The organism is Wolbachia endosymbiont (group A) of Udea olivalis (assembly GCF_964028365.1).
Lineage (GTDB): Bacteria > Pseudomonadota > Alphaproteobacteria > Rickettsiales > Anaplasmataceae > Wolbachia > Wolbachia pipientis.
In genome coordinates this window covers 749,727-807,397 of the sequence record NZ_OZ034773.1, presented here as the reverse complement: position 1 = coordinate 807,397, position 57,671 = coordinate 749,727, and the positions used below count along the sequence as shown (strand labels likewise).

The window sequence follows — 57,671 nt, the reverse complement described above, 5'->3', positions numbered from 1 at the left end:
TATTGAGCACGTTTTTCAAAGCCCTTAGTTTTAGCGACCTGCATTTCGACTATGACTTGCAGCCCATTTTCATCTCTACAAAGAACATCAACAATGCTTTGTTTTTTAGAAGCAATATCAGGGTCTTGAATAGTACTTAAGAACTCTATATCCTGTATTGTGCTTTTGCCAGTGAAGCCAAGGATATCATTAAGGAAGTGAATAAGAATATCTTTATTTTTTTCAGTACTAAAGATGCGCTTGAACGATATATCCTTCTTAGGATCGAGAAACTTCGAAAGAGCCATAAGAAAATAATGAGAAAAACATTAATAATTATACACAATTCTGAAGAAATATTCAACTAAAATGCAAACATTTTGTATATCTTTACTTGGTAGTATTAACCTGCATAATATTTATGGCAAACATCCTAATAAGGTACCAAATAGCACAAAAAGTAAGGAGCTGGAGGTTAAAGCGAGGCTATACTCAAAAAGATTTAGCGGGAAAAATCGGCGTAACATATCAAGTAGTACTACAATATGAAAAAGGAACACGTAAAATTTCGATTGAAAAGTTGTATGCTATAGCAGAGATATTGTCGATTGGTATTGTAGACCTAATTCCTGTATCAAATGAGAAAATTTGCCTTAAAACTGAAGAAGAAGAGATATTAAATCTAATAAGAAAGTATAGGAAGATTAACGATCAGGAGTTACGTAAGATATTTTGTTTACTAACCAAATTTGTCCAAGTCAGTGAAAGAAGTAGTAGGAAAGCAGAGAAAGTAAAAATTGCAAAGGGTCTGGTTAAAGCAGGAGTTTCTGTTGATACTGTTTCAAAAACAATTGGTCTATCTGCTGATGAATGTGTTGAAGAAAAAGGAGGTTCTATTTACTGCCAAATAGGAAAAAAGATAAAAGAATGGAAGAGAGTATACTCAAAAGGATTTAGCAGAGAAAATGAATACAACACGTGATGAACTATGAACAAGGACGTGTGGCTATTCCACTGGAAAAATTGTATGCAATAGCAGAAACATTATCGATTAATATTACAGATCTACTAATAGAAGAAGATGAGATAGTAGAAAATGAACTACCTGATTTAATAAAAGAATACAAAAAGATTGAAAGTCAAGAACTACGTAATGCATTAATCAGATCTCTATTTGAAGGCATACGGATTTGCGAAGAAAAAGTGAAAAGAGCAGAAAAGATCAAAATTGCAAAAGACTTAGTAAAAAAAGGAATTTCTATCAATATTATTTTAAAAACAATAGGCATCTCTTTAGACGAAATTCAACAAATTTAAGTAAAAAAATCAGTATCTATTAATATCTTTACTTTTTGATGAAAAAATAAGTAAAGAAGATTGAAAAATTGATTTGACTTCACTCAAAAGTTATGGCTCTATGCCAATGCTGATAAAGCAGTAAATATTAAAAAAAAGTTTGTTGTTAGTGAAGGGTAAATTATATGAATAATAATAAGAATAAAGAAGAAATAGAATTCAGAATATTAGAAAGCAAAGGCAAAGCACTACTTGATCGTGAAATAATGGAAACGTTTCTAAGTGCAGTACATGAAAGGCCACAAGCTCAAGAAATTGCTAAAAATCTGGTGAATACTTATACAGGAGTAGGAAGGATTTTAGGACGAGAAATGGATGACCTGAAAGTTATAGAAGGAGTAACTGATTCTGCAGTAGCAATGATTATGTGTGTTAAGGAAACACTAGAAAGGGTACTGAGAGAAAAGCTCAAAAGTGAGCCAATAATGGACTTACAAGGGCTAGTAGAGTATTTGAACGTAAGTATAGGACACTCAGAAAGGGAATGTGTAAAAATACTGTATTTGAATAAGAGGCGCCAATTAATCGGAGAAGAATCCTATATTGGTGAAATGGAAAAAGCACCGGTGTACATAAAGGAAATTATAAGAAAAGCATTAATAAAGAATGCAACATTAGTAATAATGTCACACAACCATCCTGGGGGACGCTTAGAACCATCAGAAGAAGATCAAGAAGTAACGAAGAGCTTAGCAGCAGCATGTAGTACTGTAAGCGTAAAATTGTTTGACCATATTATCATCACAAGTGGAGGCTATTTCAGCTTTCGAGAAAATGGATTGTTATAGTAGAAAGTATTTGCAAATCTACTCACTATAATTTATAATGAGTAATAGAATGTATAATAACAAAGTTTTTGAAAAGTATTTTTAATAGTGAGGATAATATGGGTAATAAAACAATTGTACCTTTTAATGATAAAAAGGGAGGTACTTACGAATTAAACATTGATCTTGATAGATTATCGAAGGGTGAAATATCAAATGCTATTGTAGGAATTGGTCGTACTAAAGAGCAGTCCACTTTTGTAAGCAAAATTAATAAGGCTAAAAAGTCTCAAGAAATAGCACCTTTCCCTGGTAGAGAAGTTCGCGAAAACAAAATCAACTATGGGAAAGGATTTGACTATGTTTATGGCACAAAACCTGTAAGTGATCAAGAAGATAAAAATCCATTTGCTTCAGCTTTGAAAAAAATAAAGCCGAGTGCAGAAACTTTGAGCTGGTTAAAAAGTGAAGTGGTAGAGGCAAAGAATGTAAATGAATTGCACAAAGTTATAGACAAAGTACTAGCCTCAGGAGCAAGAATAAATTCATGTGATGACGGGGAATGGAGTTTTGCAGCTTGAACGTTATTTTCAAATACTTTATGATGTCCAAGTGGATGAATATGGATATCTAGTTTATTTTTGCTAATATCAATGCCAGTAATAATATTTGATAAATTCATAATCCCTCCATAAATAATGTGTATACTGCATTTTCCACCCTTATATACGAGCCTAAAAGCTCAACCAGTTGTTCGGAACTTTCAGTATAATAAACCAGAGAGGAGAACCTTGCTGCAAAACGGTCCTTATGACCAAGAGTATGTACGGTTCCTCCTCTCTGCGTGTCTTTATACCGCCATTTCGTGACATTTATAAAGACTTGTTTTTAACATATAAGAGTATGTAGTATTAGGTACACATTTTCATAAATTTGATAAGGTTGATCGTAAAAAGCTAATACGTAAATTAATGCTAAGCGGTGCAGAGTTTCATGATACTTTATTGGAGAATAAATTGATAGGTGAAATCTATAATGAGCTACAGCCAGAAGTTCAGCCACAGATAGATGAGAGACTAGAAGAACTAGAGAAAGCTGGCGAAAGTGCTCTTCAAGAAGGAGAATTAATAGATATTGAGATAGACAATACAACATCGTATATAGAGTTCTCTGAAAATAGTAAGATAGAAGTAGCCAAAATACTGAGAGAGTTAGGAAGTAATATTTTAAAAATTGGTAATGATGCAGTTGAGGTTAAAAGTGAGAAAGGAGGTGTAAGAAACTATATCGATATGTCAGATGAAAGCTCTATTATATTAGAATTTCCTACAAGCATTGGTCAGCTAAATATTATATTGTACCACGATGTAAAAAAATATGATCAAGTACAAGTGAGAGTAGAAAACAAAGAAATGTGGGCTGAGTTACAAAAAAGAGGCGAAGAAATAGGAAAAAACTGCCTTTTTGGAGGAGTGAAACTTCAAGAAGCAGTAGAGAAAGGTAATTTCACTAGATGTGGCATATGGAGTGAAAAGTATGCTATAAAAGAGGTTAGCAATAATGAAGTATTGTCTCCGTGGGTAAATAGAATACGTGAAGGTAGTAAAGAAACCTTTAGAGAACTTTAATGCGTCTACAGGCAACTTTAAGGTTCCAGAGGTTTTTTCTTGCCGTTATATCTGGAGCCTTTGAGCTATAGTAGAAGATATTATATGTATGGTTCTTTGTATGGAAAAAAATCTAGACTGTGAAGTAGGGCAAAAAGTGAAAAGTTGGAGGTTAGAGAGAGGGTATACTCAAAAGGATTTAGCGGAGAAGGTTGGTGTAAAGTACTGGGCAATACTGCAATATGAAAAAGGGAATCGTAGAATTTCAATTGAAAGGTTATATGCTATAGCTGAGGCACTATCAATCAGTATTACGGATCTTATTCCTGTATCAAATGAAAAAATCTGTCTTGAAGATGAGGAAGAAGAAATATTAAATCTAGTAAGAGAATATAAAAAGATTAATGATCAGGAGTTACGTAAGATGTTTTGTTTATTAACCCAATTTGTCCAAGTTAGTGAAAAAAGTAGTAGGAAAGCAGAGAAAGTAAAAATTGCAAAGGGTTTGGTTGAAGCAGGAGTTTCTGTTGATGTTATTGCAAAAACAATCAGTCTCTCTGCTGATGAATGTGTTGAAGAAAAAGTTGGTTCTATTTACTGCCAAATAGGAAAGAAGATAAAAGAATGGAGGCTAGTAAAAGAGTATACTCAAAAAGATTTAGGAAAGAAAATGAATACAACCCGTCACGAAATAAGCAACTATGAACAAGGACGTGTAGCTACTCCACTGGGGAAATTATATGAGATAGCAGAGGTATTATCGATTAATATTACGGATCTACTAATAGATGAAGGTAGTAGAGTAGAAAATGAGCTACCTGATTTGATTAAAGAATACAAAGAAATTGAGAGCCAAGAACTACGTAATGCATTAATAAAATCTTTGTTTGAAGGCATACGTATTTGTGAGGAGAAAGTGAGAGAGGTAGAAAGGATTAAAGTTGGAAGGGATTTAGTAAAAGGGGGAATTTCTATTGATATTATTTTGCAAGCGGTAGGTTTACCTGTTGATGTAGTTTTAGATGGATAGCTCGTAAAAAAATTATAGCAATAAAGTTTTTTCTTAAATGGAGGTATATGTGTTTGTTTCTGCAAGCAATGTTAGTTATGGAATGGGGCGAAAAATAGAAAATTGTAGGTTAATGCGAGGGCATACTCAAATAGGATTAGCAGGTCAAGTAGGTTTAACATACCAAGAAGTGAACAGCTATGAGAATGGTTATACTCCTATTCCAATTGGAGTACTATATGTAATAGCAAGAGTATTATCAGTTAATGCTATAGATCTATTACCTAAACCAATAACAGTAAGAGAGTATAAAGATGAAGACGAAGAAATACTCTATCTAACAAAAATATACGAGAATCAAAAGTTAGGCAAAATAGTACCTTCATTAGTCAGGTTTGTTCATATTAGCGAAAAAATCAATCAAGAAGAGGCAAGGTTGGAAATAGCAAAAAATCTAGTGAAAGAAGGAGTGTCAGTTGACATAATTTCCCAAGCAACCGGCTTATCTATTTACGAGTATGATAATACAGAGAAAGAAGTCTGCACTGATTCTATATATTACAGAGTAGGGCAAAGAATAAGAGAATGGAGATTGATAAGGAGATACACTCAAAAAGATTTGGCGGATAAAGTTGGTTTAACACTCAAGGAAATACACGACTATGAAAGAGGGTATACTGCTATAACATTTGATAAATTATATGAAATATCAGATGCATTATCAGTGAATATTAAAGTTCTGCTACCTAAAACAAGAGAAAGCAAAAAGCTATTGAGTTTAATGGATGAGTACGGAGAACAAGAATCATTAGTCAAATCTCTATCTGAAGATATGAAAAGTGGCAAGGAAAAGGTTAAAAAAGCAGAGAAAATCAAGATTGCAAAAGATCTAGTTAAGGAAGGTGTTGCTATTGATATTATTGTGCGAGCAAGTGGCCTAACTGCTGATGAGTTGGGTGAGTGTGAAAATTGAATGTATTTAAGATATAAGTAAAGTTAGTTAATGATTTAACCAGCAGAATTTGCTAACCAACTTTTTTGGCTCAGTTGAATTTTGCTTGGTATAAATTAAGATATGAAATCGCAAAGTTTATCTATTAATTTCTGATTGTCCTCTATCATTGCCTTTGCCTCTTGTTGAAGAGATTTGATATTTTTTGATGTAATGTTATCCATGTCAGCCGACGCTAGCTTCAATTGCGATTGTATTCTTACGTATCTATTGCCTATTACTTGATTCATCTGATAATTTACGCAGTCCAGTCCAGAGGCAAACATCACATTTAACAAAGGTTTTATCCAGCCTATTTTTCCAAATCTCTTTGAATTAGCTATGCTTCTATCTCTTCTTCCAGTACCTATCGATAACAGTACAATATCATCATTTGGAAATAACCTTTTACTACTTGCATATGCACAAGCCGCTGGATTATTGGCAAAAACCCCTCCATCCACTAATACCATTTCCTTTTGGTTGACTTTTAAATATTTAGGTGCAAAGTAAGTAGGTGCTGCAGTTGTAGCTCGTAATGCATCATTCAATTTGATAAAATTTCTATCTTCTTTCCAGCTTTTGAAAAAAAGTGGACAATTATTGTTAATATCGTAACTTGGTATCAGTACCTTACTTAATGTGTTTTTTAGAATATCCTCTCCAAAATATTTATCCAGTACAAATTCAATATTTTTATGTGGATATTGTGCACAGTTAAACCAAGATAATATTGATCTCCTAAAAAATGAAGATTTAAAAATATATGACCCGTATTTTTGGTAAAGCTCGACTAAATCATTGGCTGAATATTGAGGATTTCCTTGTTTATCTTTTTTACATAATCCTGCTATAACAATTCCACCGGTTGAGGTTCCTGCCATTAAGTGAAAGATTTCAGCTATCGGTTTCCTTGCCCTCTTTTCTATTTCTGCTAGTATAATGGCTGGTATGATGCCTCTTATGCCTCCGCCGTCAACTGAAAGGATGTATTTTGCCATGGTTAGGTATTTATTGATTTTATTAACTTGTTCGCTTTTATCGGGATGTGTTTCCTGCCCAAAAGCCACAGTCTGCTTCACGCCTGGAGAAAATTGCACCAACCTAATAATTGATTCCGTAGACTATGCTAAAAAATCTGTGTTGGTTCAGGCATACCAATTTACCTCAAAGCCTATTGCTGAATCCTTGGTTCAAGCTAAAAAGCGTGGAGTTGATATTAAGGTTATTCTAGATGAATCACAAACTAGTTCAAAACATAGTGTAATTAACGAGTTATTTGAGCACAAAATCCCGATATGGATTGACTTTAAACCCGCTATTGCTCATAGCAAGGTAATTATTATTGATGAGCAAAAAATCATAACAGGATCTTTCAATTTCTCTGACGCTGCGCAGAAAAGAAACGCTGAGAATCTACTAATTATAACAGGAGACCCTCCATTAGTTGAGCAATACATCAAAAATTGGAAAGATCGTCAATCTCAATCTGATGCTTACACACCAAAAGTAGAAGAATAATTACTTTAAATCAGCCTTAAGCTCATCCAATTCCTCAGAAAGATTTTTCACCCTTTCCTCAAGTACTAACACTTTTTCCATTAAACCATATTCAATAAGTTTATCGTGAAATTGTACCCTTGAGTCTAGCTTGGATAACCACCATATGATTGCTACTGTTTGGATTAATAACGTGATAATTACTGTAACTGGAACTTTTTGCTTTTTCATGTGAAAGTATTAATCTATTATGGATAGTTTTGGAAGTTTATATACAGATCATAGAAAACTTATAGCTTTAGTGATTACTTTTTGTTGATTCGTATCGGTCCTCTGCTTCTGCAAGTAGCTTTATTATTTCTCTGTAAGGTTTATCTTTATTGTGCCTTGATCTTAGTACAGCTACATCTCTTGGGTTTTTCCCATCCTTATTTCTGATTGTAGGATTTGCGCCTTTCTTCAATAAAAACCTTATGATTTCTAAATCTCCTCGATATGCAGCATTGTGAAGTGCTGTACTTCCATACCCGTTGATAATATTTACATTAATTCCTTCATCTATCAAAAACTTGACAACTTCTAAGCATCCTTCTCCTGCAGCATAATGTAGTGTAGTAAGTTTAGAAATTTGTGTATCTATATCTAATAAATTTTTTACTGAAAACTTCACAACTTCTAAGTTACAATTCTCAGATGCAATCTGCAATATTGTTTTATAATTATCCGTAGCTTTTGCTTTCATATAGCAATAAGTAATAATAACACATACTACTGTTACTATAAACCACCAAAAATGTAGCTTATTTCTTGAGTCTCTATTCATATTCAATACCTTTTTCAATATTAAACATTTGTTTTACTGATTTTTCTTTAACGTTGATGCTGATAACACAGTGCGATAACCTGAACCATCTAACATGTGTTCTGCTCTGTCAATTATCCATTCACCATCTATGTCTTGATGAAATCCTAACAAGCTAAGTTTTGCCTCTGCAAATAGTTCTGGATTACCAGGCATAGTGACATCCAATACTGCATTATTTCGCTTTAATTGTTTTAACTTAGCATTTGCTGCACTTAATGCTGATTCTACATTAGAGTAAAGCGTTTGTATAGTATAACTTGGACTACCAGAACCAGCTATTTCTGATATAGTTTCACCTTTTTCATAGCTATGCCATTTTGCAATTACTGAGTTGTACCTACTCACGGTAAAGTGAACCTTCCAATTTATTGTGTCTTGAGGTCTAATAGCTGTTGTTCCTAAAGCTTTTCCAGTTGCCGACTTTGCTTTGCCTTTTGGAATAAAAAGTATGTATCCGCCAGCTAGCTTTGCCATTGCCTCATATTCTATTGCTATTTTTGTTAATAAACTTATATCACTTTCTTCTATTTGATTAATATGTGGAATCAACACATTTTCAAATTCTTCTGCAACTCTGCATCCATACCCGTGCTTTTCTGCTATTTCCTTAACCAAGTTACCTAGAGTAATTTGATGCCATTCTTTAGATACTTTCTCCTTTAATGATAGTCTTAAATTTGTTGCATGAGCCTTTATTAGTAAGGTTTTAGGTGGACTCTGTACTGTAATTTCATTAATTGTGTATACACCCATGGGCGTCACTCCGATTTCCCTGTACCCTAAAGAAATATTCAATTCATTCGGGATATTTAAGTTTTCATCTCTGTAATCAACATACACTTCAACTACATCGTCTATTGTCCCAGATTCATCTGTAAGGCGCAATGATATAACTCTATCTCTAATTGATTCACATTTATCTATTATAAAATCTGGATGCATTTATTCCCAGACCTTTAATTTTGACTTTTGCATTGGTTTCTGAATAACAGGAAGCTTTATCTTTAATCCAGCAGGCAAAAAGCTTCCGTATTCCGCAAGTCCAGGGTTTTCTTCTAATACTATTTCTACTGCTCCTGCTCCTGAAGTAAATCCATAGTGCTTCCAGCAAATGTAGTCTAGCATATCATTTTCTTTTGCTAAGTAGTATATAGTCATGAATAACGCTTCAAGCTTAAATTAAATTCAACTTTTTTCGGCAATCCACAAGGGAAAAATGATGTTTGCTTTTCTTCTAATTTTGTAATCACAAACTGTCCAAAAACATTTCCCATGTTGTCAACCAAAGTGTGAGGTTCTTCTGCTTCTTTTGCACTATTTAATTGACTTAAATTTCCAGGGTTATGAAAATAAGTTATTCCCTCTAAGTCTATATTTTCCACTCCTTGACCAATATTTTGTAGTGAAGGCATTTTATCGATACATTCAATTACACTCCAACGATTTTCTTTACTATACTTCAAACTTATCGGAGTAAATTTATATGGACCAAGAGATAACATTTAAAGCACATATTCGTTAACCATAAAATCTAAGCAGTGGTTGCTGTTTGATATAAATTTCTTTCTGTATAAACTAAGATCTTTGTTGCCAAAATACATTTTTCAATTGAATAAAAATACAAAATTATCAACAAATGAGACTAAATTCAAAAAATTTTAAAAAACATAATTGATCAATAAAACGTCTCTACTGTATCAAATAAAACATCACGTGATTTTTCTCTTATCCTTTTTATTACTTCATCTGCAAGACTACGAACATCTTGATTTGGCTCTGCTTTAATGCTGATAGTGTAATTATTAGTGATGTTCTGAGTTTTATTTTGTTCTTTATTTTCAAATTTACTCCTTGCAAATATCTTATCATTATCGCTCTCTGTAAACTTTTTCTCCTCAATAAGGCTTTTGATTCTGAAGCTATTCTGATTTCTCTTGGAAAGTTCTTTAATTATACTGTTACCTAGCAAAGGATTTCCACTGTTGAGAATATTACTCTTTAGGGGACTATGTACTGCTTTTATTTCAGTAACAATACTTTTTCTTTTTTCAAATTCTTTCAGTGGACTATTTTCAGAGATTTTTCCAAATGTGCTACTAACTGTATTTCCCATCCATGAAAAAGCTTCTTCTATGGGTTTTATTATCGATTTTATATATCCCCAAAAGCTAGAGAAAAAGTCTTTCACCTTTTGCCAGTTAGTTATAACAAGAGCTGCACCAGTGACAAGACTTGCTATTAAAAGTCCAACTGGGTTACTCATTACAGTGAGTGTTATTGCTCTTAGCCCTGTTATAACTGCAGGAAAAACTGTAGCTGATAAAAATGAAAATACTCCAAGTAGGTTTGCTTTCAGACCAAAAATCGTACTTCCTAGCAATGTAAATCCGTATCCTAGTCCTACTGCTGCAATTTTTAAACTTATCAAAGCTGCTACAGTACCCATGATCGCCGTCGTTAAAGTTGGATATTTTTCTGCAAACTCTGCTATATATCTAGTTTTTTCTTGTAAAAGTTCAGCTATAGATTTTAAAGTAGGCAGCATCACTGAGCCCAGATTCATACCAACTTCAGCTATTGCATTTCGAAGAAGTCGTAATTTACTAGCTGTAGTGTCTACACGATTTTTAAATTCTTTTTGCAGAGAGCTTTTGTACTCTTCTGTGTCAGCTAGTAACTTTATTGCATCTTCGTATTTGTTAAAACTTCCAGCTAATAATGCAATATCATCTTGAAATTCTTGGCCAAAAAGTTTCATCAGGATTTGAGAACGCTCCTGGTTATCCATTTTTTTTAGAGTTTGGAAAAAATATAGCAATGCTTCTTGACCATTTTCGCTTACTCTTTGGGCCATTTCTTCTGCAGTTATTCCCATTTCTTCTAATGCTGCTTTAAACACTTTTCCTTGTCCTTCAGCAGTTTGAAGCCTTGAAAGTAGTGCATTGATTGCAGTTGCAGCTTTTGCTGGTTGTTTGCCTAAACTAATGAAAGCATTTACTAAGCTGCTTGTTTGTTCAAACTTTAATCCAAATTGCTTTGCAGTACCACCAACTATTGCTAGAGCTTCAACCATATCTTTTGCTTTAGCAGCAGTGTTATCTGACAAGTGATTGATTACATTACCAACGTGTTCCATTTCACTAACATTAATTCCATAAACATTAGAGAGTTTAGCTATGGAATCGCCTGCTTGCTCTGCAGACATATCAAATGCTGTAGACATTTTTGCCACTGTTTCTGTAAAATTAAAAAGGTCTTCTTTCTTGATACCAAGCTGTCCACCACTTGCAGCTATTTGTGCTAATTCTGCGGCTGATAATGGTATAGTACGTGACATCTCTTTTAACTTCTTGGCAAATTTATCAGCTTCCTTTGTCTTTTCGTCAAAATCAACCACTTTTGTAACATCAGCCATAGCACTTTCAAAATCAATCGCAACTTTAATTGGCGCTGCAAGCGAAAGACCTAGTCCAACAGTCTCTATAATTTGTGACTTAAAATGTGCTTTGCTTGCTAAAAAACTTTGGTGACTACGTATTGCAGACCCAAGCTTACCATACTTACCTTTTAGCACTTCAATAGAAGAACCAAGTTTATATTGATCACTTACTAATGACTTAATATTTCTTCCACTTTTTCTTACTTCCTCATTGAATGAATGCAAAGCATCTCTCTTCCTTAAGTATGCCTCTTTTGCTTTTGTTGCAGAAAATTTAGCTTTATCAAACTCAGCTTTTAAAGTTTTGCTCGGTTTCTCTATTGCCTTCATTTGTTTAGCTAAAGATTTTACTTGATCTTCAAAGCCTTTCCATGACCTCTTGCTAGTCAAAACATCATGACCTAACTGCTTAAACTTTGATACTGATTTTAAAGATGAGTCAAGCTTTCTTATATTCTCACCAAGATGAGTAAGTTGACTGCTACTTCCTTTTATTACAGTACTGAAACTGCCATCTAGGACTGCTCCAATTTTTATAGATAACGTTGACATTGTACCTTCCTCGCTGCTTCATTCCATAGGATAAATTCATTAATTTCCATTTCAAGTATTTGCTCAACCCCGCCCCCTACAACAGAGCTGAACATTAATACTTCTGACCTCAAGTCCTTTGAATAACTGGTGAAAAAAAATCCTTTAATACCTCTTGTACTTTTACATAATCAGCAATATCTAACTCTTCAATTGCTTCTTTTGCAACTGATGTCAAATTGGCAGTCAAAGTTACTTCCTTATTTAGGTCACTACCATTAATGCGTTCTATTGCCAAATAGTCTCTAACTTTTGGACGTCTAATAGTAAGTTCTGAGACAGAAATTCCATCAACTGTTATTGGGTTATTAAGTGTTATAGTTTCCATAAAATTCTCCTAAAAAATAAAATATTTTTACACTTTTAAAGTTATTTTAATATACTTCTCCTTAAAAAATAAAATTTCAAATAAGTTTTCATATTCCTAGAATCGTTTGCAGCAAGGCCATCTGATCAACACCATTTATCTTTCTAATCATATTTTCAGCGTCGATCTCTATCAGTTCATTACCACCTATCGTAAGTTTATAATAATGGGCAGCTACAGTGCATTTGAGAGTGGCTTTTTCAGCAGGTTTCCAGCTACCAAAATCAAATTCTTTGAATATGCCCCTTAAATTGATTATTACTCCTTCAATATCATTGCTACCACTACCTTGCATTCCTCCACGGAGCGTTAAAGATACTGAGTTTCCATTTATCAAGCCAAAAAGTCTAAATAGTTCTGAATCATACTCAGCGAAAGTAAAGTCTGCTTCAAGCTTTTCCATGCCCATGTCAATATTTATTGGGATATCCATACCACCAGCACGATATTCTTCGGTTTTTATGGTGAGCTTTGGTAACGTTATCTCATCAATTTTTCCTGCATAACCCCGACCATCTACGAATACATTAAAATTCTTTAAAATCTTCGGTAACATCTCTTTCTCCCATTTTTATAATATTGTACCACTCACAAGATGTGACCTGAAAGTAATCTGCTCAGCTGGATATGGTGGCGTGAACTCAAAATCAAAAGACACTTTCCCGCTTGCAATATTTGCCGGTGTATTGAGTTCAGGTGTTGCATAACATTTTCCGCTAATAATAGCTCCTTGTGCTTTTAAATTGGCCAAATAAGAATTCACCCCCTCAATTACATCATCTATATAAGTTTTGGTAATATTGCGATCAACTGCCCATAAATGAGCTCGAAGTAAACTATCGTTAATTAAATCTGCAGTCCTTCTCACTGACAGAAAAGCCCATTTTGAGTCATTTGAACATGTCCTATTTCCCCAAAGCCTATAGCCATTTTGATGAATTATCGTTGTTACTTCATTTTCATTCAAGTGGTTTGCTCTACAATTTATATTACCGAGCGTAAAATCAATAGGCCTGCTTGTTCCAACAATACCATTTATCTCTTTATTTGAAGGTGAATGCCAAAATCCTTGTTCGCTATCTACTTTTGCTATTAAACCAGCTACAAATGGGCTTGCTGGCAAGATTTCTTCTTCAATAAGTACCTTCACCCATGGATCAACTACGTAAACTCTTGAGCTGCCTACACTTTTTCTCCACTTGATTGCTTCTTCATCATTGGTATTTGGTCCATCTGCTACTATTATGCTTCTCAGCTTTTCTGCTATAGGAATTAATGCTGCAACCACTGGATTTTTGCCATCTTCAGCTTCTGGGAGTTGGTGAGTAAATTGAGGTGCAATTAATATTCTTGGGGCAACATGAATTATACTTTCACTGCTGAGGAATGCCTCTATTCCCTGATATTCTCCAGTTTCTTCGTCAACTCCACCAATTATATTCTTTAGCGTCTCTTCTTCTTTTAATTTTAGATCGCTGTTTTCACTTTCTTCAACTCGAATAACTACTACTGTTGCACCGATTTGGGAAAATATTCCATTTACTGCAGAAGGTAAACTGCCACTCTTTCCGAGCTTTGCTGCTTCCTTTAAGCTTCCTGCAATTAACACTGGTTTATTTAGCGGAAACTTTTGCTCATCAGCTTCAGGTGCAGTACCAATTACACCTATCACTGATGATTTAGCTGTACGTACTGTTTTTGCTCCTGAGGTTACCTCAATAACATTTACTCCATGTAAAAATTCTTCAGCCATTTCTTTGTATCTTTTGTTTAAAATCGTTTAGTAAGTTCTCCAGCTCATTTTCACTTTTGGCTTCTGCAATTTTCTTCTTGGTAATGTCTTCCAACTCTTCACATTTAATTATTTCTTTTACTGCTTTTTTTACTTTTTCTTCAATTATTCTTGCCATTTCGATAATTGTAATACCACGGACTTTTGCTAAAGGCTCTATAATTTCTTTATCCTTTTCATCTATAGATTCTGGTGCTGCTAGAATGCTTTTTGCGGCTTCCGCTTGAATCTCATAAGATTTAGCTTTTTGGTGAGAATAACCTGCATATTGGTGAGTATGATTATCATAATAGAAACGCATACTATCAAATGCACAAAGCTTCGCATTATCCAGTAACTCCTTTTGTATATCTTCTTTAGTACGCTGAGCAATTTCTCCTCCTTCTGTTAACTGATAACTCTTTTGCCAGTCGAAATTCTTTGGCGCTTCATACCAATCATTTCCAGTTGGCTTGTTTTCAAGTGTTGTTGTTTCAATCTGCTTGTGGTTTTCAAAACGTATATAAATAGTCACAAATTCCTCCTCATTGCCATATTTGATCAGTTCGTTCTAATCCTGGACATTGCCAAGCTTTTAGCGTTCTCTCTACATCTATCTCAAGCCCTGTAGTTAAAAAATTGCTGCGAAAATTGTATACTCCCCATTGCATAAATTGAGTGTAATAATTATTGCTACTCGTATAATAGTACGGTGATGTGTAAAATAAGATTGCTACTGTTTTATTACTTGGAATAACTACGCCACCAGAACTAGAAAATCCACTGCTTGAACTTCCTAAATTATAAATATTTTGCCAACTAATTGATGATATTTGCCCTTTATTAGTGTTGGTATTATTAGGCGTTCCTACAAATGCTCCTGCTCCTTCATATTGTGAACTCCAAGACGCTGAACCAACAAAATTTAATGTTCTGGTTATGTTACTGCTTGCAGTGTTTTTTACAAATATTACTCCCAGTAGTGCATATGGATAAGAGTACTCATTCGAAGAAGCCGTATAACGCGAATACAACTCTCTATAGATAAATGTTCCGTTTTTACCTTGAATAAAATATATGCTTGGTGGCTTATAAAATGAAACATAATTTGTGCTATAGTTATGACAACCTACTATAAGGCTAAACATATTGTTAGTGTATGACGTATCGATATACCATTTACCAAGCTCAGTTGTAAAATGGCCACTTCCCCAGTTATAGTCATTATTCCTACTCAAAACGCCAAATAAAAATGGTAATGACCCAGATTCAACCATATTGCGCTTTTTTATCTCTTTTATAATTGATGACCCACTTGGCACATCATTAATAACTTCGAAGTTTTTGACCAAGCCTTTTAACGTGGAAAGTTGATCTGCTCCAGTACTGTTGATTGCTGCAATATTGGCATTCTTTCTCGTATCAAGTAGTGATAAATTTGTAGTTCCTTTTTCATCTATTTTCTTTAACGACTTTCCTTCTAATTCAGAGATTGCCGCTAATGCATTGTTTTTACTACTATCTAATTTATTTAAATGACTTGTGCTACTGTCAAGAAGCTCTTTTAATTTTGCATCAGTCATCTGTACAATATCAAGTACTGTACTTTGCCCAGCAATAGATTCTAGAGATTTTGCAAGATAGGCGAGTTGATCAGGGGTAGCATTTACGGATAAATCTTTTAGTCTCTGATGCAATGCATAAACTACTTCTTTGGCAATTGTCATTCATTACCCCATAAATTTAAAAAATCTTCAAATCTAAATCGTTTAAAATTATTTTTTAGTTGATTATGCTCATCTTCTCTTTCGGTAATATCTTCATCTATTTTTTCTATAGCTCTGCGAATACGTACTACATCTTGAACTGCAATATTCTCTGGATGTGGCAATGGATATCCTCGTTTGGTTTGATCAAAAGTCATTTAAATTTTATGTTACTATTACTCTGAGATTTTTGACTTTAGGACGATAAACAACCGTTCCACTTAAAACCAATTTTACCCTCGTCTCATTAGCACTAAAATTTGATAGTACATGAGTTCTCTCCACCCAGCTTTCTCCAATTGGTTTTCCTGATGTTAAATTTACTAATTGCCAATCCACGTTTTTTTGTACATATGCTTTAACATCTGCAGTGCCAGGTATCAGCGCATCATATGTTATGGTAATTTTAGTGTTAGCTCCTGCTGTAATACTTCTTGTAACATAATCTCCGGACTCTGAAAGATTACCCAGAACTAGCTGTAACCCTGGATATAGCACTGGACTTTTTTCTTTTGACCCTTTTAAATTTGCCTTTACTGTTAACTCTCCAGATAGTCTTTCACGCAGCGCGAGCGGCAAATTATCAGATAGAAAGTTTTCTTTTCCCTCTTCATCTGTTAAGATAAATTCTACATTGGTATCAAATGCTACTTTTTCAACATTTGTTAAAACTATTAAATCTGATACGTTGTTTACAGTAACTTTCCCAAGATCAATAACATAAGAATTTTCACTAAATTTTGCAGCTAGTAGTCGAAACGTTAAATCTAAATTTTGATGTGGAGTCCAGGTGCTTGCATTGCTTGATGACAGTAATACTCCTACTTGATATGGCTGGCTTGTTACCCAACGGCTATTTACTGCATCATATTTGCCAAGTTCTGCTATCTTTACTGCAGTACCAGGATCATCAGTAAGCAGTACTATTGCATACTCCTCTCCTGCATGGCAAAACACTGGTGACCAAGTTATACGTGTTGCTGTGCCATCTATCTTTATATCTTTTGGCTCAATATAACTTTTAGCAATGACAGTCTGCGAGGGCATTCCCACTGCTGTTTCTCTAATCTGCACAGCAACACGTTTTTTGCCGTTATTTACAAACCATAACTCTAGACCTCCTATGTGTCTGCTCTCATTTAAAGTAAATGTTTGCGCTAAAGGATCAACTCTTCTTGCTGCGATAACTCTTCTTCTTTCTTCTATAGTAATAGTTTTTTTACCAGTATAAGTTGCCTCTCCATAGCTTCCTTTATCCCCATAAAACTGTACTAATTTAGTACCTGCTGGAATGTTTGCTGGTACTTTCACCTTTCCCTTTAATTTTCCCTGGTTGTTAGCTCTTTTTTCCACTTTTTTTTCCTCTATGCCATAGGTATAATAGAAATGCCATCAAATTTTATTTCCTTAAGCTTTTCATCTGGCTCAAAACCTTCAATTTCAAAATTCTGTACTGCTTCTCTCATAAATTCAGTTTCGTATGAAGTACTTGACAGCAGCTCTGTCGTTTCTTTAACATTAAATACTCTTGTTACTGGACTTTTCCAATTTGTTTTTACCTCCGTCCAGTGATCTATATTTTTATTTAGAGTAATTTGTGCCGGTACTGGATCAAAAGCTTGGTATGGATTGATCTTTTCTCCTTTAGTCTGTAAAAGCTGCTCCAGTACCGGTTCAAGTTCATACGGCAAAAGATATCTTTCCCCACCTTTTTCAATATCTGCAACTTCTACATCTATTGGCAGAACTAGCTCTCTATTTACTATTGCTGCAGACTGCGAAATTCCTTGATCACGCATATCATCATCAAAGAATGAATCAACAAATACTCCTTTTTTGGTGGTAGGTTCTCTTGAATTTGCATCATTGCGTAGACGTTCCTCTGCAACCAGCGCATAAAGATCATTTATTCCTTTTTTCATTGCTTCAAGCTCATTCATCGGTACAGCATGAATAGCATTATTCACTATTTTTACCCCTTCGCCTTTTTTCCACGTCTGATGAATGTAGCAGAGCAAAAGTTGTCCAGAAGGCGCTTTAGGCATCGATGGTCGCCAAGGGTGAGAAATTCCTTTTATTCTTCTTACTACTCCTTTGCTATCGATAGTAATTAAATCATAGCGGGGCATTTTCCAGGTGTAATCAATTAGAACCAGACTATTATCAACTGCTCCCCTTACTTTACATCCCTCTTCATTTATATCTTCAGGACTTATATGAGTGCGACAGCGATAGGTTATCAGGTAACTACTTCCAGGTGCTGGTTCTTTGCCAGGTAATGACCAATCAACGTTTCCTGCGTTTAATTTGTAATCTATACTATTTTCATAAATAACATTGCCTTGTTTAATTTGAATAATCTCAAGTACTGCAGAGTCAGGTATCGGATCAATAGCTCCAGAATATGAACCGTGAGTAATGGTAATGGTTTTTTGAACAGTTATATCTACTTTTTTAATTTCACTTATTGGAAAATCATTCACCTTCAGTTCCATTACTCTTTGGCTATTTGGCTGAAAAGTATGTGGTTCTAATTCAACTGATTTTATATCTGGATCGTCATCAAAAGAAACACGAATACTGTGAGGAAGTTCAATCTCATAGCCATCAACATGAGCTTTGCCCTCATTAATCACAAATATTTTTTTTTCCCCTTTTCGTCCCCTTCTTCTCTCTGCAAACACATTACTTCAAGGCCATTTACTACGTAAGATCCATTTGCTTCTTTATCATAACGAGCAAGAGCTGTAGTTACTATGTTTGCTTGTGGTGGCGGTGAATGTTCTATTAATACTCCATTTTCAATGTTATAAATTGGATAAAATTCTCCTTCAGAAAAACGTGGAGAAAGACCTTCTGCTTGATAACCCCAAATGGTGGAAACTTTAAGCCTTGCAGCTCCTACTTCCTGATAGTTTCTTGTACCAACAGCAGGATCACGAAGATTTTCGTCCTCAAGTTCTGTAATTGTAGATTCTAGATAATAAACACCTATACGAACTGTGGTACTCAGTGGAATAACAAACTCTTCTTTTTCGACTTTTCTAACTGCTCCACGCAGATAGATTTTTCCTCCTTCAAGAGTAACTTTACCAGTTTCTCTATCTATAATACAATTACTTCCTGTTACAACATCACCATCACGAAATATTGCATCTCCTATGCCTTTAAGCTTAGAAAGAGCATACTCCTGAGTTTCATTTAATTCTGCAGACTGTAAACCTCTTCCTGCCAGGAACAAGCTTTTTTCGTATTCTTTGTCAGGATTAAAGCGGTTATAATAGCTATTTAAGGTCATCTTTTTTCTCTGCCACTTTGAACTATTCCATCATGTAGAATAGCCCATCCGGTTTGTTTCCCTAAATCTAGTGTTAGTATTGACATTCTGTAAGATATTTGTTTGGAGGTAGCCTAAGCAATAACATGGACACTTAAGTTACCTCTTGAAAATAGTGGGAGTGAAAATTACGAGTTTCAAACTTTCATACCCCTCTACTAATATATATCGCAAAAACTTCACAGAATGTTCAAAAAAATATTATTTTTTATGTTTTTTCAAATTACGCTGAACAAATTCATTTCATTTTGCGATTAATTACTTATGAGGAAACAGAAAAAATCCCTGATAAGTTTTAATGGAGAATTTATGAATATTTCATGCGATTTCAACAATACTATTTCACAAAGTTATCTACCATCATCAGAAGAAACAGCGAACATAAAATTAAGGCTTCTGGCCGATCTCAGATCTTGTCTTTCTTACTTGCTACCAAATGGGGTTTTTCATGGTAATAGGTTTTATGTAGGTGATGTACATGGTAATCGAGGAAAAAGTTTAGTAGTAGAATTAACTGGTAGTAAAGCTGGGCTTTGGAAAGATTTTGCAACAAATCAAGGTGGTGATATTATTGATCTTTGGGCAGAAGTACACTCCAAAACAGAATTTCATGAGATAATGGCTTCTATAGCTGAGTGTCTTGGGTATAACAAAAAATATACAGAGAAGCAATACATTGACGAAGACTTTGAGAAATTTATTACCTACAGTTGGAATTATTATGATGAAAATGGTCAGGTGATTGTAAAAGTTTACCGTTCTGATTTTCCTGGAAAGAAAAAAGTATACAAGCCTTTTAATGTTAAAACGTTGAGTTATAAAGCACCTGATACAAGACCACTATACAATATCCCTGGTATTTTGAAGTCTGATAAAATCATTCTTGTTGAAGGTGAAAAATGCGCAGAAGCACTAATAGAAAAAGGAATTACTGCAACAACCACAATGTCTGGAGCAAATGCAGATGCGGACAAAACTGACTGGTCACAACTTAAAGGCAAGCATATTGTTATTTGGCCGGATAACGATGAGCCTGGTAAACAATATGCTGAAAATGCTACTACAAAACTTCTCAGCTTAGGTATTGCATCGCTTTCTATAGTCAAAATTCCAGAAGGTAAACCAAAAGGTTGGGATGCTGCGGACTATGTACAAGAAAACACAAATGTTTCTGACTTCATTGAAAATAACTTGAAAAAGGTAATTATTAGACCACCACTGAACATTTTAGACTGGAGTGCAGATCGTTTTGTAGGTCCAGTACCAGAGCAAAAGTTTCTTGTTGAAGGAATATTTCCTTTGGGTGTTACTTCAATAGTAGCTGCTATGGGAGATACAGGTAAGGGTATGCTACTCCTCGATTTGGCGCTTAAGGTTGCAAGTGACACAGATCAGATATGTGGTTTTGGTTCACCTGTTACTGAACATGGATCAGTAGTAATCTTTTCAGCAGAAGATGATGCAGGCGAGGTACACCGTCGGCTTGAACGTCTTGATCCTGAATGTAAAAGATTAAAATTTAAAGATAAGCTGTTTATAGTACCACTACCAAACGTAAGAGGATCACTGACAATACTGAGAAGTATTCGTGGTAAAATTATTGAAGTTTCGCCTGAATTTGAGTCTATAATAAAACAACTTGATAAAATTAAAGATCTGAAATTAGTTGTGTTTGATCCTCTTGCATCGTTTATTCATGCAGACATAAATGCTGATCCTGCTGTAGGAGATTATCTAATGTGTTTATTGTCTGATTTAGCATGTAGTACCGGAGCTTCGATAGTTACTGCTCATCATCTGAGAAAACCAAAAGGAGAAAAGCCTATATTAACTGCTGAACAAGCACGTGATGCAATTAGAGGCACATCTGCTCTTGTTAATGGTGTCAGATGCTCATATGCTTTTTGGCCAGTAGAAGGTACAGCTAAGCCAGAGATCTTTCAATCAATAGGAGAAGCTCCAAGACAGAATGCGTTATTTTATGGAGCAGTTGTTAAGGCAAATGGTTTAGCTGACCGAACTGTACGTACTTACCTGAGAAACCAAGAAACAGGGCTATTAGAAGATATAACAGTGCAACTAAAAGGTAAAAATGCTAGTGAAAAAGACCTTAAAATGTATCTTGTTGATGCAATTGCAAGATCTGCTGTTGCAGGGCATCCATTCACTCATACAGGAAATACAGGAGTATACAAACAACGGCACAGATTACCTGATATTCTTCATGGTCTAGGGAGAGATAGACTAGAGCGTATAGTACAAGAACTTCTACAAACAAAGAAGTTAGTAAAAGGAATGTCTACAGGCTCGAGAGAAGATAAATGGCTTGATGTTAGAGAAGGCCCTTTTGCTCGTGGTGTTGGAAAATTTACTCATGGAGCTGAAGGTATTATACCAAATCTCATTGCTAACAAGACAAATTAGAAACAGCCCTTTTTGACTATAATTGAAGAGTTTAAGCAAATTCATAATATGTTCTATTTGTCTTTCCAATAACAAAATTAGTTGTAGATAAAATTACGGGTAAGCTCTTCAAGCATCTGAGGGTTTACCCTATTTTTTTATTACAAGCATTGGAATACATTATATATTATAACTTCAACTAGAAGTTGATAGAATATATAAAAAATCATACCACTAATAATTGAATTATGTTCCTATTCCTGCGTTACTGAATCAGTAATCAGAAATTAAGGAATGAAAAATACCTCTAGAAACCTAAACTTTATACTCTCTATTCCTAAAAGTGTTCCTAGAAAGCACCCCTCTAAAGTTGGCCATTATGGCTGATTCTACGTTCCTAAAACCCTTATATTATTATATAATATATATGAGTAATAAATAAAAGTAATAATAAATATAAATAATAGTAAATTACAAACAGTATAAAATGTTAATGAAAGTAAAAAGACTACAAAAATATTACTAAGATATTTAAATTGAATAAAAAAGAACAAATGACTCACAATAGCGTTTTTAAAAGATTCTACGACTTTAAGGTCAATTATACTACCTTGAACTAAAGAACGCTTATAAACCACATTAAAACCGATTAAAAGGCAATTAACACTACATTTAAACTTCGCAAAAGATTCCTACCCAACTTTATCATGTTTTATTTTAGTTATAAAGAAATTTTTTTTAAAGCTGAATTAACTTGAAAGAACATAAAAAACCTAACAAACAGTGGAAGGATAAACATGCTGAGTTTTAAAATCAAAGTCTTTAGTAGATTTAAAAGGCCTAATCATTTTTGTCTTTTTGATGAGCTTTATCGAACCAATTTTAAAATTATTTAAACTTTTTTTGAAAAATTTCCGGAAAAAGTTGTGACTAATCCGGTATAATTATTATAGAGGACTATGAATTTTAGATGCTCCAGAAAGAAGCGGTTAAACAAATGCTTAGAAAAAAATAAAATGACCTTCAATTGCGTTTCAAGACGATTCTGTAATGAATTATACTACCTCTATGCAATAACGCTTTTTGTTTGTAAAGAAATTTCTTACAAGCCTGACAAAAAAATTCACCTTTCTTTATAGGGTTAAAAAAGTTTTATAAAATCTTTAATTCTTTAGTAGAAATCTTATTGGATCAACCTATTTTTCTTCTTTTCACCGAACCATGTCTGAACAAATTTTTCACATGGGGGATGCTTCAAGAAAAAAGGCCAGAATATCAATAGTTTTATTTTTTCATATGGGGGAACGAATTTTTCCCATGCCGTACAAAGTGAGGTTAAAACCCTTCATCCTTATTCCTTTCAATCTTTCATGGAGTGCTATATGCAATCTAAAAATAAATATCCTGGTATTGATCCTTCAATCATTAAACAAATACGAAAACGTGCTAGACAAATTAAATCTTATAAATGCTGTGTTAATTCTGATATTGAAGATATAAAGCAGCAGCTCTTATGTGAAACTTGGTCTGATTTAAGCCAGTATAATGGTGAAGAAAGTGGTAGAAATGCATTTATTCATAGTGTCATAAAAAACCATGCAATAAGCCTTCTACGCAAACAATCCTGTGCTAAACGTGGTAGTAAAGCAGGCGTAGCATTTGTTGATATTACTGACTTGGATGATGTTATTGATGAAAATAGTAATTTTGCAGATAAAGTAGCAGCTAGTGTTGATATAAACGAAGCAATTTCAAAACTACCAAAGCTCTGGCAGGACATTTGTTATCAGCTTGAATCTCATAGTATCTCTGAAATCGCAGAAATACATGGAATATCTAGAACAACCATCTATGACATTAGAGAACAAATACGCGCTAAACTTGCTCATCTCAAAATATATTTATGAAAATTTTTGAACAAATCGTCGTCATTTTGCGATTACATATTATGAAGGGGTAATAAAACTATGACTTTAAAAATAATAAATAGTGAACAAAGAGTAAAAATGGTAACAGGTGTGAAGATAGTAATCTTCGGACCATATGGAATTGGTAAGACCAGTCTGCTTAAAACTTTGAATGAACCGACACTTTGTCTTGATTTTGAAGCTGGGCTACTTGCTGTTCAAGATTGGCAAGGGGATTCTATAAGTATTCGTACCTGGAATCAAGCTCGCGATATTGCCTGCCTAATTGGTGGACCTAATCCTGCATTAAAATCTGATTCAGCATATAGTCAAAGACACTATGAGCATGTATTCAGTAAGTACAAAGATCTAGAATTCTCTAAATATAGCTGTATTTTTATCGACAGTATTACAGTAGCCTCGCGGTTATGTCTTTTATGGGCAAAAATGCAACCAGAAGCTTTCTCTGACAGAAATGGCAAACAAGACATGAGAGCTGCATACGGGTTACTTGCTCAAGAAATGATGGCTTGGCTCAATCAGTTTCAACATATTCCCAATAAAGATATCATTACAGTTGGTACGTTAGGTCAATATTTAGATGACTTCAATCGCCCAACTTGGCTACCACAATGCGAAGGAGCTAAAACTGCCAGTGAAATACCTGGTATTGTTGATGAAGTAATTAGCATGGTAAGCATCAAGAAGGATGATGGTACAGAGGTACGTTCCTTTGTTTGCCATACTATTAATTCTTGGGGATATCCTGCTAAAGATCGTAGTGGTTGCCTTGATATGGTTGAAGAGCCGCATTTAGGTAAATTACTTACAAAAATCAAAACTAAAACCTTTTCTACTTCTACTCAATTTATGCCACACAACTAACTTTTGGAGGTTACATATGTTACAAGACTTTTTAACTACTGGTCAAAAGATTCCCTTTTTCAGTATGAAAGAATATTTGAATGACCAATCACCTATACCGAAAGACATCGTCTCACCAAGAATTTTAACTCAGAGAAGTTTATTGGTTCTAGGTGGCCCTCCTAAAATAGGTAAAAGTGACTTTTTGATCTCTTGGCTTGTCCATATGGCTGCAGGTGTTTCTTTTCTTGGTATGACTCCAAGTAGACCTTTGAAAATCTTCTAAATGCAAACTGAAATTGAATACGAATATATGAAGGAACGTTTGCAATGTCTTCAACTTGATCCAGAACTTTTGGCAATAGCTGCTAATAACCTAATAATTACGCCAAAAGTGCATTTATCATTTTGCCATGAAGAAATAAATTACATAAAAGAAATTGCGAAGGAACGCTTTAAGCCTGATATTTTGGCAGTGGACCCTCTGCGCAACATCTTTAGTAGTGAGTATGGCAATGAAAACGATAATAGCGCTATGCTATTCTTTCTGCAAAAAACTCTTGAAAAACTACGTAATGCTATTAACCCAAATGCTGGAATAATATTAACGCATCACACGAAAAAATTATCCAAGAAAATGCTCGAAGAAGATCCATTTCAGGGCTTAAGTGGTGCTGGATCTCTCAGGGGATTTTACACTACTGGCATGGTGATGGTTGCTTATGATGAGGAAAGTACCAGACGTCAAATAGTATTTGAGCTACGCAATGGTGAACGTGTGCCAAATAAACTTATCGATAAGATCAACGGTAGCTGGCAGCTTCTTGATCAATGGAATAACTGAGCTTTTTTTAAAAATCAATTGATATATAGGGGGCAACTTATGCTGCAAGATTTTTTAACTGATTTCAATAATGCGAAACTACAGAGTAGTTTAATACCTAAAGGTACAATAGTCAAGGTAAAAATGGCAATTAAGCCTGGTGGTTACGAAAATTGGTTCACTAAAAGCTATGATACTGGCAGCATCTATTTAAACGCTGAATTTACCGTCATTGAAGGTCCATACGCAAAATGTAAGATTTACCAAATAATTGGTATTAAAAGTGGCAAATCAGAAGGTAAAGAAGATACTTGGGGAGAATCTGGACGTTCTATGATTCGCAGTATTTTAGAGTCAGCTCGTAATATTCATACAAATGACACATCAGAAAAAGCAGTTCTTGCGCGAAAAATCAACTCAATTGCAGATTTAAACGGCCTGGAGTTCACAGCAAAAGTAGGCATTGAGGCTAATAATACCTATGGAGATAGGAACAGAATTGCTACGGTCATTACTCCTGAACAAGAGAAAAATTCAGACGCTGATTGGATACCATTCTAAATAAATTGCAACTATTTTTATAGTAAATTAATCGGAGGTTACATGGAGTTTTGCATTACTGAATCAAGACAAGAGATAAAAATGTTATTGGCTCACAATATTAAAGAGTGTCTGTCTTACTTATTGCCTGGTGGTAAATTTGGTTATGGGTTCTATTCTGGAAATATTAATAAAGACCACTTGATGGTAGTGGCAGAAGGTAAGCAAACTGGCACTTGGTATAACTGTGATAAGAAAACTAACGGAGATATTATTGAACTCTGGAGCATAATAACCAATAAAACTGATTTTTCTGAGATTACCAGCCTTATAACCAAGTGGCTTAGTGAGCGTATAATAGCAAAATATAGCTACCTTGATAAAAATAATGAGGCTATAGCTTATGTTTATTTGTATAAAAACAATTATAGACATATATGGAATCTAAGAACCTCTAGGAATGGTCTGAAGCCATTATATAACATTCCCGGTATTATTAAGTCTGATGAAGTGATTATAGTTAAAGGTGAAAACCGTGCTGATAGTTTAATAAAGAGAGGTTTTACAGCAACAACTGCAATAGATGATGATATTGAGAAAACGGATTGGTCTATGCTAACAGATAAGCATATAATAATTTGGCCGGAAAAAGATGAACAATATGTTAAAAAAGTAGCAGTGGAACTAGACAATTTAGGTATGTCCTGTGAGAATCCTGAAAGTTTAGGTATATCATCTGAGAACCGTGAAAGTTTAAGTGTATTATCTGAGAAAAAAGCATTTCCTGCTAGTCATTATCTAAATGATAAATCTCCATCACCAGAGGATATAATTTTACCGAGAATTCTTACTCCTGGAGGACTTTTACTACTTGGAGGAGCTCCAAAGGTTGGCAAGACTGATCTACTGCTTTCTTGGTTAGCACATCTGTCAGCGGGAATACCGTTTTTGAGTATGGTTCCAATTAGACCATTAAAGATCTTTTATCTTCAAACTGATCTTGAATATCCCTACATTAAGGAACGGCTACAACAATTGAAATTTGATGATAAATCTCTAGAATTAATATCAAAAAATTTAATTATTACACCAAAAACAAGCTTACTTTTGAATTCTCAAGGAGTAGAAGAAGTAAAAGATATTATAGCAGAGAGACTAGACGTTAAAACAGTTGATATCATTGCTATAGATACACTACGTGGTGTTTTTGATTTCAATCAATATAAAGGAGAAAATAGTAATAGCTCGATGTTTTGTTTTTTAAAAGATAGAGTTGAAAAATTGAGGTCTATAACAAACCCTAGTTGTGGAATCATTTTAACGCACAATACTAACAAGGTATCGAAAAAGTCATTAGTAGAGGAACCATTTCAAAACTTTAGCGGAGCATCGGCTTTAAGAAGTTTTTATACTTCAGGGATAATGATGATCAAGCCAAACGGAGAACAAAATACTCGTCAATTGATATTTGAACTTAGAAATGGTAAATCTATTTTACCTATGCAGATCGAAAAAGTAAATGACAGTTGGCAAACTGTATCAGAAAAACCAACTGTAAAACAACGTCGAAAAAAAAGTTATGACATCATTTTACGGTTAATTAATGAGAGAGCAGCTAAGGGAAAATTTTATACTAAAAGCCAATTTTGCTATTTATTTGAAGATACATTTGGTTTGAAGAGTTGTCATTCCATTCGTAGATATGTTAACGCATTAGTTGCTTCAGGTTATATTAAATTCTATGAAAAAGAAATACCAGAGCGCGTAAAAGTTATGAAAGTGGCTGAGCATTTAACGAGGAGAGATATTTAATAACACTCATTTTTTAAGAACAATAGTAAAAGGATTAAGCCTGTAGCCATATTCCTTAGTACCTATCCCTGACCATGGCAGAGTTTGAATAATATCGTCTTTTTTGACATTTAAACCTAAAGTTATAGCCAATTTCTCTGCTATAGTTTTTTGCATTCTATTTATTGGTTTGCGAATTTGTTGTTCAACATCGTGAATGTTTTCTAAGCGATTTGCAATTTCTCCAACGTTTAAAGTTTTGTATTGCTCTGGAGAAATTCCACTTCTAAAGTCATGAAAAAATTGATCTAAGAAAATAAAAAATATTCTTCCAGACTTTGACTGTGTTTCGATAACTCCTATACCATTAACACAAATGTCATTGCCTTTAATATGGAGCTGAAAAGTCTTTTCTGCTGGAGTAGACTTAGTCTGTTGCAATGGAATGTAAGAATAGCAATTGAATGCCTGAAAAGAAACATTAGGTAATAATTCTGGTACTCCTTTTTCTACTGTTTGATGCAATACTTCATTTAAACTTTGATCTTCGCAAATTAGATCTGCTATAGGAACAATGTGTAGATTCAGTGGTGGCTTAAGACTCTCCTTATTAAAAGTTATTAAAGCAGTAGGGGTGGTTTTTAACTTATCCACAGCAGAGTATGAGTTATCAGGACAGCATTCGGGAATAATTAAGCTGATAAGGCTTGTGTCAACAATAACATAATAAACTCCGGTTGCTACTTTATTACAAGTAATCTTTAAACTTGCTAATTGCTTTTCAAACCATTCTATAACTTTCAAATGATTAACTTTTACCTCTAAAGAAAAGTAACGCTGTTTTTTATAAGTATCAGGTAAAATATCACGTTCACAGAGGTCACACATTATTGGGTTATCATAATCTTCATCATAATCGCTGACAATTTCTAATCTATTGTTGCAGAAAGGATTTATTACATGAAAATCAAACTCATCTTCATCATTAGCACAGATTATAAAGTAATATTCTCTTAAATTTACAAACCCAAGACTTGACAGGTATTGTGCAACTTCTAAATAATCTCTGCTAGGTGTATCATAAGAGTCACTCCACCGTAGCAGATTAGTAACTATTTGCCTGTAGAAAGTTGGATTTTGCTTTTGACAGAATGGTAAGTCCATAAGTATTGGAAAACATTAACTTAAAATCTTCACGTTCTTTTTTATCAAGTACGTGTTCTGAATAATTGATCGCTATATAGTCTGTATTGGCATGAAAAGATAGAGTAACTTTTTTGTTTCTAAATATCACCTTTATATGTTGAACAAGACTAATATTGTAGATTATACTGCCAATTGAAGGCTCTAACACCTTTAACCACTTTTCTATGGAATTTGTGTTTAATGTAAAATAAGTGCTTGGTTCAGGTGACGTAAACTTTAATTCAATTAATTTGATGTCTTTTATTAATTCATGTACACAGTCAGTCAAGAATGTACGCACTTGGGCAACTTTATTCTGATTACGTAGATTAATAAATGAGCATTCACGTTGAAAATATCGACTGGCAATGCTGTTTGCTATTTCTAAGCCACGTTTGAGGTTTTTAGTACACAAATTTACCTGATTGCTATTTAAAGAGAAGTCAAGAATAATCCAGTCAGGTTTGTAACCGTGTATTACTTGGTTTGAGCTAAGTACCAGGTCTGAATCACTAGCACGACGTATAAATAAGTAAATGCGGTCTTGGTAGTAAAAAAAACCTTTGAACTTACTTTCAAAGTTGTCATTTGCTAGAGAATCATGTTGAGTTAATATCTCTGGCAGTACCTCTTTCGACAAAAAATCTTTAAATGAGCTCTGTCTTTGTCTTGGAGGATTATTTAAAATAAATGATGAAAAACTTCTTTTTTGAACTTTATTAAAAAGAAAGACGTGCTTCAGCAAGTTATGGTCAATAAGAAAGAGAGTAAATAGTATAGATTTTTTATCATATTTTACATCGCCACTCAATATAGGCTTTGCTATCTCAATTATGGCTGAATCAGACTTCAAACGGCTAAAGTAGCTGATTAAATAATAATTAGGTAAATAATCAAGGTTGCTGTCGATAAGGAATTTACGCTTTTGCTGAACTGACCTATAGTCATAATAAGGACTATTATCAAACAAATGCTGTTGATAATTGAAGTGTTGTTTAAGAATAACATTTAATTGCTTATTATTAAGAGAGTTAATCCAACTTTTGTACAAATCAGGATTTTGAAAACTCAATAGTAACTCAGTAGCAGGAACTTCAAGATCATCTTCCCAGAATTCTTGATTGGCAATCATTATCCAAAAGAAAAAATATTATGATAACTGTAGTATATTAAACAGTTGCGTCAATACTACCATAAAAAAATAATAAAAAAAAATTGAACAAATTGAAGAGAAAAAGCGATTATATATAATAGGAGGGTTGAAAACAGATAATGTCAATTCTAACGCAATCAGGCAGAGCAGCAATAGCAGCCAGCATAAAAAAGCAATCTATCCATCTTGCTTGGGGAAGTGGTGATGGAAGCTCTGGAAGTAGCCATAAAGTAGAAAAAACTTTCGTTAAGGGTGAAATAAAACTTGATCATCAACCTGTTAAAGATGTGAAGGTTGTTACAGGACAAACAATGCATCAGCCAAGTGTTGACTATACAGTTGATAGCAGTACTGGTGTAATTAAACGTACGGAAAATAGCTCTATTCCAGTAAGTGATAAAGTTACCATAGAGTACATTCAAAGCACACCACCTGAACCTATAAATTCTATAAAGCTCTTGAATGAACTTGGCAGACGTACTGCAGATGAAGTGCTATTCTGCACAGGTGATGAAAACGGCGAACTTATAACTCCTTCTGGAAGGTTTAGGCCTTCTGATGTACCAACCAATAATCTTTTTCTCAAATTCACTTTCGATTTCACGGATGCAGCAAATCGAGTAATCAGAGAGCTAGGGGTTATGGTTGGTACTAAAGTAAAAAAAGAATTACCTGAAGGACAGAGATATTTTGAACCTCAAGATATAGAAGACCATGGGATTTTATTGGTTTTGGAACATACCGTACCACTTATCAGAACATCTGCAACTCGGGAAACTTTTTCATTTGTTGTAACTTTTTGAAACAAAATGACTTTAAACGCCTATTATAACCGTTTTAATCCTGACAAAGAATACGAAAAAAGCTTGTTCCTGGCAGGAAGAGGTTTACAGTCTGCAGAATTAAATGAAACTCAGGAGTATGCTCTTTCTAAGCTTAAAGGCATAGGAGATGCAATATTTCGTGATGGTGATGTTGTAACAGGAAGTAATTGTATTATAGATAGAGAAACTGGTAAAGTTACTCTTGAAGGAGGAAAAATCTATCTGCGTGGAGCAGTTAGAAAAGTCGAAAAAGAAGAGTTTGTTATTCCACTGAGTACCACAGTTCGTATAGGTGTTTATTATCTAGAATCTACAATTACAGAACTTGAGGACGAAAATCTTCGTGATCCTGCTGTTGGTACAAGAAACTATCAGGAAGTAGGAGCTGCAAGGCTTAAAGTTTCCACCATTTGGGGTTATCAAGCAGAAGGTCTTTCTCCACGTTTTTCTGAAGGAGAATTTTATCCAATTTATAACATTGAAAATGGAGTATTAATAGAACATTCACCGCCACCACAAGCAAACATAGTAACTACAGCTCTTGCTCGTTATGATAAAGAAGCAAATGGATCTTACGTAGTAAATGGCCTTGAAGTAATGTGTTTGCAGAGAGAAGAAGGGGACGAAAAGGGGAAAAAAAAAATATTTGTGATTAATGAGGGCAAAGCTCATGTTGATGGCTATGAGATTGAACTTCCTCACAGTATTCGTGTTTCTTTTGATGACGATCCAGATATAAAATCAGTTGAATTAGAACCACATACTTTTCAGCCAAATAGCCAAAGAGTAATGGAACTGAAGGTGAATGATTTTCCAATAAGTGAAATTAAAAAAGTAGATATAACTGTTCAAAAAACCATTACCATTACTCACGGTTCATATTCTGGAGCTATTGATCCGATACCTGACTCTGCAGTACTTGAGATTATTCAAATTAAACAAGGCAATGTTATTTATGAAAATAGTATAGATTACAAATTAAACGCAGGAAACGTTGATTGGTCATTACCTGGCAAAGAACCAGCACCTGGAAGTAGTTACCTGATAACCTATCGCTGTCGCACTCATATAAGTCCTGAAGATATAAATGAAGAGGGATGTAAAGTAAGGGGAGCAGTTGATAATAGTCTGGTTCTAATTGATTACACCTGGAAAATGCCCCGCTATGATTTAATTACTATCGATAGCAAAGGAGTAGTAAGAAGAATAAAAGGAATTTCTCACCCTTGGCGACCATCGATGCCTAAAGCGCCTTCTGGACAACTTTTGCTCTGCTACATTCATCAGACGTGGAAAAAAGGCGAAGGGGTAAAAATAGTGAATAATGCTATTCATGCTGTACCGATGAATGAGCTTGAAGCAATGAAAAAAGGAATAAATGATCTTTATGCGCTGGTTGCAGAGGAACGTCTACGCAATGATGCAAATTCAAGAGAACCTACCACCAAAAAAGGAGTATTTGTTGATTCATTCTTTGATGATGATATGCGTGATCAAGGAATTTCGCAGTCTGCAGCAATAGTAAATAGAGAGCTAGTTCTGCCAATAGATGTAGAAGTTGCAGATATTGAAAAAGGTGGGGAAAGATATCTTTTGCCGTATGAACTTGAACCGGTACTGGAGCAGCTTTTACAGACTAAAGGAGAAAAGATCAATCCATACCAAGCTTTTGATCCAGTACCGGCACAAATTACTCTAAATAAAAATATAGATCACTGGACGGAGGTAAAAACAAATTGGAAAAGTCCAGTAACAAGAGTATTTAATGTTAAAGAAACGACAGAGCTGCTGTCAAGTACTTCATACGAAACTGAATTTATGAGAGAAGCAGTACAGAATTTTGAAATTGAAGGTTTTGAGCCAGATGAAAAGCTTAAGGAAATAAAATTTGATGGCATTTCTATTATACCTATGGCATAGAGGAAAAAAAAGTGGAAAAAAGAGCTAACAACCAGGGAAAATTAAAGGGAAAGGTGAAAGTACCAGCAAACATTCCAGCAGGTACTAAATTAGTACAGTTTTATGGGGATAAAGGAAGCTATGGAGAGGCAACTTATACTGGTAAAAAAACTATTACTATAGAAGAAAGAAGAAGAGTTATCGCAGCAAGAAGAGTTGATCCTTTAGCGCAAACATTTACTTTAAATGAGAGCAGACACATAGGAGGTCTAGAGTTATGGTTTGTAAATAACGGCAAAAAACGTGTTGCTGTGCAGATTAGAGAAACAGCAGTGGGAATGCCCTCGCAGACTGTCATTGCTAAAAGTTATATTGAGCCAAAAGATATAAAGATAGATGGCACAGCAACACGTATAACTTGGTCACCAGTGTTTTGCCATGCAGGAGAGGAGTATGCAATAGTACTGCTTACTGATGATCCTGGTACTGCAGTAAAGATAGCAGAACTTGGCAAATATGATGCAGTAAATAGCCGTTGGGTAACAAGCCAGCCATATCAAGTAGGAGTATTACTGTCATCAAGCAATGCAAGCACCTGGACTCCACATCAAAATTTAGATTTAACGTTTCGACTACTAGCTGCAAAATTTAGTGAAAATTCTTATGTTATTGATCTTGGGAAAGTTACTGTAAACAACGTATCAGATTTAATAGTTTTAACAAATGTTGAAAAAGTAGCATTTGATACCAATGTAGAATTTATCTTAACAGATGAAGAGGGAAAAGAAAACTTTCTATCTGATAATTTGCCGCTCGCACTGCGTGAAAGAATAAATGGGGAATTAACGGTAAAAGCAAGCCTAAAAGGAGGGCGAGAAAAAAGTCCAGTTCTTTATCCTGGGTTACAGCTAGTTATGGGTAATATAGGGGAAAAAGGAGATTATGTTACAAGAAGTATTACAGCAGGAGCTAACACTAAGATAACAATTACCTATGATGCGCTGATACCTGGCACTGCAGATGTTAAAGCATATGTACAAAAAAACGTGGATTGGCAATTAGTAAATTTAACATCAGGAAAACCAATTGGAGAAAGCTGGGTGGAGAGAACTCATGTACTGACAAACTTTAATGCTAATGAGACAAGGATAAAATTGGTTTTAAGTGGAACGGTTGTTTATCGGCCAAAGGTAAAAAACTTGCGGATTGTTATAACATAAAAAAAATGCCAAATGATAAAACAAGCAGAGAGTATCCATTACCTCATCCAGAAAATATTGCAGTGGAAGATGTAGTACGTATTCGAAGAGCTATAGAAAAAGTAGATGAAGATATTACCGAAAGAGAAGATGAGCATAATCAACTAAAAAATAATTTTAAACGATTTAGATTTGAAACTTTTTTGAATTTTTGGGAATGAAAGAAGCAATAGAAGCATTACATCAAAGGATAAAGGATTTAGCAGCAAACAGCACACCTGATCAACTGGCATATCTTGCAAAATCGCTGGAATTGATAGCAGATAAAAAAGCTATTGCTGACATTGTGCAGATGACTGAGGTAAAAGAGATAATTGATGCACTACAAAAGAGGCTTAAGGATTTAGCAGTAAACAGTACACCAGATCAATTAGCATATCTTGCTAAAGCACTGGAATCAATAATCGACAAAAGTGCGGTTTCTGAAATTGTACAGATGACTGATGGTAAGCTAAAAGAACTTCTTGATAGTGCAAAAAAACACTTAACTGATCTGGATAATAAAAAAGCTAGTTCTTTAGCAGTGATCTCTGAATCAGAGAAGCAGTTATTAAAGAGAATTGATGAAAAAGGAACAACAAATTTATCGCTACTTGATACGAGAAAGAATGCCAATATTGCAGCAATAAACAGTGTTGGCAATGATCATAAAGATGGTCTTAAAGGTTTAGTGAATAACTTCCGTACTGTTAATGATGTACTAAGCGGCTCATCAATCATGAAAGAAGTAAGAAATCGTCACATGATTGAACCTGGAGCATTACCTTTTTTATTTGGTGTACTAAGTAGAAAAAATAATTACTTTGGTCACGGAACTTTTACAACTGAGCTTGGTCAGTGGAGTAGTGATATAACAAAAACAGACTATATGCTACAACTACTAGCAGGTACTCACACATATGATACAAGCTATGTTAGTTTTTATCGGCCAAGACAATTGTGCTTTTTAGAGGGAAGCAAAGGTACATTTATCTATGGAGAATCATACCCAAGATTCATGTATGATGGATTTTCTGAGCAATTCAATATGCTGAAATACCCTTATGCTGCATTGGGAGTAATATTCGTAAAAAACACAAGTAATGTAGATATAAGTAAAACTCTAAACTTTGTTGGATCTGCAATGTGGTATAAAGATGAAGTTAATTATGGAGGAGCAGGATTATTTATAGGTACACCTGATAAAACTAATACAAGGAAGTCAGAGATTTCGAGAATTACTTGGACACGTATTTACCAGCATGAAATTAGCAGTCCTGAATTTATTGCATCAGGTAACATAATCATTCCAGCAGGAAAAACCGTTACAGTGTTACTTTATACGTCATCTAATCTTCACTCAGAAGGTGAAAGAGTTGGTGAGACACCTGAGTTCTTTGCAAGTGAGCACACGTATAGCACAATCTATGGTCAATTTATTCAGTGGGGAATATATAACTTTCGCAGCAATTTTCTGACTACAGGACTTGAAATAGATGTAGAGAGAACACTAAGAGCGTGGCAATGCCCAGGATTAGATGCCACTCATAAAATTTGGAATTAAAAACGGAGAAAACCAATGCCAATTTATATTAGATTTGAACATAACAAACAAGTAGAAACAACAACGCTTGAAAGTAAGCCAACTGGAAATGATTGGTATGAAGCGCCAAAGAATTTCGACTGGCAAAAGAGTTATCAGTTAACAGAAGGAGGAGAAATTGCTCAGCGTACTAAAGAAGATATACAAAAGGAGTTACTGGATAATGCGAAGCTTTGTGCATTTGATAGTATGCGTTTCTATTATGATAATCATACTCACCAATATGCAGGTTATTCTCACCAAAAAGCTAAATCTTATGAGATTCAAGCGGAAGCCGCAAAAAGCATTCTAGCAGCACCAGAATCTATAGATGAAAAGGATAAAGAAATTATAGAGCCTTTAGCAAAAGTCCGTGGTATTACAATTATCGAAATGGCAAGAATAATTGAAGAAAAAGTAAAAAAAGCAGTAAAAGAAATAATTAAATGTGAAGAGTTGGAAGACATTACCAAGAAGAAAATTGCAGAAGCCAAAAGTGAAAATGAGCTACAGACTTTGCTCGATGATTTCAGGAAAAAAATACAAAGAAATGGCTGAAGAATTTTTACACGGAGTAAATGTTATTGAGGTAACCTCAGGAGCAAAGACAGTACGTACAGCTAAATCATCAGTGATAGGTGTAATTGGTACTGCTCCTGAAGCAGATGAGCAAAAATTTCCACTGAATAAGCCAGTGTTAATTGCAGGAAGCTTAAAAGAGGCTGCGAAGCTTGGTAAAACAGGTACCCTTCCACAAGCAGTAAGCTCTATCTTTACACAAGTTGGTGCAACAGTAGTAGTAATTCGAGTCAAAGAAAGTGAAAACAGTGATCCAAAATTAAAAGAAGAAGAGACGCTGAAGAATATAATTGGCGGTGTTGATAAAGAAACCGGAGAATATCAGGGAATTGAGGCATTTCTCAGCAGTGAAAGCATAGTTCATGTTGCTCCAAGAATATTAATTGCACCTCAGTTTACTCATCAGTTACCTGAAATAGATGGAGTAAATCCAGTAGTGAGTGCTTTAATTTCCATAGCAGAAAAATTAAGAGCAATTATTGTTGCAGACGGACCAAATACTGTTGATGAAGAAGCAATCAAATGGAGAAAAAGTGTAGGCAGCTCAAGAGTTTACGTAGTTGATCCATGGGTTAAAGTATTTATTGAAGAAGAAATTTTGCCTCCAAGTCCGTTTGTTGCAGGATTAATTGCAAAAATTGACAATGAGCATGGGTTTTGGCACTCACCTTCAAATCAAGAGATAAATGGTATTGTTGGAACAAGCAGGCCTATTGATTTTACGCTCGGTAATACAAATTGCAGAGCAAACCACTTAAATGAAAATGAAGTAACAACGATAATTCATCAAAACGGCTATAGGCTTTGGGGAAATAGAACATGTTCAAATGACTCAAAATGGGCTTTTCTGTCAGTGAGAAGGACTGCAGATTTAATCAATGATAGTCTACTTCGAGCTCATTTATGGGCAGTTGATCGCAATATCACCAAAACTTATATAGATGATGTGATTGAGGGGGTGAATTCTTATTTGGCCAATTTAAAAGCGCAAGGAGCTATTATCAGTGGAAAATGTTATGCAACTCCCGAACTCAATACACCGGCAAATATTGCAAGCGGGAAAGTGTATTTTGACTTCGAGTTTACACCACCGTATCCGGCTGAGCAAATAATATTCAGATCTCATCTTGTAAATATAAGTTAGGAGAAAGCAAAGTGTTACCAAAAATACTGAGAAATTTTAACGTATTCGTTGATGGTCGTGGTTATGCAGGAAAAATAGATGAAGTAACCTTGCCAAAGCTCACCATTAAAACAGATGAATATAGAGCTGGTGGTATGGATATTCCAATAAATATTGACATGGGTATGGAAAAGTTAGAAGCAGATTTCACTTTTGCTGAATACGATACAGAGCTCTTTCGGCTATTTGGGTTGATAAATGGAAATTCGGTATCTTTGACGCTCAGAGGTGGATTACAAGGCAGCGGAAGCAATGATATTGAAGGAGTAATTATCAACCTCAGGGGCATATTCAAAGAATTTGACTTTGGTAGCTGGAAACCTGCTGAAAAAGCAACGCTGAAGTGTACTGTAGCTGCTCATTACTATAAACTTACTATAGGTGGTAATGAACTGATAGAGATCGATGCTGAAAATATGATAAGAAAGATAAATGGTGTTGATCAAATGGCCTTGCTACAAACGATTCTAGGGATCTAATATGGTTGACAAAATTACATAAAAATGTTAAAATATAAGAAGTTGTAGGTATATAGTTAATATGGATTCTAAAGCTCATACAAATTCCATAGAGCAGCTAACTGGTTTACTTGTTAGTGTAGCACAATCTCAGGACAAGTCCGTTTTAAAGTTATTAACTGAATTAATGGAAGAAGAAATTGAAGATATGGAATTATCTAAGATTGCTGACGAACGCTATAAAGAAAAGAGGGTTAAACATCAAGATGCCTTCTGGGATTAAGCCTTACAATATAGACTATTCAGAATCTGTTATAAAGAGAGACATTCCGGCTCTTCCAGCAAAAGTAAAGTTAATGATTAAGAAGGCAATAATGGAGCGTCTAACAGTTGATCCAATTGGACTTGGAAAGCCATTAAAGCATAACTTAAGTGGACAACGTAGTCTACGGGTGAGTACCTATCGTATACTTTATTATATAGATGTACCAGAACATACAGTAGTTATTACTTCAATTGAACACAGAAAAGATTCTTATCAAAGCTAATCCTATTTATAGCACCATACAAAGAAATTAGTTATGTAAAAGCCGATATAGACTTTTATTTAATTAACTTTTTAAGGAGGAACATGCAAGCTATAACACTTAATAACCCAATAACAGTTGACGGGATTTCTGTCTCAGAATTATCGATGCGTGAACCTAAAGTAAGAGATTTACTTGCTATAGAACGCATAGAAGGCGAAGCTTTAAAAGAAGTAGCTTTAATTGCTAATCTAGCATCAGTACCAAAAGAAGTAGTTGAAGATTTATGTATTAAAGATTATGTAGAAATACAGAAGGTGCTAAAAGGTTTTTTGTCGCCGCTGGAACAGAGGAGTTAAGATTCAATATTTTAAAACTTAGCTCAACAACAGGAAGTGGAATTGAGCAAATTATTAATATGAGTATAAAAGAGTTTCTAAAGTGGTTAGAAGTAAGTGAAGGAGTAACAAAAAAATGTCAATGCTTTCAATAAAAATAGGTGCAACGTTAGATGGCAGTTTTAATAATGCAATGACAGGTAGTGCAGCAAAGCTTTCTAAGTTGGGTGATAGTATAAAGCAGCTTGATTCGTCAATGAAATCGGTTTCCAAATTTAAGCAACTAAATCATGATGCCCTTGAAGCTATGAAGAATTAGAAGGAAGCGGAGAAGAAAGCAAAAGAATCAGCCGCAGCAATTGCTAAAGAGAAGAAGGAAAAAAAAGAGCCAAGCAAAGCACTGAGAAATGAATTTGAAAAATTGAAAGCATCAGCATCAAAGGCAAAAGAGGCTTATATTAAAAAGAGAGATACACTTCACACATTGAATGAAGAAATCAGGAAAAGTGGAAAGGATATTAAATCTTTAGTGAGGGATCAAACTAAACTTGGTTCATCTATTGAAGTACTTAAAGGAAAATACAGTAAATTAGGATCTGTAATACAAAAACAGCAAAATGCTTTGGCAAAAAAAGCGCATTATAGATCACAAGTAATGGAAACTATAGGACTAGGTCTTTCACTTGCAGCACCAATTAAAGTTGCGATTGACTTTGAAAGTGCTATGGCTGATGTTAAAAAGGTAGTAAATTTCAAGGATGGAACAAATGAAGCCGAAGAATTTGCTCAAAAATTGAAGAAATTATCCCGTGAAATACCATTATCAGCTGCAGAGTTAGCACAAATAGCTGCAAGTGGTGGACAGCTTGGTATCAACAAAGGTAAGCTGCTTGAATTTACCACAACAGTAGCTAAAATGGCCACAGCATTTGATATGTCTGCCGAACAAGCTGGTGATTCCATAGCTAAACTCGCTAACATTTATGGAATTGCAGTAGAGAAGATGGAAGGAGTTGGTGATGTTATAAATTACCTATCAGATAATACTGCAGCTAAGGCAAACGATATGATTGAAGCACTTGCTAGAGTGGGTGGTAATGCAAAACAATTTGGTTTAGATATTAATCAGACAAGTAGTTTAGTAAATGCCTTCATTAGTTTAGGTAAACAACCTGAAAAAGCAGCAACTGCTGTCAATGCTCTGCTTTCTAAACTTCAAACTGCTGAAGGGCAAGGAAAAGAGTTCAAAGCAGCATTGGAATCGATAGGTATCACTGCAGAGGAAATGTCACAAAAGGTTGCTGAAAACGGGCAAAACGCTCTACTTTATTTTTTTGAAACTCTAGAAAAAGTAGATAGACAGGAACGTTCACAAATCCTTCTCAATCTCTTTGGTCAAGAATATCAAGATGATATTGCATTGATAGTTGGAAGTTTGGAAGAATATAAAAAAGCAATAGATTTTGTGGCTGATAAAGAAAAGTATAACAAATCTATGCAAAAGGAATTTAATAACCGTGCAAGTACTACAGCAAATAATTTGCAGCTACTTAAAAATACAATAGCAGAGCTAGGAATGAACTTAGGGTCAGTTATGCTACCTCCTTTAAATTGGATAAGTAAGATTTTGAGGTCTATATCTATAGGTATAGCTTGGTTCGCAGAGAAGTGTCCAATTTTGACCACAGGAGTTATGAGCATAATTTCAGCTCTTATTATTGGCAAGATTGCAGTGGTAGGTTTTGGTTATGCATTTGCATTGGCTGGAGGTGGAATATTAACTTTTAAGGCTATTTTACACGGAACACTTTTGCCAGTATTAACTTCGTTATCAGCTCGAGTAATTCCAGCAGTAATCATGGGACTGAAAGCCTTAACGTTAGCCGTGGTTACCAATCCTATAGGAGCTGCTGTTGCTGGACTATCAGTTGGTGCAGCGCTTGTAATCGCTAATTGGCAAAAGGTAAAGGACTTTTTCTCAAGTATCTGGAAATCAATTGCAAAACCTATAGAAAATTGGATTGGTTTGGGAAAATTGTTTAATGATAGTCCAATAAAAGCATTAGAGAAACCAGTAAAAGCAAAAATAGGCGGTACAACTAAGATAATCAGTAAAAATAATGTTTTTAGTAAAGGAAATCCTTTACTGCACAATAATGCTTTTAGTGGAATTTCGAATAGTAGAACGAATATTGAAAGTGTGATTACAGAAAAAAGTTCTGTAGCAGATAATTCAGAGAAAGTTTTAAAAGACTGTGAAAAGTGTGAACAAAAAATTTTCAATCAAACTTTTACATTTAATATAAGTATAAAAGCAGAACCTAACCAAGATGTACGTAGTCTTGCTGATGCAGTAATAAAAAGAATAAGAGAAAAATCGCGAGACGTTCTGTTTGATTCAATAGAACCAATTTACTAATGCTATCACTTGGTCAACATAAGCTTTCTCCAACAAGTGTAAGGTGCAGTAAAGAAAATCGTTGGAGTACAATTGAGTGCATTGGTAAAATACCTTCATTACAAAATATTGGCCAAGGCACAGAAAATATAGACTTAGAAGGAGTAATTTATTTCCATAATCTCAATGATTTAAATCGATTAAAAAGTATGAAAGAAGCTGAGAAAAATCAGGAACCAAGTATCTTAGTAGACAGTTTAGGAAATGTTTTGGGAAGATTTGTTATTGTGCGGTTAGAAGAAAAGCAAACGTCGTATTTTCCCTGTGGATTACCAAAAAAGGTTGAATTTAGCTTAAGTTTAAGGAGTTATGTATGACAGTACATTATATAACCCGAGAAAAAGAAATGTTAGATTACATATGTTTTAAACACTATGGACATAGCTCTGGAACAGTAGAGGAACTATTGCTTGAAAATCCAGGCCTTGCAGAATATGGAAGTTTTTTGCCTGCAGGATTAAAGATCAGGTTACCTATAATACAAAAGCAATTAAAAAAATCGAAGTTAAAAGTATGGGAGTAAATGAAACCTGAATTCAGCATTGAAGGAATAAAAGATCATGTAATATCGGTACATCTTACTGATGAATCTGGTACCATAGACGATGTTGCAGAGATATGTGTTAACTATGACAATGAAAATGTAGAAGTTCCAAATGAATTGAACATATCATTAGGTTATAAGGAAACGGGAATCTTTCCAATGGGTATATATACAGTCAACGAAGTGACTATACAGGGTCCACCTAAAACTCTACTAATAAAAGCTCATGCAACAAATTTAAGAATATCTTTAAAAGCAAAGGTATCAAAAGAATGGCATCAAATTACCATAGAAAACTTAGTGAAAGAAATAGCTCAAAAACATGGATATGGATATAAAGTTGCTGAAGAATTTAAGGATATATTGATACCCCACATTAACCAAATAGATGGAAGTGATATCAGTTTGTTAACTAAAATAGCAGTAGAACGCGAAGCAATGGCAAAATTAGCTGGTGGGTACATATTATTTATTTCAAAAAATATGGCAAAATCAGCCACAGGAAAAGCTTTAGGAACAACTACTATTAGACCTCAAGACACAATTAATTGGAAAGTGCATTTTACCGTACGTGATAAATACAATTCAGTAGTAGCAAAATGGCATAGCTATGAAAAGGGCGAAACTATTAAAGAAACAGTTGGTAGCAGTGAGCCAAGTTATATTATGCTGGAACTTTACTCAAATGCAGAGTCAGCACTAAGTGCAGCAAATGCCAAATTAAAACAATTGAAGCGTAACAATGAAACTTTAGATATAACTATGCCTGGTAATCCGGAGTTATTTGCAGAAGCTAAACTTAGTCTTATAGGTTTTAATCAAGCGGTAGATGGTGAATGGATAATTAATAGAGCGGAGCATACTTTAAATAGCTCAGGTTATCTTACTATATTATCAGCATCTTTAAGTAAATGAAAACGATGTTAAGGAAAAATAAGTATATAGTCTGTTCAATGTAAAGAAACTACTGAATATGAGTCAACTAAAATATAATGAAAAGGAAAAAATACATTTTGTATGGTTTATAATATTAATGGTATGTGTTGTTATTACATATTGCTATCAAAAATCCAAAGCTACAGATAATTATAACAAAACATTACGAGCGGCTACTAGTAATTGTAACTTAGAAATAGTAAAACTTTTAGTAAAGGATATGGCGCAAAACTTGAGTGAAACAGCGTTACATTATGCGGCAAGAAAAGGATGTTTAGATATTATCAAATTTCTAATATTAGAAGAGAAAGTAAATATAAATGTAATCGACAGAAATGCCTTTAAAAGGACAGCTTTACATCATGCTGCAGGTGAAGGGCATTTAGGGATTGTAAGATTCTTATTAGAAAAAGGTGCGAATCCTAACATAAAAGATAACGACGGAAAAGGAGCTAGAAAAATGGCTGTAATGGCATCGCGACACGATAAAAATAAACCTTACAGAGAAATTATTAAGCTACTTGCAAATGCAGAGGAACAGCATAAATCAAAATAGTAGTTACCAAATTAGCTATCCATAATAAATTCACATTTTAAATCATTATGCAAAATCAAAAAATCCCAATTACGGTAATTATCACCATATTAATCCAAACCGTAGCATTGATATGGTGGTTATCCAAGTTAGACTCAAGAGTACAACTTCACGATAAGCTCATGGAATATGGTTTAATGGAAAAAGTGTTAGTACTTGAGGAAAGGGTAAAAAATCTTTCTGAAGAATTAGATGAGTTTAAATTGCAGGTTTTAAACGGAAAAATTAAATCTTAATATCTTTACCTAAATTTACAATTGATTAAATATATTTTATCCGTTGATGGAGGTGGAATTAGAGGCATCATACCAGCCATTATTCTCGCAGAAATAGAAAAAAGAACAAGAAAGAGGGTAGCTGAAATCTTTGATCTTATGGCAGGTACTTCAACCGGTGGAATTGTTGTAGTTGGATTATGTAAAAAAGATAAACAAGGAAGCCCTCAATATTCAGCCAATGATTTGGTTGAGTTCTATCGGGAATATGGACCATATATTTTCAAGTCTTCGTTTTTTAGACAATCAATACTATCTTGGTTTAACTGTGCACAATATCCACACAAAAACATCGAATCGATATTAGAAAAATATTTTGGTGATGATACTCTACAAAACACTTTAAATAATGTACTGCTTACCAGTTACGATATTCAGAATAACTGCCCATTTTTCTTTAAAAGCTGGAAAGAGGATAGAAATTTTATTAAATTAAGGGATGTGTTAAGAGCTGCAACGGCTGCACCTACTTATTTTATACCAAAACATCTAAAAATTGACCAGATAAACAGAGTATTAGTGGATGGCGGGGTGTTTGCCAATAATCCAGCGGCTTGTGCATATGCAAGTGGTAAGAGGTTATTTCCAAATGATGATATTCTACTGTTATCGATAGGTACTGGCAGAACAGATAGAAGCATAGCCAATTCAAAGAGATTCGGAAAAATAGGATGGATAAAACCCTTGTTAAATGTGATGTTTGCCTCTGGACTGGACTGCGTAAATTATCAGATGAATCAAGTAATAGGCAATAGATACGTAAGAATACAATCGCAATTGAAGCTAGCGTCGGCTGACATGGATAACATTACATCAAAAAATATCAAATCTCTTCAGCAAGAGGCAAAGGCAATGATAGAGGACAATCAGGAACTGATAGAGAAATTCTGTATAGAAATATTAAATATATAACTATTTTTACTTATATCTTAATATATTATTTAACACAATTCAATTTTCACACTCATCAGCAGTTAGGCCACTTGCTCGCAAAATAACATCAGTAGAAACACCCGCCCTAACTAGATTTTTTGCAACCTTGATTTTCTCTGTTTTTTTAACTTTTTCTTTGCTACTTTTCATACCTTCAGTTAGAGATTTGACTAGTGATTCTTGATTTTCATCTTCTCTGATTAAACTCAGTAGCTTATTTTCTTCTTTATTATCCTCATTTGTTTTAGGCAGCAGAACTTTAATATTCACTGATAATCCTCCTGCTATTTCATATAATTTGTCAAATGATATGGCGGTGTATCCTATTTCATACTCGTGTATTTCCTTGAGTGTTACACCAACTTTATCTGCCAAATCTTTTTGAGTATATCTTCTTATTAGCCTCCACTCTCTTATTCTTTGCCCTATTCTGTAGTATATAGAATCAGTGCAGATTTCTCTCTCTTTATTATCATACTCGTAAATAGATAAGCTGGTTGCTTGGGAAACTATGTCAACTGAAACTCCTTCTTTTACTAGATTTTTTGCTACCTCTAATCTTGCCTCTTCTTGATTAATTTTTTCGCTAATATGAACAAACCTGACTAATGAAGGTACTATTTTGCCTAACTTTTGATTCTCGTATATTTTTGTTAGATAGAGTATTTCCTCATCTTCATCTTTATATTCTCTTACTACTACTGATTCAGGTAGTAGATCTGTAACACTAGCTGATAATGCTTTTGCTATTATATATAATACTTCAATTGGAATAGAAATATACCCATTTTCATAGCTGTTTACTTCTTTGTATGTTAAACCTATTTGGCTTGCTAATCCTGTTTGAGTATGCCCTCGCATTAACCTACAATTTTCTATTTTTCGCCCCATTCCATAACTAACATTGCTTGCAGAAACAAACACATATACCTCCATTTAAGAAAAAACTTTATTGCTATAATTTTTTTACGAGCTATCCATCTAAAACTACATCAACAGGTAAACCTACCGCTTGCAAAATAATATCAATAGAAATTCCCCCTTTTACTAAATCCCTTCCAACTTTAATCCTTTCTACCTCTCTCACTTTCTCATCACAAATTTGTATGCTTTCAAACAGAGATTTTATTAATGCATTACGTAATTCTTGGCTCTCAATTTCTTTGTATTCTTTAATCAAATCAGGTAGCTCATTTTCTACTTTACTACCTTCATCTATTAGTAGATCCGTAATATTAATCGATAATTTTTCTGTCATTTCATATAATTTATCAAGTGGAACAGAAGTCCTTCCTTGCTCATAGTTGCTTATTTCGTGACGGGTTGTATTCATTTTCTCTGCTAAATCTTTTTGAGTATACTCTCTCACTAGCCTCCATTCTTTTATCTTCTTTCCTATTTGGTAGTAGATAGAACCAACCTTTTCTTCAATACATTCATCAGCAGAGAGACCAATTGTTTTCGCAACAATATCAACAGAAACCCCTGCTTTAATCAAGCCCTTTGCAATTTTTACTTTCTCTGCTTTCCTACTACTTTTTTCACTAACTTGGACAAATTTGGTGAATAAACAAAACATTTTACGTAGCTCTTTATCGTTAATCTTTTTATATTTTCTTACCAGATTGAGTATCTCTTCTTCTTCATTTTCAAGGCAAATTTTCTCACTTGATACAGGAATTAGATCCACAATACTTACTGACAATGCTTCCGCTATAGCGTACAACCTTTCAATTGAAATTCTACGATTCCCTTTTTCATATTGTAGTATCACCCAGTACTTTACACCAATTTTCCTCGCTAAATCCTTCTGAGTATGACCTCTCTCTAACCTCCAATTTTTCACTTTTTCCCCTACTTCACAATCTAGACTTTTTTCCACGAAAACAACCATGCGTATAATATTTTCTACTATAGCTCAATTTTGTTAAGGCTCCAGATATAATGGTAAGAAAAAACCTCTGGAACCTTAAAGTTGACTGTAGACACATTAAAGTTTTCTAAAAGTTTCTTTACTACCTTCACGTATCCTATTTACCCACGGAGACAATACTTCATCATTACTAATCTCTTTTATAGCATACTTTTCACTCCATATGCCACATCTAGTGAAACTACCTCTCTCTATTGCTTCTTTAAGTTTTACTCCCCCGAAAAGGCAATTTTTTCCAATTTCTTCTCCTCTTTCTTGTAATTTAGACCATATTTCCTTATTTTCTACTCTTACTTGTACTTGATCATATTTTTTTACATCGTGGTACAATATAATATTTAGTTTACCAATGCTTGTAGGAAATTCTAACATGACAGAGCTGCCATCTGAAATATCGGTATAGTTTCTTATACCTCCCTTCTCACTTTTAACCTCAACTGCATCATTGCCAATTTTTAAAATATTACTTCCTAACTCTCTCAGTATTTTGGCAACCTCTACTTTACTGTCCTCAGAAAATTCTATATATAATGTTGCATTGTCTATCTCGATATCTATTAATTCTCCTTCTTGCACAGCACTTTCGCCAGCCTTCTCTAGTTCTTCTAGTCTCTTATCTATCTGTGGCTGAACTTCTGGTTGTAACTCATTATAGATTTCACCTATCAGTTTATTCTGCAATAAAGTATTATGAAACTCTGCACCACTTAGCATTAGCTTCCGCATTATCTTTTTTCGATCACTTTTTTCTAACTTATGAAAATGTGTACCCAATACTACATACTCTGCAATGCTCCATTCCCCATCGTTATATGCATTTATTCTTGCTCCAGAGGCTAGTACTTGGTCTATAGTTTTGTGCAATTCATTTACGTTTTTTGCCTCTACCACTTCACTTTTAAACCAGCTCAACTTTTCGCTTTCGCTTATACTTGGCTTTATTTTTTGCAAAGCTGAAGCAAATGGATTTTTATCTTCTTGATCATTTAAAGGTTTTGTACCATATATGTAGTCGAGCCCTTTTCCGTAGTTGATTTGAACGTCTCTATCAGGGGAGGGCACTTCTCCAAGCTTTTTAGCCTTATTAATTTTGCTCACAAAGGTAGGCTGCTGGCTAGTACGACCAATACCTCTAATAGAATTTGATATTTCACCCTTCGATAATCTATCAAGATCAATGTTTAACTCGTAAGTACCTCCTTCTTGATCATCAAAAGGTACAATTATTTTATTACCCATATTATCCTCACTATTAAAAATACTTTTTAAGCGTACAATAAACTTTATTATTATACATTTTATTACTCATTATAAATTATAGTGAGTAGATTTGCAAATACTTTCTGCTATAACAATCCGTTTTCTCGAAAGCTGAAATAGCCTCCACTTGTGATGATAATATGGTCAAACAATTTTACGCTTACAGTACTACATGCTGCTGCTAAGCTCTTCGTTACTTCTTGATCTTCTTCTGAAGGCTCTAAACTTCCCCCAGGGTGGTTGTGTGACATTATTATTAATGTTGCATTTTTTATTAATGCTTTTCTTATAATCTCCTTTATATATACTGGTGCTTTTTCCATTTCACCAATATAGGATTCTTCTCCAATTAATTGGCGTCTTTTATTCAAGTACAGTATTTTTACACATTCCCTTTCTGAGTGGCCTATACTTACGTTTAAGTACTCTACTAACCCTTGTAAGTCCATTATTGGCTCACTTTTGAGCTTTTCTCTCAGTACCCTTTCTAGTGTTTCCTTAACGCACATAATCATTGCTACTGCAGAGTCAGTTACTCCTTCTATAACTTTCAGGTCATCCATTTCTCGGCCTAAAATCCTTCCTACTCCCGTATAGCTATTCACCAGATTTTTAGCAATTTCTTGAGCTTGTGGCCTTTCATGTACTGCACTTAAAAATGTTTCCATTATTTCACGATCAAGTAGTGCTTTGCCTTTGCTTTCTAATATTCTAAACTCTATTTCCTCTTTACTTTTATTCATATAATTTACCTTTCACTAACAACAAACTTTTTTTAGATATTTACTGCTGTTTTTTATCAGCATTGGCATAGAGCCATAGCTTCCGAGTGAAGTCAAATCAATTTTTCAATCTTTTTTACTTATTTTTTCATGGATAGGTTAAGATATTAATATATGATGATTTTTTATTGTTGAATTTCGTCTAAAGAGATGCCTACCGCTTGCAAAATAATATCAATAGAAATTCCTCCTTTCACTAAGTCTTTTACAATTTTGATTCTTTCTTCTTCTCTAATTTTCTCCTCACAAATTTGTATGCTTTTAAACATAGATTTTATTAGTACATTACGTAGTTCTTGGCTCTCAATTTCTTTGTATTCTTTAATCAAATCAGGTAGTTCATTTTCCACTTTACTACCTTCATCTTCTTCTATTAGTAGATCTGTAATATTAATCGATAATGTTTCCGCTATTGCATACAATTTTTCCAGTGGAATAGCCACACGTCCTTGTTCATAGTTGCTTATTTCGTCACGTGTTGTATCCATTTTCTCAGCCAAATCCTTTTGAGTATACTCTCTTCCATTCTTTTATCTTCTTTCCTATTTGGCAGTAAATAGAACCTCCTTTTTCTTCAACACATTCATCAGCAGAGAGACCAATTGTTTTTGCAACAATATCAACAGAAACTCCTCCTTTAACCAGACCTTTTGCAATTTTTATTCTCTCCGTTTTTTTACTATTTTTCTCACTAACTTGAACAAATTTGGTTAGTAAACAAAACATTCTACGTAATTCCTGATCATTAATCGTTTTATATTTTCTTACTAGATTTAGTTCCTCATCTTCAAAACAGATTTTTTCATTTGATACAGGAATTAGGTCTACAATACCAATCGACAATATCTCTGCTATAGCATACAACTTTTCAATCGAAATTTTACGTGTTCCTTTTTCATATTGTAGTACTATTTGATACGTTACGCCAATTTTTCCCGCTAAATCTTTTTGAGTATAACCTCGCTTTAACCTCCAGCTCCTTACTTTTTGTGCTATCTGATACTTTATCAAGGTATTTGCCATAAATATTATACAGGTTAATACTACCAAATAAAGATATACAAAAACTTCTACGTTTCAATTTTAGTTGAATATTTCTTCACAATTGTGTATAATTATTAATGCTTTTTAGGTTAATTTATCATGGCTTTTTCTAAATTTCTTGATGCACGCAATGATTATGCCTTCAAAAGAATATTTGGCACCGAGAAGAATAAAGATATCCTCATTCATTTCTTGAACGATATTTTAGGCTTCACTGGCTTAGCTGCTATTCACGATGTTGAATTCTTAGCTACCATTTTGGATCCTGAAATTGCCGCTAAAAAGCAAAGTATTGTCGATGTTCTTTGTAAAGACTCTCAAGGTTCAAGATATATTATAGAAATGCAGTTCACCAAGACCAAAGGCTTCGAAAAGCGTGCTCAATATTATGCTGCTAAAGCCTACTCAAGTCAAGCTGATCAAGGTGATAATTATCATAATCTCAAGGAAATTATCTTCATAGCTGTTGCTGATTGTATTATTTTTCCAGATAAGACTGAGTACAAATCTAATCATGTCATTTTAGATCAAAATAGCTTTGAACATGACTTAAAGGATTTTTACTTCGTATTCATAGAACTACCTAAATTTACAAAGACAAAAGAAGACCAACTAGAAAATATAGTAGAAAAATGGTGTTATTTTTTCCGATATGCAGCAGAAACAAGGGAAGAGGATCTAGATAAGATAGTTGGTAGTGACGTAATAATAAAACGAGCTTATGAAGAGATGAATAAGTTTAATTGGTCAGAAGAAGAGTTACTAGCATATGAACAAATGAAAAAACGCATAATGGATGAGATTGCTGCTTTTGCTCAAAAATTTGATGAGGGTCTTAAAGTTGGTCAAGAAAAAGGTAGACAAGAAGGTAGGCAAGAAGAAAAAATCGAAGTTGCAAAAAACTCACTCAAGGCCGGTGTCTCTATTGATGTTATAGCTCAAATTACCGGTCTCTCTCATTCTGAAATTTCACAACTCAAAGAAAAAACATAATACTCCTACTTATTCACTTTAACATTTATGAAAACCTTTTCTAAGTTAGACATATCCCCTAATTAAGAGTCTAATGAACTGTCTAAAATAGCTATAAAGATTACACATAGAATTACATAGATTACTATCATAACGAAACCCTCCTATTCAGCCTTCCATATCAAAAATAAATACTGTAAGTTTAATATGGAGAGTACATTACCACTTATTTCCTAATCCCAGTCTTGTACCTCTAATTTATGCTTCATCCATTTAGGACCCTCAAACTTGCTGCTGGTCTCCCTAATTTTTTGGCTAATTCTACAGCCTTTACTTAAAATTCTACCGTAAATTTTCTACTACTTGGCATATTATAGCTCCACCTCTTATATTATAACCTACCTATTGAGATTACCTCCGAGCTTGGTTATTCCTATCTCAGAAAGACAAGTTGATACTTTATCCTTTTTGGTAGGGACATTTGTACAAAAGCACTTCTTGCACTTTTCTAAAACATCATCTAACCCAACATTACCACTAAATTCAACTCCTCTTTCCAAGCTTGCTATTATTTCTGGATACGCACCTTTAAGTTCAACACGTATTCTAGCTTGTTCTTTTGAGTCTAGGTTTCTTATTTTACCTTCTACAAATGAATCAAATTTCCTAAGAGCAAACTCAACTGCAACTTTTCTACTTGGTATAACTTCTATTCCTTTACTTATTAAATTTTGATAGCGTCTACTTGGAGTATTATCTAACGCATCGGCAACACAATTCGCAAGAGCAATATTTTCATTATTTAGGAAATTATTCCAACCAACAGATGATGTACTTTTTGGTATGTTTTTATTATCACTTTTTACATTATTCTTATCTGCAATGTTGTATTGAGTAGGTAATCCAGGAATTATAGAAAAAGTGCTAGCTGCTAAGTTTTTTGCCCAAGAAATACAACTACCCATCCATGAAGATGGTCTTATGCCACTACTTGCTGCTATCTCAGGTTGATCACTTAAATCCACGGCAAGATGAAGGAGTTTGCGTTGTGCAGGGCTTCCTCTTTCTTGATTAAGCTCTTTCTCTAAATAATTGATAACATTATTATGTCCTCTATCTCTAGCAATATCTAGCGTTGTTTTACCAGCCTTGCACTTAGCATTAATGTTGGCTCCCTTACTTATAAGGTATTTTACTACATCTAAATAACCAACAGCAAGGTGTAGAGGGGTATCATCATTGTTATCTTTAACATTAACATTAGCTCCCTTGCTTATCAGATCTATAACTTTATTAAGATCACCACCTTTTGCTGCGATTAACAATTCTTTATTCAAATCTAATTGTGCTTGTTCTAGATATTTTACAACATCATTATGTTTTTGATCGATAGCAACATTTAACGGTATTTTACTGCCCTTATCTTTGGCATTAATATTAGCCCTTTTATCTACAAGATACTTTGCTACATCTAGATGACCACCCCAAGAAGCCCAATGTAGTGGTGTCCAGTAACCATTATCTTTTATATTAACATCAACTTTCTCTTCATCTATAAAATACTTTACCATATCTAACTTACCGTTGGAAGCAGCACAGTGCAGGGGAACTCTGCCACTATTATCTCTAATTTCTAAAATATTTCTATTACCTATAGAGCATTTCATTACATGTAAATGATTCTTTAAAGGAGCATTACATGGAAGAGTGCTACCATTATTGTATTTAAATATTGAATTAGCATATTCTTCTATCAAGAATTTTGCAACCTCTAAACGCCCTCTCCATGCAGCATAGTGCAGTGGTGTGTAACCTTGCTTGTCAGTATCATTAATACCTACTCCCTTGCTAAGAAAAAACTCTATGATATCTTTACTATTATTCTCAGCAGCAACATGTATAGGCTTTTTACCATAAGGGCCTTTATCTGCAGCATTAATATCAGCGCCTTTTTTTATCAAAAACCTTGCAATTTCTAAATGATCTTTAAATGTAGCCCAATGTAGTGGTGTCCAACTGTATATATCTGTAGTATTAACATTAGCATTCTGACTAACAAGATCCTCAACTTCATTGAGATTACCATCTCGTACTGCAGTCAACAATTCTTCATCTAAATCTGATTGTCTTTGTTCTATCATTTGTACTATGTTTGTGTAACCTTCTTGCTTAGCTAAATCTAAAGGTGTCCTATTACGGCTGTCTTTAACTTCAATACGAGCACCCCTATTAAGAAGAAGCTTGACTGTACTTGGTTTATTTCCTTGTGTAGCTACATGCAAAGGTGTTGAACCATTATTATTTACATCATTAATGCCACTAGCATTTTTATCTAAAAGAAATTCGACTATTTCAAGCTTACTATCATACTGAGCAGCCACATGTAAAGGTGTATTGCCATACACATCTTTAGCTTTGATATTAGCGTTCTTATCAAGAAGAAACTTAACTATGTCGAACTTGTTGCTAGAAGCAGCAAAGTGTAAGAGTGTCCAATCATTATTATCTTTAGTATCCAAGCTAGCACCTCGATTTGCAAGGCCTTCAACTTTATTGAGATCTCCATCTTGCACTGCAGTCAATAATCCTTTGTCTAAATCCAACTGTGCTTTTTTCAAAAATTCTATTGTATCTACGCAATTCTTTTGAACGGCTAATTCTAAAGATGTTCTACCGTCAGCAGTTAAAGCATTAATATTAGCACCTCTCTCAACAAAATACTTAACTACATCTAATGAACCCAATTGAACAGCCCAATGAAGAGGCATCCAACTTTCATTATCTTTGGCATTAATATCAGCACCGTTATTTACGAGAAGTTTAACTATATTTAAATTATTCTTTTGAATTGCCCAGAACACAGAGGCCCAACCCAGCCTACTTTGAGCATTAACATTAGCACCTCGTCTGATATTGTCTTTAACTTTGCCAAGATCTTCTTTTTCTACAGCAATCAATAACTCTCTATCCAGATTTAATTGTGTTTGTTTTAAAATTTCTACTATATCTGTGTAACCCTTTTGCTCAGCCAACTCTAAAGGTATTTTACCATCTTTATTTTTAGCCTTTAAACTAGCTCCCTTGTCGATGAGATATTCTACTACCTTCAAGTGACCATTACTACAAGCATTATGTAAAGCAGTATTATCGTTAGTCTCTAAATTGGCACCTTGAGCGATAAGATCTTTTACTTTATCAAGATTACCACCCCTTGCATTAATTAATAACCCTTGATCCAACTCCGCCTTCTTCAAAATTTCTATCATATTTCCTTTAGTAGCTAAACCTAAAGGCGTTTGGCTATTCATGTCCGTAACGTTGACACTAGCACCTCTATCAAGAAGGAGTTTGACTACACTCAACCTGTTCGCATCAACAGCAAGATGCAAAGGCTTTTTATTATCTTTGTCTTGAGATTCAGTGTCAACACCTTCATCAAGAAGAAATCTGACCATATCTAAATTACCCTCTTGCACAGCAAAATGTAAAGGCGTTCCTTGAATCGTTATTTCATTATTAAATTTAGCACCGTTACTAATAAGAAGTTTTACCACATTCCATTTACCTGACTGAGCAGCATAAAGTATTGGTGTCCAAGCAAGCTTGTCTTGAATTTCAATATTAGCGCTTCTGTCAAGAAGGAATTGAACCATATCTAAATTATTCCCTGACGCAGCAAAGTGTAAAAGTGTTTGACCTTTCTCATCTTGAGCATCAATATTAGCTCCTCTATCAAGGAGTAGTTTTACTATACTCCATTTACCTGACTGAGCAGCATAAAGTATTGGTGTCCAAGCAAGCTTGTCTTGAATTTCAATATTAGCGCTTCTGTCAAGAAGGAATTGAACCATATCTAAATTATTCCCTGACGCAGCAAAGTGTAAAAGTGTTTGACCTTTCTCATCTTGAGCATCAATATTAGCTCCTCTATCAAGGAGTAGTTTTACTATACTCCATTTACCTGACTGAGTAGCAAGAAATATTGGTGTGTACCCAAATTTATCTTGAACTTCAATATTAGCACCTCTATCAAGAAGAAGTTTCACCTTATCAAATTCACCCGCCTCGGAAGCAAGATGCAACAGTGTTCTGTCAAGTTTACCTTGAGCATTTATGTTTCCACTGTTTGGAACCTCTGAATGTATAGAACTCTCTTGTGAATTAACAATAGAACTCACATTATTTAATTTATCAATACTGTCTGAATTATTTATTTTATCTATTTCGTTACTTAATAATATCTCTTTGTCAGTAAATTTTATAGTTAATGTTTTCATTTTAGATTCTTTATAGAAATCCTTAAACCGTATAATACATAACTCGCTTGCTTCTACATCAGCATTAAAGGCATTGGTAACTATCAAGTCGTACTTATCATGAAGATAGGTATACTGCCCTGCTTTTTTAGATATTACTAATTTATTCTTTTCTTCTATGTCTTGAGGTGTTACTACAATAATTTTTTCATCAGAAATAAAGAATGAAGACTTTAAATCTAAATTATCATCTATTTCCACAGGGGTATTATCAAAAATAATTTGTAATTTTTTATACCACTTATTTATAAGTGCACCTTTCATCCTGACTGTTATTACATCTTGCTGCAAGCCAGTAGCCGATATAGATAACTTAATTAATAAATCACTTTTGTCTTTAATAACTGTTGGTATCGGTTTTATACTCAAATCCCTATTTACTTGTTTCACTAACTGATGCAAATCTAATGTTCTTTTTACACTTTTCTTTCCATTGACATCATCATTAATCACTACTTCTTGAATAGGGAAGTTTTCAATATCAAGTGTTTCATAACCTGAAGTAATTGCACATACATCGTTTCTGCTTAGAACAATATTTCTTCTCCCACTTGCATTGAGTTCACTACACACTTCTCTCCTCATAGAACCCGCAGCATCGCTTCTCTCTCTATTATTTAAATAACTATCTAAATCTAACTTATTTTTTGACTGATTTAAAAAGGTGTGCCTTTCAACATCTTCAACTATAGCAGATATTCTACTTGCTATTTGCTGACTATTTTCTTCAGTCAATATTGACTGATAGTTTACTACAGTTTGATTATAACCATTTGATTCTTGTATACTACGTCTATTGCGAGTAGATCCACAATTTTCAATTTTCCACTTAAATTGACCACCTTTTCCATTTGAAGGCCAGGTAAACACATACCGCCTATCCCTGTCACAATTGTTTAAGTGGTACATACAATCATTATTAGGTGAGTACAAGTACCTTCCATACTTAACATTTTTTAGATACACATTACCCCCATCAAGCTCAACTTTCCACTTAAATTGATCATTATTTCTATTTGAAGGCCAAGTGAACACATACCGCCTGTCGCTGTCACAATCGTTTAAGTGGTACGTACAATCATCATTAGGTGAATACAAGTACCTTCCATACTCAACATTCTTTAAATATACATTATCGCCATTAAACTCAACCTTCCACTTAAATTGACCATTTCTTCCATTTGAAGGCCAGGTAAACACATACCGCCTGTCGCTGTCACAATCGTTTAAGTGGTACATACAATTATTATTAGGTGAATATAAGTACCTTCCATACTCAACATTTTTAATACATATCGCTGAAGAAAATACTGCATTCCTCACTGATTCTGGTAATTTGTTTTTTAGCTTTTCAAGATAAGATTTCTCTTCTGAACTGACCCTAGGTATTTTCATGGTCTCTCTAATAAAGTAAGCTAATTTAAACATTGCACCATCATTCTTTGGTATTTTATCAAATACAGCTATATATCCTGGAATAAACTGGCCAATATAATGGTGACTGCTTATAAACTTTAATATTCCTTTTATACCTACACCTGCGTATGTGTCATTCACAGCTTCCTTAATTGCTTCATTAAACAACCTTTCATCGAAATTATAAACCTTATCTATAAGTTCAATAGTCGAAGCATTACGACTATGCAGCATACCATCCTTTAACACCTTTTTTGCTGCACTTTTTATTGAATCTCTTAAACTACTTATACAAGACTCTACCGATCTTTTTGGATTAGATGGAATATTTGCTTGGTTAACAACTTCCTTCTTTAAAAATTCAACCTGTTTTATCATTTTAAATGCATCATTACTTTTAGTCTTGATCCTGTTACAAAGAAGCTTGATTATATCTGAGTCATTATTGTAAGCGGCTAAGTACAGAGGTATTTTACCATCGTTGTTTTTAGCCTCGATATCAGCACCTCTATCAAGAAGAAGATTAATTATGTTTTGCTTGGATTCTTCAACAGCCAAATGCAGAGGTGCCTTACCTTTCTTACTTCTAATTTCAACGTTAGCACCCTTATCTACAAGAAAGCTAACCATATCAAGATTGCCGTAATGAACAGCATAGTGTAAAAGTGCCCAATTATCATCGTTGCAACTAGTTAAGGCATTAATGTCACCTTTCTTCTCTAAAAATGATTTAAATATACTTTCGCTTAATTTCACATTACCGTTGTAAACAGCATAATGCAAAGGCATCCATTTTTCCGAACACTGACTTTTATGTTCAACATCATCCTTACTTTTTTTAGCAGTTTTATCAAGAAGAGTTTTAACTTCATTCCATTTACCTTCATAAATTGCCGTGCTTACCAATGGTTTTAATACCCCCAATCCTGAAGTTATCATCCACTTATTGCACTGATCTATTATGTTTGAATCATAACCATTCAGCAAAAGGTTGTTTTCTAACTTTTCAAGCAATGTTAAAATCTGATTACTATTTGACGTTATATTTTTGAGTTCCTCAATTTGCTCTAAACTACAGGAATTTTCTGTAAAGCTAACCTGGTTTTGCAGTGAAGGAAAACCAAGACACTGATGTACTGGATCTCTATTTCCTCTTTCAAAATCGTCAACTGACATTAAACATTTAAAGTCGTTTTCTACTTTCAGAGTATATTTATCCCTATTCTGATAATTTTCTGAAGCTTTACCAATTAAATACTGTATTTTTCCTACCTCAGATAAGCTAAATCTACCTAATTTACGGAGTGTTATTGGTTCTAAGCCTGGATCAAATTCCAATGTAGAAATCCTATAAGATTCGTTATTATCCCAATCTTTTATATTGATCGTATGATTAGACTTCTTATCACGAAATATCAGATCTGTACCACTACTAGAAACTTCAACCTGATCCGGAGTAATATTCTTTAACATCATTACTCCTATGCGTTCTTTGTCTTCTCCTACGAAAGTAGAAACATTTTTTTCCAACTTTTGATTGTGCTGAATAACACTAGTAGAGTCACTAA

General features: G+C 34.2%; 51 protein-coding genes and 7 pseudogenes (2 of these 58 cut by a window edge). 33 read left to right on the top strand and 25 right to left on the bottom strand.

Annotation, left to right across the window (positions count from 1 at the left end; all coding sequences use genetic code 11):
* Positions 1–287: pseudogene (locus ABWU32_RS03740) on the bottom strand (Rpn family recombination-promoting nuclease/putative transposase) (its annotated part extends 262 nt beyond the left edge of the window); the annotation flags it as partial.
* Positions 288–400: 113 nt separating this feature from the next.
* Here ABWU32_RS03740 and ABWU32_RS03735 point away from each other — a divergent pair.
* The 6 genes and pseudogenes from ABWU32_RS03735 (at position 401) to ABWU32_RS03710 (ending at position 5,691) form a co-directional block, all read left to right on the top strand.
* Positions 401–1,296, top strand: a pseudogene (locus tag ABWU32_RS03735) (helix-turn-helix domain-containing protein).
* Positions 1,297–1,460: 164 nt separating this feature from the next.
* Positions 1,461–2,123, top strand: coding sequence for a RadC family protein (locus ABWU32_RS03730; protein ID WP_353278912.1), 663 nt, complete (start codon positions 1,461–1,463; stop codon positions 2,121–2,123).
* A 98-nt stretch (positions 2,124–2,221) separates the two neighbouring features.
* Entirely contained in the window at positions 2,222–2,683 is a 462-nt protein-coding gene (locus ABWU32_RS03725; protein ID WP_410542000.1) for a hypothetical protein, read from the top strand.
* A 318-nt stretch (positions 2,684–3,001) separates the two neighbouring features.
* Positions 3,002–3,730, top strand: a pseudogene (locus tag ABWU32_RS03720) (hypothetical protein); the annotation flags it as partial.
* 88 nt (positions 3,731–3,818) lie between these two features.
* A complete protein-coding gene (locus ABWU32_RS03715) occupies positions 3,819–4,739 on the top strand; it encodes a helix-turn-helix domain-containing protein (protein ID WP_353278910.1) in 921 nt (306 codons plus the stop codon).
* 37 nt (positions 4,740–4,776) lie between these two features.
* On the top strand, positions 4,777–5,691 hold the full coding sequence (locus ABWU32_RS03710) for a helix-turn-helix domain-containing protein (protein ID WP_410541999.1): 915 nt from the start codon (positions 4,777–4,779) through the stop codon (positions 5,689–5,691).
* Positions 5,692–5,786: 95 nt separating this feature from the next.
* Here the strand turns inward: ABWU32_RS03710 and ABWU32_RS03705 are convergent, their stop codons facing one another.
* Complete coding sequence (locus tag ABWU32_RS03705) at positions 5,787–6,710, bottom strand: patatin-like phospholipase family protein (protein WP_353278906.1); 924 nt, start codon at positions 6,708–6,710, stop codon at positions 5,787–5,789.
* On the opposite strand from ABWU32_RS03705, the gene ABWU32_RS03700 reads away from it, so the two are divergent.
* Complete coding sequence (locus ABWU32_RS03700) at positions 6,709–7,230, top strand: phospholipase D family protein (protein WP_353278904.1); 522 nt, start codon at positions 6,709–6,711, stop codon at positions 7,228–7,230. The genes ABWU32_RS03705 and ABWU32_RS03700 overlap by 2 nt on opposite strands.
* Here the strand turns inward: ABWU32_RS03700 and ABWU32_RS03695 are convergent, their stop codons facing one another.
* The 15 genes and pseudogenes from ABWU32_RS03695 to ABWU32_RS03625 form a co-directional block, all read right to left on the bottom strand.
* The gene (locus ABWU32_RS03695) at positions 7,231–7,440 is read right to left on the bottom strand and encodes a hypothetical protein (RefSeq protein ID WP_353278902.1); all 210 of its coding nucleotides are present in this window, start codon (positions 7,438–7,440) and stop codon (positions 7,231–7,233) included.
* Between the two features lie 67 nt (positions 7,441–7,507).
* Positions 7,508–8,032, bottom strand: a complete 525-nt coding sequence (locus ABWU32_RS03690) for an ankyrin repeat domain-containing protein (RefSeq protein WP_353278900.1) — start codon at positions 8,030–8,032, stop codon at positions 7,508–7,510.
* Positions 8,033–8,065: 33 nt separating this feature from the next.
* Positions 8,066–9,016 (bottom strand): phage tail protein, encoded by a 951-nt coding sequence (locus tag ABWU32_RS03685; protein WP_353278898.1) that lies wholly within the window; start codon positions 9,014–9,016, stop codon positions 8,066–8,068.
* A complete protein-coding gene (locus ABWU32_RS03680) occupies positions 9,017–9,232 on the bottom strand; it encodes a tail protein X (protein ID WP_353278896.1) in 216 nt (71 codons plus the stop codon). It abuts the gene before it with no gap.
* The gene (locus ABWU32_RS03675) at positions 9,229–9,576 is read right to left on the bottom strand and encodes a phage tail protein (protein ID WP_353278894.1); all 348 of its coding nucleotides are present in this window, start codon (positions 9,574–9,576) and stop codon (positions 9,229–9,231) included. The genes ABWU32_RS03680 and ABWU32_RS03675 overlap by 4 nt, the downstream gene beginning before the upstream one ends.
* A 173-nt stretch (positions 9,577–9,749) precedes the next feature.
* Positions 9,750–12,065, bottom strand: coding sequence for a phage tail tape measure protein (locus ABWU32_RS03670; protein WP_353278892.1), 2,316 nt, complete (start codon positions 12,063–12,065; stop codon positions 9,750–9,752).
* A 109-nt stretch (positions 12,066–12,174) separates the two neighbouring features.
* A complete protein-coding gene (locus tag ABWU32_RS03665; protein ID WP_353278890.1) occupies positions 12,175–12,432 on the bottom strand; it encodes a phage tail assembly protein in 258 nt (85 codons plus the stop codon).
* A gap of 88 nt (positions 12,433–12,520) precedes the next feature.
* On the bottom strand, positions 12,521–13,027 hold the full coding sequence (locus ABWU32_RS03660) for a phage major tail tube protein (RefSeq protein WP_353278888.1): 507 nt from the start codon (positions 13,025–13,027) through the stop codon (positions 12,521–12,523).
* A 15-nt stretch (positions 13,028–13,042) separates the two neighbouring features.
* Positions 13,043–14,224, bottom strand: coding sequence for a phage tail sheath subtilisin-like domain-containing protein (locus ABWU32_RS03655; RefSeq protein ID WP_353278886.1), 1,182 nt, complete (start codon positions 14,222–14,224; stop codon positions 13,043–13,045).
* A complete protein-coding gene (locus tag ABWU32_RS03650) occupies positions 14,217–14,777 on the bottom strand; it encodes a hypothetical protein (protein ID WP_353278884.1) in 561 nt (186 codons plus the stop codon). Before ABWU32_RS03650 ends, ABWU32_RS03655 begins: the two co-directional genes overlap by 8 nt.
* Before the next feature lie 10 nt (positions 14,778–14,787).
* Positions 14,788–15,969, bottom strand: coding sequence for a hypothetical protein (locus ABWU32_RS03645; RefSeq protein WP_353278882.1), 1,182 nt, complete (start codon positions 15,967–15,969; stop codon positions 14,788–14,790).
* Positions 15,966–16,166, bottom strand: coding sequence for a hypothetical protein (locus ABWU32_RS03640; RefSeq protein ID WP_353278880.1), 201 nt, complete (start codon positions 16,164–16,166; stop codon positions 15,966–15,968). The genes ABWU32_RS03645 and ABWU32_RS03640 overlap by 4 nt, the downstream gene beginning before the upstream one ends.
* A gap of 7 nt (positions 16,167–16,173) precedes the next feature.
* Entirely contained in the window at positions 16,174–17,361 is a 1,188-nt protein-coding gene (locus tag ABWU32_RS03635) for a hypothetical protein (protein WP_353278878.1), read from the bottom strand.
* Between the two features lie 11 nt (positions 17,362–17,372).
* Positions 17,373–19,306 (bottom strand): annotated as a pseudogene (locus ABWU32_RS03630) (DUF4815 domain-containing protein).
* Positions 19,307–19,317: 11 nt separating this feature from the next.
* A pseudogene (locus ABWU32_RS03625) lies at positions 19,318–19,392 on the bottom strand (Holliday junction resolvase); the annotation flags it as partial.
* A 217-nt stretch (positions 19,393–19,609) separates the two neighbouring features.
* Between ABWU32_RS03625 and ABWU32_RS03620 the strand changes: the two are divergent.
* From ABWU32_RS03620 to ABWU32_RS03595, 6 genes and pseudogenes are all read left to right on the top strand, one after another.
* Entirely contained in the window at positions 19,610–21,769 is a 2,160-nt protein-coding gene (locus ABWU32_RS03620) for an AAA family ATPase (protein ID WP_265027821.1), read from the top strand.
* Positions 21,770–23,130: 1,361 nt separating this feature from the next.
* Positions 23,131–23,655: a sigma-70 family RNA polymerase sigma factor gene (locus ABWU32_RS03615; RefSeq protein WP_007301868.1), complete on the top strand. Its 525-nt coding sequence runs from the start codon at positions 23,131–23,133 to the stop codon at positions 23,653–23,655.
* A gap of 60 nt (positions 23,656–23,715) precedes the next feature.
* Positions 23,716–24,540, top strand: coding sequence for an ATP-binding protein (locus tag ABWU32_RS03610; RefSeq protein WP_012482039.1), 825 nt, complete (start codon positions 23,716–23,718; stop codon positions 24,538–24,540).
* Between the two features lie 16 nt (positions 24,541–24,556).
* Positions 24,557–25,363, top strand: a pseudogene (locus ABWU32_RS03605) (AAA family ATPase).
* A 39-nt stretch (positions 25,364–25,402) separates the two neighbouring features.
* Positions 25,403–25,903, top strand: a complete 501-nt coding sequence (locus tag ABWU32_RS03600) for a hypothetical protein (RefSeq protein ID WP_007301871.1) — start codon at positions 25,403–25,405, stop codon at positions 25,901–25,903.
* A 42-nt stretch (positions 25,904–25,945) separates the two neighbouring features.
* Positions 25,946–27,694, top strand: coding sequence for an AAA family ATPase (locus ABWU32_RS03595; RefSeq protein ID WP_265027824.1), 1,749 nt, complete (start codon positions 25,946–25,948; stop codon positions 27,692–27,694).
* A 6-nt stretch (positions 27,695–27,700) separates the two neighbouring features.
* Here the strand turns inward: ABWU32_RS03595 and ABWU32_RS03590 are convergent, their stop codons facing one another.
* Positions 27,701–28,837, bottom strand: a complete 1,137-nt coding sequence (locus tag ABWU32_RS03590; RefSeq protein ID WP_265027825.1) for a hypothetical protein — start codon at positions 28,835–28,837, stop codon at positions 27,701–27,703.
* Positions 28,779–29,990: a hypothetical protein gene (locus tag ABWU32_RS03585; protein WP_353278874.1), complete on the bottom strand. Its 1,212-nt coding sequence runs from the start codon at positions 29,988–29,990 to the stop codon at positions 28,779–28,781. Before ABWU32_RS03585 ends, ABWU32_RS03590 begins: the two co-directional genes overlap by 59 nt.
* A gap of 140 nt (positions 29,991–30,130) precedes the next feature.
* Between ABWU32_RS03585 and ABWU32_RS03580 the strand changes: the two genes are divergently transcribed.
* The 19 genes from ABWU32_RS03580 to ABWU32_RS03490 all read left to right on the top strand — a co-directional run bounded on the left by ABWU32_RS03580 (position 30,131) and on the right by ABWU32_RS03490 (position 44,359).
* Positions 30,131–30,814 (top strand): hypothetical protein, encoded by a 684-nt coding sequence (locus ABWU32_RS03580; protein WP_265027826.1) that lies wholly within the window; start codon positions 30,131–30,133, stop codon positions 30,812–30,814.
* A 6-nt stretch (positions 30,815–30,820) separates the two neighbouring features.
* Positions 30,821–32,755 carry a DUF4815 domain-containing protein gene (locus ABWU32_RS03575; protein WP_353278872.1) on the top strand — a complete coding sequence of 645 codons (1,935 nt, stop codon included), beginning with the start codon at positions 30,821–30,823 and terminating at the stop codon, positions 32,753–32,755.
* A gap of 11 nt (positions 32,756–32,766) precedes the next feature.
* Positions 32,767–33,954, top strand: a complete 1,188-nt coding sequence (locus tag ABWU32_RS03570; RefSeq protein ID WP_353278870.1) for a hypothetical protein — start codon at positions 32,767–32,769, stop codon at positions 33,952–33,954.
* Between the two features lie 5 nt (positions 33,955–33,959).
* Positions 33,960–34,154: a hypothetical protein gene (locus tag ABWU32_RS03565; protein ID WP_262986446.1), complete on the top strand. Its 195-nt coding sequence runs from the start codon at positions 33,960–33,962 to the stop codon at positions 34,152–34,154.
* Complete coding sequence (locus ABWU32_RS03560; protein ID WP_353278869.1) at positions 34,151–35,536, top strand: hypothetical protein; 1,386 nt, start codon at positions 34,151–34,153, stop codon at positions 35,534–35,536. The genes ABWU32_RS03565 and ABWU32_RS03560 overlap by 4 nt, the downstream gene beginning before the upstream one ends.
* Before the next feature lie 15 nt (positions 35,537–35,551).
* Positions 35,552–36,112 carry a hypothetical protein gene (locus tag ABWU32_RS03555; RefSeq protein ID WP_063631162.1) on the top strand — a complete coding sequence of 187 codons (561 nt, stop codon included), beginning with the start codon at positions 35,552–35,554 and terminating at the stop codon, positions 36,110–36,112.
* Complete coding sequence (locus ABWU32_RS03550) at positions 36,105–37,277, top strand: phage tail sheath subtilisin-like domain-containing protein (protein WP_353278949.1); 1,173 nt, start codon at positions 36,105–36,107, stop codon at positions 37,275–37,277. Before ABWU32_RS03555 ends, ABWU32_RS03550 begins: the two co-directional genes overlap by 8 nt.
* Before the next feature lie 11 nt (positions 37,278–37,288).
* A complete protein-coding gene (locus ABWU32_RS03545) occupies positions 37,289–37,795 on the top strand; it encodes a phage major tail tube protein (RefSeq protein ID WP_265028022.1) in 507 nt (168 codons plus the stop codon).
* Between the two features lie 61 nt (positions 37,796–37,856).
* Positions 37,857–38,057: a hypothetical protein gene (locus ABWU32_RS03540; protein ID WP_007303020.1), complete on the top strand. Its 201-nt coding sequence runs from the start codon at positions 37,857–37,859 to the stop codon at positions 38,055–38,057.
* Positions 38,041–38,322 (top strand): type II toxin-antitoxin system RelE family toxin, encoded by a 282-nt coding sequence (locus ABWU32_RS03535; RefSeq protein ID WP_265028021.1) that lies wholly within the window; start codon positions 38,041–38,043, stop codon positions 38,320–38,322. The genes ABWU32_RS03540 and ABWU32_RS03535 overlap by 17 nt, the downstream gene beginning before the upstream one ends.
* Before the next feature lie 83 nt (positions 38,323–38,405).
* Complete coding sequence (locus tag ABWU32_RS03530) at positions 38,406–38,660, top strand: phage tail assembly protein (protein WP_265028020.1); 255 nt, start codon at positions 38,406–38,408, stop codon at positions 38,658–38,660.
* Positions 38,661–38,775: 115 nt separating this feature from the next.
* A complete protein-coding gene (locus ABWU32_RS03525) occupies positions 38,776–38,958 on the top strand; it encodes a hypothetical protein (protein ID WP_353278866.1) in 183 nt (60 codons plus the stop codon).
* Between the two features lie 39 nt (positions 38,959–38,997).
* Positions 38,998–41,058, top strand: coding sequence for a phage tail tape measure protein (locus ABWU32_RS03520; protein WP_353278947.1), 2,061 nt, complete (start codon positions 38,998–39,000; stop codon positions 41,056–41,058).
* Positions 41,058–41,414, top strand: coding sequence for a phage tail protein (locus tag ABWU32_RS03515; RefSeq protein WP_353278864.1), 357 nt, complete (start codon positions 41,058–41,060; stop codon positions 41,412–41,414). The genes ABWU32_RS03520 and ABWU32_RS03515 overlap by 1 nt, the downstream gene beginning before the upstream one ends.
* Positions 41,411–41,620 (top strand): tail protein X, encoded by a 210-nt coding sequence (locus ABWU32_RS03510; protein ID WP_341819763.1) that lies wholly within the window; start codon positions 41,411–41,413, stop codon positions 41,618–41,620. Before ABWU32_RS03515 ends, ABWU32_RS03510 begins: the two co-directional genes overlap by 4 nt.
* The gene (locus tag ABWU32_RS03505) at positions 41,621–42,556 is read left to right on the top strand and encodes a phage tail protein (protein ID WP_353278862.1); all 936 of its coding nucleotides are present in this window, start codon (positions 41,621–41,623) and stop codon (positions 42,554–42,556) included.
* A gap of 58 nt (positions 42,557–42,614) precedes the next feature.
* The gene (locus ABWU32_RS03500; protein WP_341819765.1) at positions 42,615–43,133 is read left to right on the top strand and encodes an ankyrin repeat domain-containing protein; all 519 of its coding nucleotides are present in this window, start codon (positions 42,615–42,617) and stop codon (positions 43,131–43,133) included.
* 47 nt (positions 43,134–43,180) lie between these two features.
* Entirely contained in the window at positions 43,181–43,408 is a 228-nt protein-coding gene (locus tag ABWU32_RS03495; RefSeq protein ID WP_341819766.1) for a hypothetical protein, read from the top strand.
* 21 nt (positions 43,409–43,429) lie between these two features.
* Positions 43,430–44,359, top strand: coding sequence for a patatin-like phospholipase family protein (locus ABWU32_RS03490; protein ID WP_341819767.1), 930 nt, complete (start codon positions 43,430–43,432; stop codon positions 44,357–44,359).
* Between the two features lie 39 nt (positions 44,360–44,398).
* On the opposite strand, the gene ABWU32_RS03485 is transcribed toward ABWU32_RS03490, so the two are convergent.
* The 5 genes and pseudogenes from ABWU32_RS03485 to ABWU32_RS03465 all read right to left on the bottom strand — a co-directional run bounded on the left by ABWU32_RS03485 (position 44,399) and on the right by ABWU32_RS03465 (position 49,378).
* Positions 44,399–45,316, bottom strand: a complete 918-nt coding sequence (locus ABWU32_RS03485; RefSeq protein WP_155968714.1) for a helix-turn-helix domain-containing protein — start codon at positions 45,314–45,316, stop codon at positions 44,399–44,401.
* 37 nt (positions 45,317–45,353) lie between these two features.
* Positions 45,354–46,274, bottom strand: a complete 921-nt coding sequence (locus tag ABWU32_RS03480; protein ID WP_155968717.1) for a helix-turn-helix domain-containing protein — start codon at positions 46,272–46,274, stop codon at positions 45,354–45,356.
* A gap of 96 nt (positions 46,275–46,370) precedes the next feature.
* Positions 46,371–47,552: a hypothetical protein gene (locus ABWU32_RS03475; protein ID WP_264707743.1), complete on the bottom strand. Its 1,182-nt coding sequence runs from the start codon at positions 47,550–47,552 to the stop codon at positions 46,371–46,373.
* Positions 47,553–47,659: 107 nt separating this feature from the next.
* Positions 47,660–48,316 carry a RadC family protein gene (locus ABWU32_RS03470; RefSeq protein WP_353278858.1) on the bottom strand — a complete coding sequence of 219 codons (657 nt, stop codon included), beginning with the start codon at positions 48,314–48,316 and terminating at the stop codon, positions 47,660–47,662.
* Between the two features lie 164 nt (positions 48,317–48,480).
* A pseudogene (locus ABWU32_RS03465) lies at positions 48,481–49,378 on the bottom strand (helix-turn-helix domain-containing protein).
* Between the two features lie 120 nt (positions 49,379–49,498).
* On the opposite strand from ABWU32_RS03465, the gene ABWU32_RS03460 reads away from it, so the two are divergent.
* Positions 49,499–50,392, top strand: a complete 894-nt coding sequence (locus ABWU32_RS03460; RefSeq protein ID WP_265028007.1) for an Rpn family recombination-promoting nuclease/putative transposase — start codon at positions 49,499–49,501, stop codon at positions 50,390–50,392.
* Between the two features lie 377 nt (positions 50,393–50,769).
* On the opposite strand, the gene ABWU32_RS03455 is transcribed toward ABWU32_RS03460, so the two are convergent.
* Positions 50,770–57,671, bottom strand: the 3' portion of a protein-coding gene (locus tag ABWU32_RS03455; protein WP_353278856.1) for an ankyrin repeat domain-containing protein. Its footprint extends 6,307 nt past the window's final position; only the last 6,902 of its 13,209 coding nucleotides appear in the window; its start codon lies beyond the right edge, outside the window — the gene reads right to left on this strand; it ends in the stop codon at positions 50,770–50,772.

What these genes read in the sequence shown, in the direction of transcription:
- ABWU32_RS03730 (WP_353278912.1), top strand. Translation starts at nt 1,461, where the DNA reads ATGAATAATAATAAGAATAAAGAAGAAATAGAATTCAGAATATTAGAA.
- ABWU32_RS03725 (WP_410542000.1), top strand. Translation starts at nt 2,222, where the DNA reads ATGGGTAATAAAACAATTGTACCTTTTAATGATAAAAAGGGAGGTACT.
- ABWU32_RS03715 (WP_353278910.1), top strand. Translation starts at nt 3,819, where the DNA reads ATGGTTCTTTGTATGGAAAAAAATCTAGACTGTGAAGTAGGGCAAAAA.
- ABWU32_RS03710 (WP_410541999.1), top strand. Translation starts at nt 4,777, where the DNA reads ATGGAGGTATATGTGTTTGTTTCTGCAAGCAATGTTAGTTATGGAATG.
- ABWU32_RS03700 (WP_353278904.1), top strand. Translation starts at nt 6,709, where the DNA reads ATGGTTAGGTATTTATTGATTTTATTAACTTGTTCGCTTTTATCGGGA.
- ABWU32_RS03705 (WP_353278906.1), bottom strand. Translation starts at nt 6,710, where the DNA reads ATGGCAAAATACATCCTTTCAGTTGACGGCGGAGGCATAAGAGGCATC.
- ABWU32_RS03695 (WP_353278902.1), bottom strand. Translation starts at nt 7,440, where the DNA reads ATGAAAAAGCAAAAAGTTCCAGTTACAGTAATTATCACGTTATTAATC.
- ABWU32_RS03690 (WP_353278900.1), bottom strand. Translation starts at nt 8,032, where the DNA reads ATGAATAGAGACTCAAGAAATAAGCTACATTTTTGGTGGTTTATAGTA.
- ABWU32_RS03685 (WP_353278898.1), bottom strand. Translation starts at nt 9,016, where the DNA reads ATGCATCCAGATTTTATAATAGATAAATGTGAATCAATTAGAGATAGA.
- ABWU32_RS03680 (WP_353278896.1), bottom strand. Translation starts at nt 9,232, where the DNA reads ATGACTATATACTACTTAGCAAAAGAAAATGATATGCTAGACTACATT.
- ABWU32_RS03675 (WP_353278894.1), bottom strand. Translation starts at nt 9,576, where the DNA reads ATGTTATCTCTTGGTCCATATAAATTTACTCCGATAAGTTTGAAGTAT.
- ABWU32_RS03670 (WP_353278892.1), bottom strand. Translation starts at nt 12,065, where the DNA reads ATGTCAACGTTATCTATAAAAATTGGAGCAGTCCTAGATGGCAGTTTC.
- ABWU32_RS03665 (WP_353278890.1), bottom strand. Translation starts at nt 12,432, where the DNA reads ATGGAAACTATAACACTTAATAACCCAATAACAGTTGATGGAATTTCT.
- ABWU32_RS03660 (WP_353278888.1), bottom strand. Translation starts at nt 13,027, where the DNA reads ATGTTACCGAAGATTTTAAAGAATTTTAATGTATTCGTAGATGGTCGG.
- ABWU32_RS03655 (WP_353278886.1), bottom strand. Translation starts at nt 14,224, where the DNA reads ATGGCTGAAGAATTTTTACATGGAGTAAATGTTATTGAGGTAACCTCA.
- ABWU32_RS03645 (WP_353278882.1), bottom strand. Translation starts at nt 15,969, where the DNA reads ATGACAATTGCCAAAGAAGTAGTTTATGCATTGCATCAGAGACTAAAA.
- ABWU32_RS03640 (WP_353278880.1), bottom strand. Translation starts at nt 16,166, where the DNA reads ATGACTTTTGATCAAACCAAACGAGGATATCCATTGCCACATCCAGAG.
- ABWU32_RS03620 (WP_265027821.1), top strand. Translation starts at nt 19,610, where the DNA reads ATGAGGAAACAGAAAAAATCCCTGATAAGTTTTAATGGAGAATTTATG.
- ABWU32_RS03615 (WP_007301868.1), top strand. Translation starts at nt 23,131, where the DNA reads ATGCAATCTAAAAATAAATATCCTGGTATTGATCCTTCAATCATTAAA.
- ABWU32_RS03610 (WP_012482039.1), top strand. Translation starts at nt 23,716, where the DNA reads ATGACTTTAAAAATAATAAATAGTGAACAAAGAGTAAAAATGGTAACA.
- ABWU32_RS03600 (WP_007301871.1), top strand. Translation starts at nt 25,403, where the DNA reads ATGCTGCAAGATTTTTTAACTGATTTCAATAATGCGAAACTACAGAGT.
- ABWU32_RS03595 (WP_265027824.1), top strand. Translation starts at nt 25,946, where the DNA reads ATGGAGTTTTGCATTACTGAATCAAGACAAGAGATAAAAATGTTATTG.
- ABWU32_RS03590 (WP_265027825.1), bottom strand. Translation starts at nt 28,837, where the DNA reads ATGGACTTACCATTCTGTCAAAAGCAAAATCCAACTTTCTACAGGCAA.
- ABWU32_RS03585 (WP_353278874.1), bottom strand. Translation starts at nt 29,990, where the DNA reads ATGATTGCCAATCAAGAATTCTGGGAAGATGATCTTGAAGTTCCTGCT.
- ABWU32_RS03580 (WP_265027826.1), top strand. Translation starts at nt 30,131, where the DNA reads ATGTCAATTCTAACGCAATCAGGCAGAGCAGCAATAGCAGCCAGCATA.
- ABWU32_RS03575 (WP_353278872.1), top strand. Translation starts at nt 30,821, where the DNA reads ATGACTTTAAACGCCTATTATAACCGTTTTAATCCTGACAAAGAATAC.
- ABWU32_RS03565 (WP_262986446.1), top strand. Translation starts at nt 33,960, where the DNA reads ATGCCAAATGATAAAACAAGCAGAGAGTATCCATTACCTCATCCAGAA.
- ABWU32_RS03560 (WP_353278869.1), top strand. Translation starts at nt 34,151, where the DNA reads ATGAAAGAAGCAATAGAAGCATTACATCAAAGGATAAAGGATTTAGCA.
- ABWU32_RS03555 (WP_063631162.1), top strand. Translation starts at nt 35,552, where the DNA reads ATGCCAATTTATATTAGATTTGAACATAACAAACAAGTAGAAACAACA.
- ABWU32_RS03550 (WP_353278949.1), top strand. Translation starts at nt 36,105, where the DNA reads ATGGCTGAAGAATTTTTACACGGAGTAAATGTTATTGAGGTAACCTCA.
- ABWU32_RS03540 (WP_007303020.1), top strand. Translation starts at nt 37,857, where the DNA reads ATGGATTCTAAAGCTCATACAAATTCCATAGAGCAGCTAACTGGTTTA.
- ABWU32_RS03535 (WP_265028021.1), top strand. Translation starts at nt 38,041, where the DNA reads ATGCCTTCTGGGATTAAGCCTTACAATATAGACTATTCAGAATCTGTT.
- ABWU32_RS03530 (WP_265028020.1), top strand. Translation starts at nt 38,406, where the DNA reads ATGCAAGCTATAACACTTAATAACCCAATAACAGTTGACGGGATTTCT.
- ABWU32_RS03525 (WP_353278866.1), top strand. Translation starts at nt 38,776, where the DNA reads ATGTCAATGCTTTCAATAAAAATAGGTGCAACGTTAGATGGCAGTTTT.
- ABWU32_RS03515 (WP_353278864.1), top strand. Translation starts at nt 41,058, where the DNA reads ATGCTATCACTTGGTCAACATAAGCTTTCTCCAACAAGTGTAAGGTGC.
- ABWU32_RS03510 (WP_341819763.1), top strand. Translation starts at nt 41,411, where the DNA reads ATGACAGTACATTATATAACCCGAGAAAAAGAAATGTTAGATTACATA.
- ABWU32_RS03505 (WP_353278862.1), top strand. Translation starts at nt 41,621, where the DNA reads ATGAAACCTGAATTCAGCATTGAAGGAATAAAAGATCATGTAATATCG.
- ABWU32_RS03500 (WP_341819765.1), top strand. Translation starts at nt 42,615, where the DNA reads ATGAGTCAACTAAAATATAATGAAAAGGAAAAAATACATTTTGTATGG.
- ABWU32_RS03495 (WP_341819766.1), top strand. Translation starts at nt 43,181, where the DNA reads ATGCAAAATCAAAAAATCCCAATTACGGTAATTATCACCATATTAATC.
- ABWU32_RS03485 (WP_155968714.1), bottom strand. Translation starts at nt 45,316, where the DNA reads ATGGAGGTATATGTGTTTGTTTCTGCAAGCAATGTTAGTTATGGAATG.
- ABWU32_RS03480 (WP_155968717.1), bottom strand. Translation starts at nt 46,274, where the DNA reads ATGGTTGTTTTCGTGGAAAAAAGTCTAGATTGTGAAGTAGGGGAAAAA.
- ABWU32_RS03475 (WP_264707743.1), bottom strand. Translation starts at nt 47,552, where the DNA reads ATGGGTAATAAAATAATTGTACCTTTTGATGATCAAGAAGGAGGTACT.
- ABWU32_RS03470 (WP_353278858.1), bottom strand. Translation starts at nt 48,316, where the DNA reads ATGAATAAAAGTAAAGAGGAAATAGAGTTTAGAATATTAGAAAGCAAA.
- ABWU32_RS03460 (WP_265028007.1), top strand. Translation starts at nt 49,499, where the DNA reads ATGGCTTTTTCTAAATTTCTTGATGCACGCAATGATTATGCCTTCAAA.